The following is a 56,569-nucleotide window of genomic DNA, read 5'->3' as shown; positions in this document are numbered from 1 at the left end:
TTGGCGCACATGGCGTCAGCGACCCAGCCCTGGGGATCCCCGCCTACCTGTAAGACTTAAATACTCTGAATCCAACGTTCTATTGTCTGACTATGTGTGCGTGCGCACCACGCACACTTTTTACCCCGCTGCCAGTACTTGGCATCGGGGTTTTTTTTGATGGTTATGAGTGTGAAATATAGGCCAAGGCCCAACGACTGCAAGCAGACTTAACGGGAGTGGCGTGACCGAAGACTCAAGCCAATGTAATGCCTTCTACGTTGCCGCTTTCTTTTCAGTACCACCCTTTCATCATTGAGGGAAACCGGTTTCTGGGTACTGGCCAGCTCTACAACCGTGTGCAACACAGCACGGTCAGCAGTACGGGCTGGTATACAGATATCGGCCCCTGCATACAAGGCACGCTCACTGGATAAGGGGGACTCATCGGCCAGAAACAGAATGCCGACATTGTCCAACTGTCGCATCGCGGAAATAACGGCGTACACATCAAACGCACTCTCGCCCTCCCCGTCAATAATCAGAATGCGCAAGCGCTTTCCAAACATGGCAAGGTCTGTAGGACTGGTTGCTACCGTCGTACACACCCCGGAGCCGGCCAAATAATCATGCAGGGCCAGCATATCGCCCACACGCGATGATGCAGGCTGTGCAATCAGGAGAAAAACCACATCAAAATCATACATAGGGCGCGATACGCAGTCCTGTTATCACTGGCCACCCTTCATCAATTTAATAATGGCCTGTGTATGCTGGGCGTTCTGGGTTCCGATCAGCAAACGCCCGTCGGAAATCGTGTCACTGATACGAGCCACACTTACCAACTGCCCCTGCACACTTAACAGCAGATAGTGGCCGCGTGCCTGAGCCGTGACGCTGCGCAGTTTGTTGATGCCGTTCTGGTTCATCTCCAGTAGCAAAAACGTACCTTGATCCTGAGTCGTTACAGGCGTGACGCGATGCAAATCGGCTTGCGTCAAAACGGGCTGGGGCAGCGCATAAAGAGAGGCTCCCCCCACATCCACAGCCACCAAAGGCGCTTCCGCTTTCTCCTGCGCCAAATGCAGAGTAATGACTGTTGTCGCTTGATTGCGAGAGGCTGTTGCTGCCACCGCAGGGGCCTTGGCCGACGAGGCTGAACCTTGCATGACAGGCGGTGCCGGATCTACAGGTTCAGGAGCCTGGCGAGGCATCGTTTGCTGACAAGCAGCCAGGCCACCCGCCAGAACCAGTAGCGCTAATTTGTGCAGAATATTCATTATTTTCTCAATCACGGCACGCAGCCCGACAAGCCGGGTGCGTGCCTGGTTACCGCATGCAACTTAACGTTGGCCTTGAACCTCAATATCAACCCGACGATTCGGCGCCAGGCAAGCGATCAACTCAGTGCGATTGTGTTGATCACACTGCACAAGGGGACGATCCTGGCCAAAGCCTTGCGTCACAATCGCGGCGGCTGGTATACCCTGCGCCGACAAGGCCTGTCGTACCGTCTGGGCACGTTGCTGCGACAAACGCTGATTCGATGCCGCATTCCCGATCCGATCCGTATGGCCGGAAACCGTCACCCGTTCAATGTTGGACATTTGCTTGAGCTGGCCGGCAATATCGCCAATCGTGCTCATACCCGCGCTGGTCAAAGTCGCACTGCCAAAGGCAAAGGCCACATCCCCGGAGAGCGAAAAAGGCTGAATTGTCGCGGTCTTTGGAGTGGCATCCAGAACAGAAGCACACTCACTGGGCTTCCAGTAAAAGCTGCGGCCCAGCTTGTCCTGGTCAAACAGCACCTTGAACTGACACGTCTTGATGCCCTGTGCCGTGTTGAAGTGGAACAGGTAATCCCACTCCCGCACCTTGAAACCTTCGGCAAAGTGCGGGCGACCCAGCAAGTCATACAACTGATCGCGTGTCACGCCTTCCCGGACCTGACGCAGATTGTCGATATTCGGGTAAGAGCCCGTGTGAAAAGTCGCTTTGTCCACTTCAGGAAACACCGGGTTTTCTGTATGACCTTCCGAGTCCACCTGACTCAAGGTTCCGCATCCAGCAAGAACCAGACTGCCCAGCAAAGCAGCCCCAAACCAATTTTTCTTCATGATCTGAAATCCTTCAAAAGTGTGTGCTGTGCATCGGCGTCAATACGCCGATGCACCATAGAGTCAGGGCCGACTTACCATTGATAACCAATACCCACGGCACCACCATAATCACCGCGTGAGGTGGTGTTGCCCGAGAGCTTGTAGACCCATTTGCCGTTATCGGTAATTCCGGAGAAACCAATGGCCATACCGGACTCTCCACGCCAGGTACCACCAGCCATGGACATCATGTGTTTGCCCGGCAAGTAAGCCTGGGGCAGTGACGCTGTTGCCATGGCAGCCGCCACACCTGCACTCAAGCGGTTATCCAGACGATTGATATCGTGACGAATATTGTTGATCTGGCCTTGCAGATTGCCCGCAACCTGATTCAACTGGCTCACGTTCACCGCATCGGTGTCATTGACACCCGCCGCCACATTGGTAATGTGCTTGCCGGACATATTGATGCCGTTCTCATTGATGATCGGGCCACCGTTATTGATCTGAATTTCATCGGCCTGAACAGTCACCGCCGTAATGGAGTTGACCTTCAGATCCTGGGACACCGACACCTTGATATCAGCGCCAACGGTCTGGCCTGCATCATTGACCCGGTCCGTCTTGGAGATCACGATGTTGTCACCTTCAACAAAGCCCACCGTGTTGCCATTGTGGATAGGCGTGCCATCACCGGAGCCATTATTGCCACCGCCTGTGGAGCCGGAGCCATTGCCATTGGAACCACCGGTATTGCCGCCTTCCTTGCCATCCGTCGGTGCCTCAACATTCCAGTGCATGCTGTCCAAAACATCTTTCAAGGAGGAATGCTGGCCACCGTTGTAAGCAAACGAGCCGTTTCCATCCAGACCAATAAAGGACTCGATAGGCTGGAGCTGGCCGTAATTGACGGCATCCGTCGGATTGCGACCGGCGGCCACATTGGTGATGCGCATATCACCTGCATTGATGCCAGCCAGGGTGATGCTCGGGCCATCGTTGATGATCAAGCCGGTGTTACCCAGGTGTACGTCGTTTCCTACCGCAACCCCTGCGTTGTTAATGACGGTATCGCCGGTCTTCAGGCTGCCATCTGCACCCAGATCAATGTCCTTGTTCAGCTTGACTTCAAGCTGTCCGGAATCATCGGTGCCGGTCTGCTCGACCGTGACATTCTTGTCACCGACAAACGCAACCTGGCCGTTCGGGCCAATATTGGCGCTATTACCCTGCGCATCGGTCACATTCCAACCAGCGCTGGCAAGGTCATTGACTTGCTTGAGCTGGTCTTCAGTAGCCGCCTGACCGCTGGTGTAGTTGTCCGGATCCCAAGTCAGATTGGTCAGGCCACCAATTCGGCCAGTATCACCATTGATCGTGACCGGGTTTGCTCCGCCCACCACAACCTGCGTGCTGCCGATAGCCGTGCTGTTACCGGCCGCATCTGCTACCGTGATCGAACCTGCGCCTACGGTAGTCGTGTCACCGGCGGCATTGCTGACCGTGGTACCTGCCGCTGTCGTGGAGGTTTTGTTACCGGCCCCATCATCCACAGTCAGACCGTCGTTATTGACGACCGTATTTCCTGTCGTCAGGCTGCCATCCGCACCCAGATCAATGTCCTTGTTCAGGTTCAAGGCCAGGTCCGTGCCTTCACGCGAAATGTTGATGTTGCCGTCCGTATTGCTGAAGTCCACCGAAGCACCTGGCTTGACGTTCTCGGCAGCACCACCATTGGCACTGATGTTCCAGCCTGCGTTGGCAACGTCCGAGACCTCTTTCAACTGCGATACATTCACCGCATCGGTGTCATCCGTGCCAGCATCCATATTGGTGATCTTCTTGCCACCCATATTGATGCCGTCGCCGTTGATCACCGGACCACCATTGTTGATGGTGATGCTGTTCAAATCCGTCAGGTTCTGAGCCATGACCAAGTTCAGCTTGTTTCCATCGCTATCAACGCGCAGGTTCGCACCGGTAGAGGCTTCGCCCTCGGCCAGTTCGCCGGAGACGGTCAATGGCGTGTTATCACCCAGCGTCTTGGCAATAGTGCTACCGGTATTGCCTGCAAAGCTCAAGCCGTCATTCTGGGTAGCGACTTCACTGCCCTTGTAAATGACATCACCCGCGTTGTTAACGACAAAGTTGTCACCCAGACGGGTTTCACCCTGAACGGTCAGGTTATTGGTGGTGATGCTATCGCCATTGACGACCGTATCGCCCACAGTGACGCTATCACCGTTGATCACGGTATCGCCCACGGTAATGCTGTTGCCTACGGTCAGATCATCCGCCAGGTTGAAGGCCAGATCGGTGCCGGTACGCGTGACGGTGATGTTGCCATCGTCATTGCTGAAGTCCACCGAGCCGCCCGGCTTGACGTTCTCGCTAGCGGCACCATTGGCACTCACATGCCAGCCTTGAGCAGCATATTTGATCGCATCGTGCACCGTGTTTTCGCCGGTATCACCGATATTGCTCATGCTCAGGCTGCCGTCAGAAGCCAGCGCGGCATTGCCACCCAAGATGTTTTTCGTGGTGTTGGCCACATTGCCCAGCACCGCGTTCGTAGCATACAGTTGGCTGCCATTGATCGCATCTGTGCTGCCGGGGTTGATCCGACCAGCAGCCACATTTGTCAGTGTGCGCTTGTCCTGCTCCGTTCCCACACTGACGGTGCCAACAGGATTCGTACCGGCAAAATTGCCATAGCTCAATCCATTTAATGAAGCATTGCTTGTGCCAACTGCGCCTGCAGTCACCGCAGCATCCCCCAGTGCGACCGAACGTGCATTGCCTGCCTGTGCGCCCTGTCCAATAGCGACAGCACGGTCAGCCGTGCTGCGAGAGTCTGCGCCCAGCGCAATCGCCTGTCGTTCGATAGCCCAGGCATCACGGCCCTGCGCAATCGAATCTTCGCCAAAGGCATGAGCGCCCTTGCCCTGTGCCTGTGCATAATCAGCCGTTGCCTGTGCTTCCCGTCCGACCGCGATGCTGCTGTTGAACTCGGCTACAGAATCCGTACCCAGCGCAATGGAGTCGCGGTTCTTGTCCTGGTTTTCCACATCAGGATTAGCTTGGCCTGAGCGAGCGCGAGTTCCCATGGCAATACCGCGTGCCGCAAAGGTTTCGGCATCCGTACCGCTGGCTTGGGAATCACCGGCAGCCGCCCGTGACCGGGTGCCAAAGGCCATGGCGTCATTGGCTGTTGCCGTTGCATTGCTACCCTGGGCAATACCGCGAGCCGCATTCACCACCGAGCCTTTACCAATCACAATCCCTTCCACTGCCGTGGAGCTGGACTCTGTACCAATCACAATTGAGTTCTCGACCGAAGGACCATTGGCCTGACGATCTGTATAAGAATCCCGACCAATGACGATGGAGTTCTTGTCACGGCTAACGACGTGCGTTCCAATCGCCACACCGCCCTCATCTCGGGCCTCCGATTGTGAGTTACCAATGGTGGTGGAGTTCAACCCCAGTCCCTTGATGTTGTGCCCCAGCACAACAGCGGACACTCCCTCGGCTCCCGCCATGTGCCCGATTGCAACCGAGTCCCGCTCCTTGGTCGTGGCATCTGGGCCAATGGCAATCGAGTCAATCGCGGTGGCGGCCGCCCCGTTATTGTTCTTGTTGCCCTTATCCACACCACCGTCATTCACACTGAAATAACGTGTTTTACTGTCTTCAATCTGCTGCCCCCAGTCATCGCCAATTTTTTCAGCCAACTGGTCGTAATCCACGGGGCCACCCAAGGCAGCTTGATCCACAACCGCCTGCAACTGACGCACGTTCACCGCATCAGTATCATTGGCTCCGTCTTCCACATTGACAATACGACGCGTGAATGCATTTCCTGACTCACTGCTACCGACAGAAACCGCACTACCGGAGAATCCACGATTGGTAAATCGGCCTGTACCGGAAACATCACCTTGAACCGAGTGAGAGTTCAGGCCTAAAGCGACAAAACCACTGTCTGCATATGCATTTGGACCCATGGCTGTACCCGTGCCCAATGCCATTGACTGGCGACCTACGGCAACACCGGTATTGCCGGCGACCGCGTTATAGCCAATGGCAATGCCCTCTGTATCTGCACTGGCGTTGGCACCGATACCCACGGCACGATTTGACGTACGCCCCTGATTAGCATTGGTGCCCAGGCTAATGTTGTCATCGCCCGTCACACTGGAACCAGCCCCTTTCCCCATAGCGACGTTCTGATTGCCATCCACGCCATTGCCGGCATTGTCACCAATTGCCGCATTGAACTGGCCCTTGACGTTCTGACCGCTAGCCTGACCAATCGCAATATTGTGAGAGCGGTCTCCAGGCAGATGATTGCCCGTGGCCTTGCCGGCGTCACCACCGATGGAAATATTGTTTTCTGCATCGGCCTGAGCGCCCAGCCCCAAAGCGATACCGTTAACCCCACTGGCCTGTGCTTGCGTACCCAAAGCAAGCGCATTATGTCCACCTGCTGCTGCTTCACGACCCACCGCAACACTGGCCAGACCACTGCTCACACTGTCCTTGCCAATGGCTATGGCCGCCTCCGGTTTGGGCTGGCTGTCTGCACTGGCGACACGGGCACCATCACCCAGCGCAATGGCACTGTCGGCATCGGCCAACGCCCCCTGGCCTGCGGCCATACTGCGATCACCCTCAGCCTTGGATTCAGGGCCAATCGCAATCGACTCTTCGCCGTTTGCCTCGGAATCGGGTTGTTCTGAATTGGCGCGGAAATACTTCACGCCAGGATTGGTATCATCCACACCCAAGGCGGTCAGATGATTGTTGATCGTTACCAGTCCTGCTTCAGCCGTTCCAATGCGGCTGCCCTGATCAGCAATGGCCGTTTCATTGCCCGAGATTCGGGTGTCATGACTCGTAATAGCTGTTTCATTGTCCGTAATACGAGTCCCATGATCCGTAAGAGTGGACTCATTGCCAGCAACCCGAGCTTCCAGCCCATCAATCTTGCCAGTATTGGTCTGCACATCTGCAGCAGTGGCCGTTAACTGCGCCATGGTCACCACAGACTCACCACCTACCGTAATCTGATCAGCACTCAAGGCACCGGAGACCGTCAGGCTGCTCAACCCGACAATGCTGCCTCCCCCAGTAAACTGGATGGTGCCGCCTGGAGCGGTAAAGTTAATCAGGTTGCTCTGGCCGTCGCCAGGAATCTCGACAGCAGCCCAGGCATTGCTCACTGCCAAAGCGCCCACTGTCAAACAAGCCGCCCATCCCATACGAGCGGACAAAGCCGAACACTTTCCCCCTTTTACGCAAGAAGAGCTGCGCTTTCCTTTCGCTGTCTTGTTCTCTGAAACGGCAACAAATGTTCCAGTTTGCTCATTCCATATGGTTTTATAGACGTGATTCATCTCTGTTCCTGATCCTTTAAGGAATATCTGTTGAGTGCAAAGTTGGTGTGTGTGGGGTTGAAACTGTCTCGAACGGACAAAGGTTCCGCCCCCTCCCATGGGGGTTGAACGCAAGGAGATGTAATGAAGTAGCCCTGGACGGCATGCACACCGGCATCGACACTCAGCCGGAAATCCTGCTCCGTCTCAATGCCTTCTGCGATGACGTATTGGCTGATGCCACAAGAGGCCTGAACCCAGGAGTTCAGGGCGGCAATACCGTCCCTGTGCCGTGCTTGATGCACCAGGGTCTTATCAATCTTGATGACGTGAGGGCGGATCTGACGGGCCAGCTCCAAGGTGTTGAAACCAGCTCCGATATCATCAATGGCCACCTTGCAGCCCAGCCCGCGCAAGGTGCAAAGCAGCTTGGCGGCAGCCTCATGGTCAAAGACGCAGGCCGTCTCCGTGATTTCCAAAGTCAGGCGACTGGCTAACTGCGGAGCATTGCCCAACACAGCAATCAATAGTCGCCACCACGGCCCGAGCTGCAAGGACAAGGGAGAAATATTGCAGGCCAGGTGAATGTCCGGATAACGCTCCAGGAGCTGCACCACCGACCAAAGCACACTGGCATCAAGGCGTTCCGTAACATGCAAGCGCTCAATCGCCTGCACAACGGGTGCGCACGAGACTGACTGAAAGCCTGTGCCGGCATCGTCCCAGCGCAACAGCACTTCGTAGTACAGAACGTGATCGTGGTCCTGGACAAAGACAACGGGTTGAAAGGACAGGGCAATCTTGCCGTCTTGCATCTCTGCAAAGAAACGGGTTGCCAGCGCCATATCTTGTCGAGTCTGCTCGCAGTCCTGAGACTTGAGCTCGGAAAAGGCAATCGTGCTTGCCAGCGAACGCAGATGAGGGGGGTAAGCCGGCTGGTCAACGGATGCTTCCACCCAAGCCAGTACCACATTCACAAGGATGCGCTCAGTGCCACACCTGACTGGCTCATAGCACAGGGCAGCCTTGCATCGTTCGAGAAACAGATCCTTGTCAAACTGGGAGTGCAAACGGCAATCGCTCAAGCCGATCAGCACCGCACAGTCCAGTACCAGCATATCGCTACGCGCCACGCCACAAAGACGCAGACGCTTCTGAATGGCGGACAAAAGAGCTTGCCGAAACACCCCCCCACCGTACGCCTGCGCAAGAGACTGCACACTGCGCAGCCCTAACAACAGATAGCTGCCCGAAGGAGTCGCTTTCTGCAACCAGCAAGACAAAGACTCTACCGACTGGACGCCCATTACGCGCCCCGCATCGCCGGCCGACACTCTGGACGCTGAGCCTGAATCAGCGCTTTACTTTCAACCGGGCTACGGTCAAAAAGCCTCCTTTATGTCAACATCATTTCCATAACAAATAGACACGTTTGTACGTGGAAACTACGCTGAAAAGGATCATTTCGATGCGCTATTCGGTTGGGACTAAAAGGAGGCTTCTTGTCAAAATTACAGGCCTATTTACGCCTTTTCTTAACCATTGTTGACTCTTGCCTATGGCTAGCTGCAACGTTCTTCAGAAAGTGCATCGGCCAGACCTACTTCGTGTTGACACACATGTGCCAGCCGCTAACACTTAATCAGTATCTGCATCTGAAACACAGCGTTAATAAAAAATTACGTAATAGTTTTTATTGCAGTACGAGCGACCTCAATCGCCGTTTACGTGGCAGCAGGTTTGCATGCGGTTAGTAAAACTTGACATCGCGTGGCCAACATTCCACTAGACCATCCTTGGGTTTACTAAGATCGATTGCATTGAGATGTACTCGAGTGGGGGGGGAGGCTGCGCTTTGCGCTAGAAAGATGGGTACTATGAGTAAGAAATATGGATATGCACGCGTTTCAACACAGGATCAAAACCTGGACCTACAGATCGCGGCTTTAAAAAAAGTGAATTGTGATCATATCTATACGGATAGAGGAATATCCGGGGCTAAAGCCTCACGTCCAGGACTGAATCATCTGCAGCAAAAATTGAAATCGGGCGACACGCTGATTGTTTGGCGTCTAGATAGACTGGGTAGGTCATTGCGTTATTTAGTCGATACCATTGATCGCTTGGGCAAAGAGAATATCCATTTCATTTCCCTGACGGAAAATATAGACACCACAACGTCAGGCGGCAGATTGCTTTTTCATATGATGGCCGCCCTGGCCGAATTTGAACGATCTCTGATTAGCGAACGCACTCGCGCGGGAATGGCAGCGGCACGTGCCAATGGCAGACCACTAGGCAGACGCCCTGCCCTATCGCCTGCTCAACATCAAGAAGCCCTTATTGCGCTGACAAATCATGTTCCACTGAACATTGTGGCAAAGAAATATGACGTCCACCCCAGGACTATCCGCCGCATCAAAGCCATGTCCTCCTCATAGCTAAAACAACGCCGGAACAAAAGGGCCACTGTCATTGCCGGCAGCGGTCAATATGGTGGCAATGCTCTAAATAGAAAAAAAGCAGAAACACTGCCACCTTTTACTGCACCAGCTGATTCATCTCGATAATAGGCAGCATCACGGCCAGCACAATCAGCAAGACCAAGCCCCCCATCAGCAAAATCATCAAGGGTTCCAGCAAGGCGGTCATGGTCAGGGCCTTGCGCTCCAGTTCAGTCGACAAGGTCGTGGCCGCACGATCGAGCATAGGGGCCAGTTCGCCAGTTTTTTCACCGCTGGCAATCAGTTGTACCAATAATGGCGGGAACAAGGCACTGCGTTGCAAGGCAGTCGCCAAAGGCAGACCCTCGCGCACATGAATAGCGGCCTGATTCACCGCATCGCGCAAGGCCAGATTCGAGACCGTACGTCCTGCCGCTTCCAGAGCGGTCAGCAAAGCCACATTGCTACCAGCCAGAATCGCCAGCGTGGCGGCAAAACGAGCAGTATCCACACCCAGCAAATAGCCCCCCAGAACGGGCACGCTTAACAGCCGCCGATGAAAGGCCAGCTTCAAGGCCGGTTGTCGCAACAGGAAAGCGGCCAGCACAGCCAGCAGTAGTAACACCACAAACAGCACCACACCCCAGTCGCGTAACAGATCGCTGGCGCCGATCATCACGCGCGTGAGCATGGGCAATTGCTGTTTGGCTTGGGTAAATGCGCCCACCACCTGGGGGACGACATAGCTCAGCAAAAACACCACCATCGCCACAGAAATCAGGCTGACGATGGCGGGATAAATAAAGGCTGTCAGCACCTTGCCGCGCAAGGCTCCGCTATCTTCGATAAAGCTGGCCAGACGATCCAACACTTGTTCCAGTTCACCGGACTGCTCACCTGCCCGCACCAATGCTCGGTAAATTTCAGGAAAGTCACGAGGGTGATTGCCCAGGGCATCGCTCAGGCTTTGTCCTGCTCGGATATCAGCACGCAAGGCTGCCAGCAGTTGCACCAAAGGCCGACGCGTCGCCTGCTCAATCACCACTCCCAGGCTGGCCTCCAACGACAAGCCCGCCGCCACCAGACTGGCTAACTGACGAGTCAGCCAGGATAGCTCGGTGCGGCGCAAACCCGCACTGCGGGCACGAGCCACAGCACGACTGCGCCCCGCTTTCAGGGAAACGGTCAGCAGACCTCGGGACAGCAATTGCTGGCGCGCCAGACGCTCGCTCTCGGCCTCCAGCACCCCCCGTTCGCTGCGACCGGCCTGATCCACGGCCTCATAGTGATAGGTCCCCATACTGTCCTGCCCGCCTATAACTCGCGCGTGACGCGCAATACTTCTTCAGGCGTACTGACACCCTGCTCCACCCACCGCTGAGCATCTTCACGCAAGCTTCGCATGCCCGATTCACGCGCGGCCTGACGCAAGGCGGGTTCGGCTCCGGCGTCATTTAACAAGTGCTGGGCACGTTCATCGATGCGATACAGCTCATGAATCCCAGTACGCCCCTGATAGCCCGTATGGGCACACTGTTGGCAACCTTCAGGGCTAGCCCGGTATTGCCCCTGCTCGGCAGGTTGACGGCAATGTCGGCACAGTTTGCGTATCAATCGCTGGGCCAGCACACCCCGCAAGGTAGAGGCCAGCAAAAAAGGCTCCACCCCCATATCCACCAAGCGAGTGGCCGCAGACACCGCATCATTGGTGTGCAAGGTAGCCAGCACCAAGTGGCCAGTCAGGGAAGCCTGCACCGCAATCTGCGCGGTTTCCAGATCCCGGATTTCTCCGATCATGATGATGTCCGGGTCTTGTCGCAATATGGCGCGCAAGGCGCGCGCGAAACTCAATTCAATACGAGGGTTGACCTGCGTCTGGCCGACGCCAGGCAAGTCATACTCAATCGGATCTTCGACGGTCAGCACATTGCTGCGTGCCGTATCAATGCGCCCCAAAGCGGCATACAAAGTCGTGGTTTTACCGCTGCCGGTAGGCCCGGTGACCAGCACAATGCCGTGTGGTTGATGAATCAGCTCATCGAGCTGAGCCAAAATATCCGGGGCCATGCCCAGACGCTCTAGCTCCAGTTGCCCGGCTGACTTGTCCAGCAGGCGCATCACGGCGCGTTCGCCATGTCCGGTAGGCAGAATCGAGACACGCAGGTCCAGCGCCCTGCCTCCTACTTTCAAGGCAATACGGCCATCTTGTGGGAGCCGCTTTTCGGCAATATCCAGGCTGGCCATGATCTTGATACGGGACACCAAGGCTCCGTGCAAGGCCCGGCGCGGGCTGACGATATCTCGCAAACGGCCATCCACCCGATAGCGCACGACCGAGTGGGTTTCATACGGCTCCAGGTGAATATCACTGGCGCCATCGCGCACGGCCTGGGTAAACAAGGCATTGATCATGCGAATGACCGGCGCATCGTCCTGATTTTCCAGCAAATCGGTGACAGCGGGCAGTTCCTGCATCAGTCGATCCAGGTCCACCTCGTTGGCAGCGGCATCCACCACGCTGGCAGCATCGTCGCCCTGTGCATAACTGGCATCAATCAAGGTATCCAGTTCGGCATCTGGGATTTGCCGCTCGTCCAGCTCGGGATAGCGTCGCCGCAACTCCACCAAGGCCCAATCCGGTGTGCGCTCGCTAATCACCAGCGTGCCCACACCTTGCTGCTGCGTCAGCACCGCGCGGTGCTGACGTGCCCAGGAGTAAGGCAGGCGGGTCATAGCGTCTCTCGCAGGTCTACCGCAGCGGACGAACCGGCGGCCTGTGGCAAGACCATGTGTCCCGCATCAGGGTGAAACCAGGTGGAACGATCCGGCAGTCCAGTCTGCACGGCACGCATATAGTTGTAGCGGTCCAAAGACAGACTCTGGCTGTCCTGCGCGTTACGCACGATATGCGGACGCAAGAACACCATCAAATTGGTTTTTGTGCGCTTGCGTTTCTCGTACTTGAAAAGGCTGCCTACCAGCGGAATATCTCCCAGCAAAGGCACCGATTGTGTACCGTCCTCAATCGAGTCTTCCAGCAAGCCACCCAGCACAATGATCTGGCCATCATCCACCAGCACATTCGTGCTCAGCGCACGTTTGCGTGTGACGGGCGAGTTGGCCGATACCGACATGGCTGTATCGATACTGCTGACTTCCTGATAGAGCGCCATCTTGACGGTGCCCCCTTCCGAGATCTGCGGGCGCACTTTCAAGGTCAGCCCCACGTCTTCACGCTGAATCGTCTGGAACGGATTGCTGGCCCCGTCGCCCGTGGTGGTGTATTGGCCCGTCACAAAGGGAACAGTACGGCCCACCATGATGCTGGCTTCTTCATTGTCCAGCGTCATCAAGTTAGGAGTAGACAGAATATTGGTGCCCCCCTGGCGCTCCAGCGCTCGCGCCAGTACACCTAGATTGACAATCTGCTGACCCAGCACGTTCACCGTGCCTTTCACCACACCCAGGCTCAAACCAGCCGCCAAGGAATCAAGCGTCGTTGCCCCAGCCTTGGTGATACCGCTGCCGCCCAGATTGGCACCGCCCACAAAGCCCGAGCCGCCGTCCGAAATATTGCCGCCGCCCGTCATCCACTGAATGCCGAACTCGGCCGCATTTTCTGCATTCACCTCCACGATCAAACTTTCGACCAACACCTGAGCGCGACGTTGATCCAGTTGGTCGATCACTTCACGCAAGCTGCGGTAGACCGGATCGGGGGCCGAGATAATCAAGGTATTGGTAGACGGGTCGGCTTGAACAGTCGCCCCACCGGCGCTAAAGGCCACGGTGCCACTGGCATTATTAGCGGCACTCAAGCCCATCTCGCCTTGGGACTGACCTGCTGTTGCCGACGTTTCCATTGCCTTGGCCGCGCCCGTGGTGCTGGAGGCATTGCCAGCAGGAGCCAGACTATTGCTCTGTTGCTGTCCACCCGTTGCCGCACTACCTGAGCCGGATTGCCCGGTCAAAGCAGCCCGCAACACTTCAGCCAACTGTACGGCCTGGGCATTACGCAAATAGACCACATGCAAATTGCCCTTATTGCTTTCCGGGCTGTCGATACGGCGTATCAAATCCCGCGCCAAATCCAGCCGAGCCGGACTGCCTGCCCGCACCAACACGGAATTGCTGCGCGGATCGGCCACCACCGTGATGCGTTGCGCCACATCATTTCCCGGAGTATCCAGCATTTGGGATGCCAAGGCCGCCACATCCAGCGCCACCCCGTAATCAATCGGGATGATGTCCGTATTCAAACCGGCAGGGGTATCTATCCCGGCGATCACCTGGGCAATGCGATCCAGATTATCACCATAGTCAGTCACAACCAGGGTGTTATTGGAGGGGTAAGCATTGATAGGATTGTTGGGCGAAATCATGGGCCGCAACACGGGAACCAGGGCCGTGGCATTTTCATAACGCAAGGTGAACACACGGGTTTCCAGCTCGCCACTGCCGCTGGCCCCGGCACCTGCGGCACGCACGGCACCGCCCTGTTGACGCGCCTCGGTTTCGGGCACTACTCGGCTGACCTTGCCATTGCGCAATACAGCAAACCCTTGCATCCGCAAGGCTGACAGCAACATCTCGTAGGCAGTGCGGGCGTCGACCGGCACCTCGGACACCAAGGTCAGTTGCCCTTTTACACGCGGGTCCACAATAAAGTTCTGGCCGGTAAAGCGCGCCAAGGCGGCCACCACCCCGTCCAGCTCAGCATCTACAAAATTCAAGGTAATGTCGTTGCCTTGCGGAAACTCGGCCGGGTCGGGCAGGTCGATCGGAGCGGCCCGGCCCCCGACTCGCTGCGGAACCCGACGCGTCACGGCAGCAGAAGGCGTATTGTCATTGGTAAAGCGCGGATCAGCCTGGGTACTGCGTACAGGCGTCTTGCCTACCGAAGCAAAAAACGAAGAAGGATCCGGGCCGGGCTCAGGTTTCTGACCTGTGCTGGCACAGGCGCTTAATAGGACGGCGGCCCCCAGACTTAAAAAGAAGCGAGGGCGCAGCCCAGGAAGTCGTTTGGTCAAGGTACTCATAGTCAAAATATGGTTATTCCTGCTTGCTAGTCGTTGTGGCTATTCGCCATTGGGTCACACCCTGACGCTGAGGCCCCAAGGCCTCTAGTAACTCTTTGAATCGTTGATCGTCGGCCTGCTTGGCTTGGGCACGTCCTTCAAACAGCCCGCCTGCCGCCCCCCACTGACCCTGACCTGCCAAAGTCAGATCCCCCGCCAGGGTTCGCAGGCTTAGCTGCACACCCTGGCCCTTGCGGCTGACAGCCAATTGGTAATCACCCAGCTCGGCTTGGGCCGCCAAAGCCGAGCGCGCATTGCGCCAATCCAGCTCCAGCAAAGGTCCACTTTCAGCGGCCAGCGCCTGACTGGGCCAGCGCAACTGCAACTGCCCTTGCGGTTGTACGGTCTGCAACAAGGGATGCAAACGCCCTAAAAGCGCAGCGGGAACCGTTAGGTTTTGGCCAGAAATGCGCCAGCCTTGCAGGCTGGCTTGCAAGCGCACAGGCTGGTCCAGCCACGCATGGCTTACTTCCATTTGCGGCCAGGGCGTCAAACGCCAACGCCAACTGACAGGGCCGGGAACAGTGCGAGCCAACAAACCCGACCCCACCACCAGCAGACCTTGCCCGGAAGCCAGATTGCCGTGAGCCGTTTCCAGTCGTAGCGGCAATTGCTCCGGCTGCCAGATCAACATCATGCGGGCAGGCAAAAAGGGCACGGCGGCCAGCAGCAGACACACCGCCAACAAGGTCCAGGCCATGATTTTGGTCAGTTTCTTCATGCAGGCTCTCCTGCACCCAACACAATACGGCCATCCAACAAACCTGCACGTTCGCGGCTATCCACCACCGAGCGACTCAGGCTGACTTCTTGCACGGCAAAGCCCAGCACACGAGGGGCGTGCATCAACCAATCCATCAAGGCAGGAGCGGCCACGGCCTGGCAGACCAGAACACGCTGCTCGGCCAGCGACGCCTCTGTCTGACATTGGGTGCCCAAAGTCTGCAAGCTGCGCTGCAAGGCTTTGTCTTGTCCTTGCGCGTCAACCGGCGCGACCAGCTCTTTATCCAGGACCTGAATTTGCGACAACACAGTTTGCAGTTGCGCCATCTCATACTGCAGGCGCGGCAGCTCTTGTTTTGCCAAGGCCAGATCACGAACAGCGGGACGTAACAGCAACAACCACAGAAGCATCACAAGCAGCACAGCCCCCAATACCGACAAGGCCAACTGATCCCGACGGCTCAAGGCTCGCCAGTACTGTCGGGCAATGGCAAGCTTGTTATGGACAGTCAGCAGTACAGGCTGAAAGGCGGAAAATTTGCTCATTGCTGCCCCCCTTGCTGGCTGGACGCTTGCGCTGCTTTGTTCAAACCGATCTCCCACTGGCGGGCCGACTCGCCCTGTTTCCACTCCAGCTCCGATTCAGCAGGCAAAGGCGGTGCAGGCAAATCGCTGGCCAGTGTCAAAAGCAACTGTTGGTCCTTGAAATTCAATGCACGCACCTGTCCTTGCAAGGCAGGCCATTGCACAGCACTGGCCATCAACAACCGATCAAAAGGCGCCGAGGCCGGACTTTTATCGGCCAGCAAGCCGTCACGATGCTGTCTGGCCTGCGTCAAGGGCGCAACAATGACAGGCAAATGCGGCAAGGCTTGTCGAACAGCCTGCTCCATCTGGGTCTGTACCTGTTTCATCTGGGAGCGCAAGGACTGCGCCTGCTGCTGCAAGACCAAGGTCCAGCTCAATACGGCGGCCAGAGTCCACCACAGACTTTGGCGCAGCACGCTGTTCCCGCCGCCACTGGCGGCCATCTCCGGCATCAACAAGGAGCAAGCGGGTACTGTCAGCATTTGACCTTGGCCCTGCCTGTCTTGCTCATGCCCCTCGGACCAGGCATAGACTCCACTGAGAGGGACTCCGGCCTGGCGCGCTTGCTCTCCCAAGGCCAGCAAGGGCTGGCGCTCCGTCCAGACTAATTGACTCATACCGGCAGGCCCCGGTGCCGAGCAGGCCACCCACACCTGTTCAATAGGGCTCAAACACAAAGGCTCGACCGCACTGCAGGCCACGGCCTGCCGCCGCGACGCACTGACTGAAGGAATACGCGCCTCAGTCACCGTTGCCATCCCGGCCGGTAAAACCAGCTCCAACGATCGGGCCAGGGCTTTGAACTCCTGAATCGCTGCCCGGCCACGGCGCAATACCTTGGCACGCTTGTCGCGCAGCACAAAGTCCACCGGCTGATCCAGCCTAGGTGGGGAGTCCAAATAAATACGCAGCACTTTGCTCATCACTTCAACGAATCCAGACAATCCGGCTGCGGTCCGCAGCCCTGTTAATCAGGGCCTGGGTCGCTACCCGGCTATGGTCAAGTCGTAACTGACCACTTAATAAAAACCACTCACTGCGCACGGTCAGCGTTTGCCCCTCCAACGCCTCCTGACGTTGCAAGCGGGCTTGGACATCGGCCTGATCCCGGAACCACTGGCCCCGGTCGCGCTGCGCCAACAGGCCACGCCACTCAACCAGACTGACGGAAGGCTGCACCGCAGCCAGCACCTGGGCACTGGCAGTATTCACATTCAAGGATTTGGCTTGCGGCAGGTAGCTGAGATAAGGCTCCAGTTGCTTGGCCTGTTGCACCGCATTGGGGAAAAAGTCCTGCAAATGGGAGGGCCAGGGCGCTTGTCCAGCCTGAGCCCGTTGCAGCCGCTGGGCCAACTCCAAAGCCAACGAGGGTTCCTGCTGCACGCTGCCCAACAACTGTTCCAATGCCTGCACGTAGCGGGCCTGGATCCGGCCATCGCTCAGCAATAAAGCCAGATTGAATTTGCCCTGCTCGTCCTGGATATAGCCAGAGAAGTAAGCCGCACGGGTCTTGTCGGGAGTCTCTATCTTCAACTCACTCAGAGCCTGGGCCCACAAGCCGCCTTTATGCGTCACAGCCGAACGCTGCGAGTCCAAACGCAAGACCAGCACGGCCCAATCCAGCGCACCACGCAGCAGCCAGTTGGCCTGCATGTAGTCACGCTCGCTGGCCAGTTGCGTTGCCAGTGCACTTTGACGCTGCACAATGCCCATAGTGGCAATGGACACTGCCATCACGACCACCAGCGCATTGATCACCGCCATGCCTTGTTGGGATCTGCGCTTCATAGCAGCATCACCACTTTGCGGTATGGATGCTCCTGCCCTTCCAACTGCACCGTCAGCTCTATGCCAGTCGCCGCTGCTCCAGCCTGCTCGGGCCACGGCCAGCTTTGCCAGCCACGTGCCGGAATCCAGATACGCAAATTCCAGGCAGTGACCTGCTCCAGCACAGCTTGCAAAGGCCCCAGCTCGGGCAAGGGATACACCGTTCCTGCCTGGGCAATGGCCCGCTGCAACACACCCTGCTGCAAACGCCATTGAATCTGCTGGGTTCCCGCGCCAGCATCGCTACGACGTTCAATCATCAGGATGGCCGGGCCTTCACCCTGGGCTTGCCAGCGAATACTGGCGGGCAGTACTGCCATCGCCCCGGTCGGGTCCACGGGGCCTGGCACGGGGGGCAGATGCAGCTCCAGATCCCGTCCCATTTGAGCCAAGACATTGAACAAGGCCTGGGTCTGACGTGCCTGCTGACCAAGTTGCTCATCCGCATGCAAGACCGCATCCAGGCCTCGCCAGGACATCAGGCTGATCAAGGCCATGATGGTCAAGGCCACCAGCATTTCAACCAACGTAAAGCCTTCCTGGCCAGTATCTGTCATGGCAAGGACGCCAAGGTCGCGTGCAGCTCGGCCAGCACGGGGCCTTGGGGCAAGGCAGCCTGTACCGTTACCTGACGAAAGAAGCGATTGGCCGTGGCTTGCACGGTCTGCTTGCACTGCAAATTCAAGGAACCTTGGCGGCAAGGCACCACGGTTTCACCCGGATCGGGAAACAGGCGGCGCAGACGCATCTCGGCCACCACACCGTCAACGGCCAGCAGAGCCAGGCTGCGCTCATGCATGGCCTGGCTGCCAGAAGCACTCAGGCCCAGCGCACGCAATCCGGCGGTCAGGGCCACCGATACGATGGCCAGCGCAATCAACACCTCAATCAAACTCATGCCACGCTCTGTCATGACTGCACATCAAAACGGCCTGTCGGGTCGCTGCGAAGATGCAGTACCTCGTGGCCATCATCCAGCTCCAGCAGACGCGGCGCGGACAACCATTCATTCACAAAAACCCAGGGCCCGGCTGGCTCCAGGCGCACACGCACTGATTCCAGCGTCCAGGATCGCTGGGGAAACAATTGGGCAAAACGAGCCTGATCGCGCAGCCAGCCCACAGTGGGGCTGGAGCCATCGGTAGCGTCCGGAATCAGGCTGAAACGATAGCCCTGCTGATCCGCATTCCAGGCGACGCTGCGGCCACTTTCGCGCACATAGCTTTGCAACTGCGCCAGACGCAGGGCCAGTTGACGGGCTTCCCGCTGTATCCCCTGATCCCGGTCCAGTACCAGCACGCTTAAACCTGCGCTGCTGACAATACCCACGATCAACAAGACCACCAGGGTCTCGATCAAGGAAAAGCCCCGCTGTGCCACATCAGTCCCAATTGCCGATATCGGCATCACTACCCGCCCCGCCAGCCTGACCATCCGCCCCCAGCGAGAACACATCGATCTCGCCATGCACGCCGGGTTGCAGATACTGGTACGGATTGCCCCAAGGGTCGTTAGGCAGACGGTCCATATAAGGGCGCCAGTTGCGTGGCTCGGGAGGCTGAGCGGGGCGCTGGTGCAGCGCCGCCAAACCTTGAGCCGTACTGGGGTAACGGCCGTTATCCAGGCGATACAGCTTCAAGGCCTGTGTCAGCGCGGCAATATCCTGACGGGCCGCGACGGCACGTGCCTGATCGGGCCGGTCCATCAGGCTGGGGACAACCAAGGCCGCCATAATGCCCATGATGACCACCACCACCATGACCTCAATCAGAGAAAAACCTTGTTGAGCGCGGGACTGAACCGATCCGGCCAAACGACGCGCCGGACTGCGAGATAAAGTAGATCGAGACATGAAGGAAATAAGCCACCCAAAAAACCCAAGCTCTTGTCATACGGGCTTCATGCAGCACACGCACACTAAGAGCCCTTAAGACAGCCATACGGGCTGTCTGCCAATGCACTATTCGATGCAGTCTAAATGGGTATTATTTCCGCCATATTTCCGTCACATCTTTGGCTGCGTTTGTGTCAGGCCGGTATTGCTCTGGCCTTGATCAACCTGCTGATCCATCTATTCCTACCCTCGGAAGGAACGATTGCGCCTGTGCTGGAGCAGGACCACCGCGAACAGATCAGCACGCAACAAATTGCGCAGTGGTTTGGAGGCAGCACCGCCATGCCCGAGCTGCGTTTGCACGGCATGATTGTGAGTGGTCAGGGTGGGGCCGCCTTACTTAGCATTAATCAACAGGCGGTGCGCGCCTACCGCCCTGGTCAGGAGCTGGCACCAGGCGTGCTGCTGGATTCGCTGCAGCGCGAGCATATTGTGATTACGGTCGATGCCGTGCCCCAACAAATCGCCACCGAGCGTAAGGGCCCCGCCGTCATTGCCGGTATTCAGCAAGGGGCTCAGCCCTGAAGTGAAGAGTTAGCAGTATGATTTAAAGCTGTCTTTCTTCTTCCCCCTGGTGGGTATGTCTGCTTTATTTCGTCACTGGTTTGACAGCCTGCGCCCCAAGTCGCTGGCCATTGCACGCCCTGAAATGCTGCGTGCCACGCTAGGCGCCACGCTTAGCGTACTGATTGTTTCCTCTCTGAGCCTGTACCTGTCGGATTTTGCCCACACGCACCACTGGCTGGTAGCCTCCCTGGCGGCCAGTGCCTTGCTGATTTTTCTGGTGCCAACCAGCCCGTTGGCCCAGCCCTGGAATGTGTTGCTGGGCAATCTGGTCGGTGCTTTGACAGGGATTAGTTGCGCCATTTTGCTACCTCACCCAATTGCCGCCATTACCATGGCCGTGTGTGTGGCCATGCCCATCATGCTGGCGCTGCGCTGTGTGCACCCGCCTAGCGTGGCAATGGCGGTTTTCCCCGCCCTGAACGGGATTCACAATTACGACTTTGCGCTGTTTCCGGTCCTGTTTGACTCTTGCGTGCTGATTTGCCTGGGCATGCTGTACAACCGCCTGACCGGGGTTACCTATCCCCCCGTCCCTAAGCCCACCACTCGTGCGACAAGCACACTGTCACGCTTTACGGACCAGGATTACGATGCTGCACTAAGCCACTACAACCAGACGCTGAACATCAGCCAGGATGATCTGGAAAAGTTGGTCAGCTACGTTCACCAGTCGGCCTTCCGACGCAATCTGGGCACACGACGCTGCGCGACCTTGATGAATGATGCCCCCCTGTCCTGCCAGGTCAGCACGCCCTTGCAACAAGCCTGGGACATGATGCGCGAGCGCAAGATCAAGGCCCTGCCAGTGCTGGATCAAGACAAACATGTGATTGGTATTTTGGCCTTGTCGGACTTCTTGCAGCGCGCCGGACTGGATCAACCTGATAATCTGCGCCAGCGACTCAAGCGCTTTTTAAGCCCCCGCCAGCAATCGGCTCCCACGGTGGCCGAAGTCATGACCTCGCCTGCCGTCACCGCCAATGCAAACTGGTCTGTGGCCGAGCTGATTCCCTTGTTCAGCCAGGGCCGCCATCGTCACATGCCGGTGGTCAATGAACACAAAGAACTGGTGGGCATGATTACCCAGTCAGATCTGATGCTGGAGCTATTCAGAATCCTGCAGCCTCCGCGAGACCAGCCGGACTGACTATAAAGCTGAGCTCCAATAAAAAACCCCACTGTTTGCCATCGCCAAACAGTGGGGACAGATCTGCATCAGTACCTTGAGAACTGACACAACACCTTTTTAGTCAGCCTGCAAGACACCTCGGCGCAACTGGTCGCGCTCAATGGACTCGAACAAGGCCTTGAAGTTACCTTCACCAAAGCCATCATCGCCCTTGCGCTGAATGAACTCAAAGAACACAGGCCCCATCAGCGTTTCAGAGAAAATCTGCAGCAAGAGACGACGGTGACCACCCTCTGATGTGCCATCGAGCAAAATGCCACGGTTTTGCAGTTCTGCAGTGGGTTCTCCGTGCTCAGGCAAGCGACCTTCCAGCATTTCATAATAGGTTTGTGGCGGCGCCGTCATAAAACGCATGCCCATGGCCTTGAGCTTGTCCCAGGAGGCAATCAGATCATCGGTCAGGAACGCTACGTGCTGGATGCCTTCACCATTGAACTGCATCAGGAATTCTTCGATCTGGCCCGAACCCTTGGCGGACTCCTCATTGAGAGGAATACGGATTTTACCGTCGGGGGCCGTCATGGCCTTGGAGGTCAAGCCAGTGTATTCACCCTTGATGTCGAAGTAGCGAATCTCACGGAAGTTGAACAGGTGCTCATAAAACTGAGCCCAGTAGGCCATGCGGCCGCGGTACACGTTATGGGTCAGGTGATCGATCTCTTTCAGGCCCGCACCCACAGGGTGGCGGTCCACGCCTTCCAGGTAGACGAAGTCGATATCGTAAATAGAGTTACCTTCGCCAAAACGGTCGATCAGGTACAGAGGCGCGCCACCAATCCCTTTGATCGCAGGCAAGCGCAGCTCCATCGGCCCGGTAGGAATATCAACAGGCTGAGCGCCCAGTTCCAGTGCACGCTCATAGGCTTTTTGCGCATCACGCACCCGGAACGCCATGCCGCAGGCCGAAGGACCGTGCTCGGCAGCAAAGTAAGCAGCGTGGCTCTTGGGTTCTTCGTTCAGGATCAGGTTGATCTCGCCCTGACGGTACAAGGACACTTTCTTGGAACGGTGTACCGCCACTTTGGTGAAGCCCATCATCGCAAACACAGGTTCCATCACACCAGGCTGGGGAGCGGCAAATTCGATGAACTCAAAGCCCATCAGGCCCATTGGATTTTCAAACAAGTCAGTCATAGCAGACTCCAGTTGCAATCAGGTAATCAAATACGGCGCAAGAACGCCATGAAACGTTGACTCAAGCCTGGCTGGGCGGAGCGCAGGATATCCCGCGCACACTGCGTGCCAAATGATCACCAAACAACAATTGAAATCCCAGAAACCTCACAGGCTCTGCTCCAGTGGGCGGGAACCCGAAATGCGCTCCCATCGCCGACACTTATTATGCGGGGAGCAAGCCCCTTTTCGATATAGAGCATTACCCTAGAAGTCTAAACCACCTGCCTTAGCGCGCCAGCAGCACAGGGACAGATGACAGCAACATCGCTACCCCGGACAAAGTTAGTAGACTCAACACAATGGCGCGAAATGTGCTTTGACTGATCCCCACATACAGACGTGCGCCCGCCAATACGGGAATCAGCACCGCCAGCATGACCAACCCGATCGCGGGCAGCATGGACGAGACAATAGAACCGGAGGCGATATACGCCAGCAAGGTCACAGACAAGGTAGCCAGATTGAAGTTTTGAATAACGGCACGCTGCTTGTCTTTAGGCAGGCCCGTCATGGTGGTCCATAAAGTAGGAATCACCCCGGTCATCCCACCCAGACCGCCCATCACACCACCAATCAAACCCGCCAAAGCATTGGCCAAGCGACTGCACACCCGCACATGGCCCAGACGGCTAGACATCAGCATGACGGGGCACCAGATCACCATCAAGGTACCCAGAAACGCCTTGAACAGCGCTGCATCCAGAAAAGGCAGCAGATACGTTCCCAACGGCACGCCAAGCAGCCCACCGAATAAGAAAGGCAAGAGAATCTGCCAGTACGACGTGCGCCGCCGGGTAAAGGCGGCAATCATCTGCCCCGTCCAGGCACCACACACTGCCAGCACCGCCGCCAGTTGGGGCTCCAGAAACCAGGCCCAGCAGGACATGGCCACCATACCAAAGGCAAAACCTGACAGGCCCTGCACAAAACCGGCCACAATGGCGCCAAAGGCAACCGCCCAATAAACCGACTCCATATTCCCCTGCTGCTCCTGCATGTAGACAAGGTCACAGTATCCTTCTTGTGCGAAATGAGCGGGCAGAAAAAAGCCTCCAACTTGGAGGCTTCCCAAACTGTTACCGGCGTTGGCCAAAGTTGGCCAAATCATGCCTGGCTCAGATTGGTTCAGGCTGGGTCAGCAGCGCGCAGATCACGAGGTTGGATCAGCGATTCGGCACACAACACTTCATTGAGGGTCTCGGCATCCATCAGGCCACGCTTGAGAACCACATCACGAATATTAGTGCCTGTCTGGAAGGCTTCGGCGGCAACCGAGGTAGCGGCTTTGTAACCGATAAACGGGTTCAAGGCAGTCACCAGGGAAATAGAACGTTCGATATTGCTTTCCAGGCATTCACGGTTGGCAGTGATACCCACCACGCAGAACTGAGTCAACGTGTCGCAAGCATTGCTCAACAAACTCATGCTGCGCAGCAGGGAGTGAATAATCACAGGCTCAAACGCGTTCAGCTGCAATTGACCGGCTTCAGCAGCCATGGTCACGGTCAAGTCGGCACCAATCACTTCAAAGGCGACCTGGTTGACCACTTCAGGGATCACAGGGTTGACCTTACCGGGCATGATGGACGAACCCGCTTGCACGGCAGGCAGACAAATTTCACCCATACCAGCACGAGGACCGCTAGAGAGCAAACGCAAGTCGTTGGACAGCTTGGACAACTTAACGGCAGCCCGCTTCAACACGCCCGACAGATGCAAGAAACCACCGCAATCCTGAGTTGCTTCGATCAGGTCGGCAGACACTCGCAGCTGAACACCGGACAGATCGGACAAAGCCGCTACAGCCAGCTCGGCGTATTCAGGGTGTGCGGTAATACCAGTACCAATTGCCGTACCACCCAGATTCACATCACACATCAGTTTGCGCGATTCTTTCAGGCGCACGATGTCTTCGTTAATCATGGTGGCAAATGCGTTGAACTCCTGACCCAGGGTCATGGGCACAGCATCTTGCAACTGCGTGCGGCCAATCTTCATGTACGAGGAGAATTCCTCGGACTTTTTCAAAAAGGCATCACGCAAACGTTCCATGGCCGCAAACAGCGGATCCAGCGAACGGTAGGCCGCCAGGTGCAAAGCCGTTGGATAGACGTCGTTGGTGCTTTGGGCCATATTCACATCTTCATTGGGATGAAGATATTGGTACTCGCCACGCTTGTGCCCCATATGCTCCAAAGCCAGGTTACAAATAACCTCGTTGGCATTCATATTGGTCGAGGTACCTGCGCCGCCCTGAATCATGTCTACCACAAAATGCTCATGACACTTGCCTGTCTGTACGGCCTGGCATGCAGCCACAATGGCGTCATGCTTGTCCTGCTCCAACAAACCCAGTTTGAAATTGGCCTGAGCAGCAGCCTGCTTGACCAGTGCCAGAGCATTAATCAGTTCCGGGTAAGTTGAAATAGGCGTACCGGTAATGTGGAAATTCTCCTTGGCACGCAAGGTATGAACACCATAATAGACTTCATCGGGGACTTGGCGGTCTCCCAGCAAATCATGTTCGATACGGAACTGACTCATAATTCCTTCGTTTCCTTAATAACGATAGCAAGACATTTCTGATACGCCTCATACTCAATCCCGGAGTACAAACGGAACAAAGCCCTGCCATTTCTTGCGAACTGGGCAGGGGCTCGGGGACATGCTGGCAAATACCACTAATAAGCTTTGGATAATGCTTGTATCCAGTTGCGGAAAGCAAAGGCCCGTAAAAAACGGGCCTGTATTGCTATCCGCCAAGCGGGGTGAATGATCCAACCGCCTTTTTTGAAGGCATCGTCGAGCTTGGGAAGCGCTGTAAGCATTGTAAACGCCGAGCGCTCGCCTGCACGTCGTTTTGCGGTTTTTCTTGAGTTGCTGCGCCTGGTTTTTCTGCTTGGCGCTTGAGAACCGACTTAATTTGACGGTCTACCTCTGATATAGCTCACTCATCCTGCCCATAACAAAGATCTGGCGTTTTGAACACGAACGTTGCGTGCTTGCATCATTTTGATGCTGTTGCGCTATAAGACTCACAACACAAGATCAACAATCATCACCAAGATGCCGGTATTGAGAGTCCCAGAACCTTGTTATGTGAGAAAAAAAGAAGGCAAAAGAGTATACACAAACAGTGAGACCATTCAATAAACTCACTACTGACAATACTGAAAAAAACCAGCACTATTTTACTAAATGAAAATTCCTGATCAATAAAAGGTGTTTAAATCAATGAAAATGGAATTAAAAAATAAGATAAATTTCCACTTTAAAAGCAGCGGCTCAGTAATAAAAGAAAGCAAGCTCGGTTTTATTGGGCTTTGTGATTCTTTCTAAATAACTACTGCTCTTTGCCGCGCACTACTCAACGGCACAGCACTATGAAATTACTCGATCTGAAATATCAAACTATCCTGAGCGAATCCCAGCGCCAGGCTCACCCTAAAACCGAGGATATCGAACTGTGTTTACGCGTTCTATCGCTGGCGTCCAGTATTAATCGCGCCTCCAGCACCGTCTTGAACGAATTTGGCCTATCCGAAGGCCGTCTGGTTCTGCTTTTTTTGCTGAGCCGCCAACCTTCCGGCTTAAGTCCCGCCTTGCTGGCTGAACAAGCCGGTGTCACCCGCGCGACCATTACCGGCCTGCTAGACGGGCTGGAGCAGCAGCAATTGCTGGTGCGACAAAACAATGCCTCGGATCGCCGTGTACTCACTGTTAAACTGACCGAAGCTGGCAAAGAGTTAAGCGAGCACTTGCTGCCCTATTACATCGAGTGGCTCTCGGGTGTGTTTAGCCATGTGCCCCAAGACGTGCGTGAACGCTTGTCTAATTTGTTATCCCGGGCCATGCAAAGCGATAGCAAAGGGGAAATCAAAATTGAAAAACCTCTTTCGCACACCGTTCCCGGAACCATGCAGCGCAGTTATATGGTTTAAGGCGCAAGATCGTCTGCCCAAAGGTCAACCTTGTGGTCGACCCAACATGATCAAGGGTGGCACCGATACGGTTGCCACCCTTTGTTTTCGTCCCCGCAAGGCTGAGGTTTATGGATGCTGCTGTTATTGAAGCCATGAAAAAATGGCCCAATGTACCCGCTGTCAGCGGATATCTTTCTTTGGATCAGTCAGGCCATTGGCGTCATCATCCGGCTGGCGATGCCAACCAGCATCCCGAGCACGTGGGTGAACGCATTTCTCACCCAGGATTGCTGGCATTTTTCAATCGCAATTATCAGACGGATGAACAAGGCCGTTGGTTTATCCAAAATGGCCCCCAGCGTGTCTATGTTCGCCTGGACGCCGCTCCTCTCATTGTGTCCCTGGCCGAAGATCTGGCGCATTTGCAAGACCACACCGGACGCCTCGTAAAAGCCGTCCAGGCGTGGTTCGTCAGCGCTGAAGGTCGGCTGTATTTGCGTACCCCTACCGGCCCGGCCTTATTGGCCAGTCGCGATATTCCGGCGCTGCTGGAACAATTGCGAACAAAGCAACACGGCCTGGACAGCCTGGATCTGGAGCACCCTCATTACAGCGAGGGCTGGTCTTTACCCGCCTACCCCAGGCGCTGTTCCCTGACAGTCTGGTCATCCTGCGTGTCGCCCGCCGACGAATTGGCGTATATTGTTTTGCCTGAGCCCGATCCTATTTGAACCGCCATCACAGAATCTGCATGACCCAGCCACCCGCCTCTTTTTACTTCCCTGCTCCACGCACGCAAAACTTCTGCAGTCAATGCGGCAGCAAACTGACACGACTGGTGCCCCCGGACGATAACCGCATGCGTGATGTCTGCCAAAACTGCGGCGCGGTGCACTACCAGAATCCCCGTAATGTGGTCGGGATTGTGCCTGCCTGGAAAGACGATCAGATCTTGTTGTGCCGTCGTGCCATCGAACCACGCTACAACACCTGGACCTTGCCCGCCGGTTTTATGGAACTGGGTGAGACCCTGGGGCAAGGCGCCTTGCGTGAAATGGGTGAGGAAGCCGGTGCCCAAGTCGAACCCGGCCCGCTCTTTACCGTCATCAGCGTGCCCTACGCAGAACAAGTGCATATTTACTACTTGGCCAAAGTCACCAGCGACGTATTGGACCCCGGCCCGGAATCTCTGGAAGCTCGTTTCTTCCACCTGGACGACATTCCTTGGGACAATCTGGCGTTCCGCACGGTCAGCGCCACCTTGGAGCGCTACGTGGAGGATCACAAGGCTGGTCGCTTCCAGATTCACGAATTTGATATCGCCCCCCGCGACCACGACTGATCATGTCGCTTGTCTGGGTCACTCCCGATCAGGCCCTGCCCAGCCCTGAGCACGCCAGCCCGGAAGGGCTGGTGGCTGCCGGTCTGGATTTAAGTGTTCCACGTCTGCTAGAAGCCTACAGTCAGGGCATGTTTCCCTGGTACAGCCCTGGCGACCCGGTACTGTGGTGGTCGCCTGATCCGCGCATGGTGCTGGAAGTGGACAAATTCAAGATTTCCCGCTCCTTGGGCAAGAAGCTGCGCCAGATTGCACGCCAACAAGATCAGAACGAGGCCCGCCTTCGTGTCACCTGCGATCTGGCTTTCGAACAAGTCATCGGCCAATGCGCCGCGCAACGCAGCGCCACCGGTACCTGGATCAGCCCGGATATTCAGCAGGTCTATACCGACTTGCATCACAGCGGCTACGCCCACAGCATAGAAACCTGGGTGGATAACAAGCTGGTCGGTGGTTTGTATGGCGTGAATCTGGGCCGCTTCTTTTTTGGCGAATCCATGTTTGCCTTACAAACCGATGCCAGCAAAATAGCCCTGGCCCATCTGGTGGATTTTCTGAAATTTGCCGGGATACCGTATATAGACTGCCAGCAAGAGACATCGCATCTGGCCAGTCTGGGCGCCAGCCCCATTCCCCGAGCGGATTTCATGGGTGCCCTGGCCTGGGCCATGAACCAGCCCAGCCCGGTTTGGCCACACGGGGCTTTGCAACTAGGCCAGCCCCCAACTTGCTAGGCTGGCGCGAGCATCCCATAATGGCTCTATCACGCTTGGCAGAGTCGCATGAATTATCCCAAAGCACCCACCAGTCCCCAAACGCTGCAATTCTATTCCACGGCCAGCTACCGTTGCAGCTACCTGCCAGAACAACAGGCACGCTCTCTGGTTGCCGCTCCTGCGCACCTGATTAACGACGCGGTTTACTCCAAGCTAGTCCAACAAGGCTTCCGACGCAGCGGCACCTTTACCTATCGTCCCTATTGCGACCAATGCCGCGCTTGCCAGCCCTTGCGTTGCGACACTCTGCACTTTCAGCCTGACCGTGCCCAGCGCCGTGCCAAAAAACGTCATGGCCATCTGATCGTGCAAGATCTGCCCCTGCACTGGAACGCCGAGCACTACGAGCTGTATCGCCGCTACCAGGCCAGCCGCCATCCCGGTGCCGGCATGGACGAAGACGACCAGTCCCAGTACGCCCAGTTTCTGCTGGCCAGCCATGTCACCTCACGCCTGCTGGAGTTTCGCGAGCCCGACGGCACCTTGAAAATCGTGGCGGTCATTGATGTGCTGCAAGACGGGCTCTCCGCTGTCTATACCTTTTTTGACCCTGACGACACCGGCAGTCTGGGCACCTACGCCGTACTCTGGCAACTGGATTATTGCCGTCAACAATCCCTGCCCTGGCTCTATTTAGGCTATTGGATCGAAGAAAGCCGTAAAATGACCTACAAAACCCGCTTTCGCCCCTACCAGCTCCTGATAAAAGGTCGTTGGGAATGGCTGGCTTAACGTCCTCTTTTATCGATCCCCATGTCTGCCCTATTCAGCCTTTATCCCTTGGCTCGCCGGGTGCTGTTCAGTCTGGATGCTGAACACGCCCACGAACTGACTCTGAAATCCCTGCATTGCGCCCACCAAACCCCTATTTTGGGCAGCTTGCTCAAAAGCCTGCCCAGCAAGCCTCTGGAACTGATGGGCATGAAGCTACGCAATCCCGTAGGGCTGGCCGCTGGTCTGGATAAGAATGGCGCACATATCGATGCCTTGGGCGCACTGGGCTTTGGTTTTGTTGAAGTCGGCACCGTTACTCCGAAAGCACAGCCCGGCAATCCCAAACCTCGCCTGTTCCGTCTGCCTGAAGCCAATAGCCTGATCAACCGCTTTGGCTTTAACAACGACGGCCTGGACACCTTTATCGAGAATGTGCGTAAAAGCCAGTTTCGTTCACAAGGTGGCATTCTGGGTCTGAACATTGGCAAGAACGCGAGCACGCCTATTGAGCAGGCCGATCAGGACTATCTGACCTGCCTGCGTGCGGTCTACCCTCACGCCGATTACGTCACTGTGAATATCTCTTCGCCCAATACGCAAAACCTACGTGCACTGCAAGCTCAAGACGAGCTGGCCCGCCTACTGGGCTCCTTGCAGGCGCTGCGTACCGAATTGGCAGAAGAACACCAACGCTACGTGCCTATCGTAGTGAAAATCGCACCCGATCTGGATCAATCACAAATTGATGCCATCGCTGACACCGTTCCCTCGCAAGGACTGGACGGCATTATTGCCACCAACACCACCTTGTCACGTGAGGCCGTTCAAGGTTTACAGCATGGCCAAGAGCAAGGCGGTTTGTCCGGCCCACCGGTGCACGAGCTGTCCTTGAACGTCATTCGTCGTCTGCGCGAGCAATTGGGTCCGGACTTCCCGATTATTGGTGTGGGCGGTATTGAATCCGGCCGTCAGGCTCAGGAAAAAATCCAGGCAGGTGCCCAGGCGGTGCAGCTATATACCGGCTTGATTTACAAAGGCCCCGCACTGATTTCCGAGTGCATTCGCGCTCTGTAAAACGCCTATTGCCCGTTTGATGCGGGCAACCGTAGCCAGAAACAAATTGGCAACTTGCACTGCACGAAGCAAAAAAGCCAGCTCATCGAGCTGGCTTTTCCTTTAACACCTGATCAAATCAGGCAAGCAACGATTTACTTCTTGCTGGTAGCAGCAGTTGCAGCAGCGGCAGCCGCTTCAACCGTTTTGTTGCTGGCTTCAGTCACTTGAGCAGCCGCTTTCAAGCTGGCGTTGGTAGCAGCCTGGATGTTGCTTTCAGCAGCATCAGCAGCTTGGCGAGCCGCCTTAACAACGGTCTCAGCAGCATTGGAAGCTGTGGCGAAGGAGGACTTCAACAAAGCAACAGCGCTTTCGGTGCCGGTAGGGGCATTTTTGGCCAGTTGGTCGATCGCGTCAGCAGCGTGCTGTTGGCCTTGAGCCAGTTGAGCCTCAGCGATACGCGACAGGTTCAGTTGCAGGTCGGAGAAAATGTCGTACACGCTTTTGCCGTATTCCAGAGCCTGAGCAGCATTAGGCTTGGCCACGTTTTGCGACAGGGCCACAACGTCTTGCACGTCTTTGGCATTGATGACTTGCTGGGATTGGCCAGCCGCTTGTTCCAGCGAACTGCGCAGCAGATTCAGGTTCAGACCAACCAGCTTTTCAAAGCCTTGCAGCAATTGACCTTGGGCAGCGAACAGGTTGTTCAAAGTAGCTTGTTGGGATTCCAGTACGTTTTGTGGAATAGCACTCATGATGTTTTCCTTGGAGATACGTGGCCTGGGTCAAGCCAACGTGAAATTAATGTCAGTGTTACTAGACAAGGGTCTGTAGAAGGCCCAGCCCACTCGCAACTACGCAAGGCAAACCTTCTATGTTGCACCGCAACAATTCAACTTTAAGCGCTATCCAAACCAAAGTCAACGAAATTTGTTGCGCTGCAACAAAACCGTCATTTATTTGTCATAAATAACTTAAAAACAGCGATAAAACAAAGACCTAGCGCTGTTTGTCGTACCCCAGCGTTTCAGAGATCCTGGCGGCCGTGCTCAAGAGAACAGGAATCCAGTCGTCGTGCAAACGCTCAGCAGGCGCAGACAGAGACAAGCCCGCCAAAAGCTTGCCGGTATCATCGTACACACCCGCCGCAATACAGCGCACGCCCATTTCTAGCTCCTCGTTATCGCGGGCATAACCCAAGCGGCGAACTTGCGCCAACTCACGTTCCAGCAACTCCAATTGAGTGATGCTGTTGCGGGTCGCACCAGCCAGACCGGTCCGCATGACGTAAGCCCGAACCTGACGCGGCTCCCAGGAGGCCAAAAACAGCTTGCCGGTAGAGGTCAAATGCAAAGGCGCATGGCCACCAATGGCCCGCACCACCTGCATGCCGGAGCTCTCACTCCAGGAACGTTCTACATAGACAATTTCATCGCCCTGCTGCAGGGACAGATTGACCGTTTGTCCGGTGTACTTGTGCAACTCGCGCATGGGAGCTAAGGAAGCCGCACGGACATTGAGGCGGCCTTTCACCAAGGAGCCCAACTCCAGCAAACGCATGCCCAGGCGATACAAACCACTATCCACACGCTCAACGTACCGTCCCACCACCAGATCATTCAGGATGCGGTGAGTCGTAGACGTGTGCAGGCCAGTTGCCGCCGCCAGGTTCTTCAATGCCACTGGCTCGGATTGCTTGGCCAGTTCGTCCAATAGGATCATGGCGCGTTCCAGCACCTGGATCGACATCTGCCCACCATTGCTTGGCGATGCGTTAGAAGGCGTAAAGGAATTTGTTGTCATTATTAGGAGAATTATGATGCAACGCAACAAATTCCATAATATGAAATGGCCGCGCGCTTGGCAAGCGCTATTTTAGCGCAGGGCTCAAGCTTCCCCCCAAATCCAGCACCTGTTTGCGCAAATAGTCCAACGCTTCTGCTGCCGGTTCCGGGTCGCCTTTTACGCCCAGATCAATATGAGGCCGCCCATCTGTCCCCTCCACACTAGGCAAACTAAATGCTTTTACCCCAGGCCAAGTCAGCTCTACATGTTCCATCGCCGGTGTAATGCGTGACTCAGGCAAATTAAAGGCCAGGAAAGAATGCTCTACCCGATGAGCCTGATGATGCAATTGTCGATAGCGAGTATCCAGCGTCCACTCCATCATGGGCCAGGCCATCACGGGAAAGCCCGGCATAAAGGTATGGTTGTGAATGAAAAAACCGGGGATTTTGTTGTATGTATTGGGCACAATTTCTGCCCCCTCGGGGAACATGCCCATCTGCAAGCGCTGCTGGTTCTCGGGCAAGGACATATCAGCACTACCCACGCCATTACGTTCGTTTTCAGCGCAACGCTCGGTAATCAAGGCCGCTGCCTCGGGGTGCAGCGTCAGGTCTACACCCAAGGCTTTGGCCGTCGCCTGACGGGTTTGGTCATCCGGTGTCGCGCCAATGCCGCCACAGCAAAACACAATATCCGGTGTCGCAAAACTGCGCTCCAACGTAGCGGCAATCGTATCCAGATCATCAGGGATGATCTGCGCGCCTCCCAACTGCAACCCCCTGGCCCCCAGCAACTCAATCAATTTTAAAAAATGTTTATCGTAACGACGTCCCGACAGGATTTCGTCGCCAATGATAATCAAACGAATAATGGCTTGATCCTTAGTTGTCATGGTCTATGAGTGAAGTAGAAGCCGCAGCTGCCTCTTGCTGACGCAGGCGACGAAGGTTTTCCAAAGAGAAATGAGCAAATACCAGGGCCGAGAACACGGGCAAGACCAGCCAAGCGGGCGGAATCAGATTCAACAAGGCAAATACCAGGCCGATCAGCCAGTACTGACTATTCAGACGGGACCACAAATATTTACGCTCTGGCACATTGGCATGCTCTACCAAGGAGTCCACCCGTAACATGCGCGTCAGGGCAAAGACCCACCACAGCACGGGAAGAATCAGCGCAAAAGGAGGAAAAATCCATAAGGGCAAGGTGACTAGCCAGCCCACCAAAAACAAGGTGCCCACCCAAACAGCATTCCAGACACTATAAGCCGTCGCATTATGACCTTGCTTGATCACATCGGGATAGTCCTTCTGCTGCAAGTGCCCCAAAACCAAAGGCATGACCAGAACGGCTGCAATAATCAGGCCCAGCACCCCTGCCAGCGGCAATAAAATGCCCAAGGCCAGCAAGGGGGCCAAATACACTTTCAGCGAGAACAGGCCCAGGCCCACCAGCCATTGATCCACAGACTCAAAGGTATTCCAGCCGCCCAACACCTCCAGCAACCAGTTCTGCAGAGGCGTCCAAAGCAGCCAACTCAACAGAATCAGGCCCACAAACATGATCAGAAAAGGCATGACCAAAGCCACCAGCATGCGTGGCTGAAATTGCGACACCAATGAACGCTTGAAGGCGGTTGAAATACTGGCCCATCCACCAGCCGGGCCCGATCGAGATGGGGCAGATGAAAAAAGGGACATACAGCTCCTGCGAAGCAAAATCGATTACCCGAGTATCATAGACACAGTCGCTTCTTTTTGTCTGTATGAAATTATGGCCTTGTTCAACGCCCAACACGATCTGCCCGCTCTGGCTGCCCATTTGCAAGCTACGCCCAACGCTTTGCTGATTGCCTGTTTCTGTGCCCAATGGTGCAAAACCTGTCAGCAATATCAGCCCGCTTTTGAGGCTTTAGCCACACAATTTCCCCAAGCCTGCCTGATCTGGATTGATATTGAAGAGCAGCCCGAACTGCTGGGCGAGGAAGATATCGAAGACTTCCCCACCTTGCTGATCCAAAACGAAAATGGGACCGTTTTTTACGGTCCCATGCTGCCTCATATCGAACATCTGACGCGTCTGGTGCACAGCATCTCAGAACGCAGCCCGGTGCTTAATACCGGGCCTGGAGATTTGCGCGCCTTAGTAGCGGCCGCCGCCTAAAAGGACACCCACCGAACGCTTGCGCGTTGTGTTGGAAGAAGACGTTACCGCTGGCTTAGGCGCCGCAGCGGTCGATGGCTCGTAAGGCTTTAAGAAAAAATCATCCACCGGTGGCGTGTTTGACTGATACGAACGACGCTCATGGCGCTTGGGGCCGGAACGGGGCGACGAAGCCGTTGACGGCAGATCCAGCTTCAGACGTGGCACAACGGTGCCAATCAATTTTTCAATGTCCTGCAACAGATGCTCTTCATCGGGGGCCATCAAGGCAATCGCCTCCCCCGAGGCACCAGCACGCCCGGTACGACCAATACGATGGACGTAGTCCTCGGCGTTATACGGCAGGTCCACATTGATCACACAAGGCATCCCGGCCACATCCAGACCACGAGCGGCCACGTCGGTTGCCACCAATACATCCACGGTGCCGCTCTTGAAGGCATCCAGCACCTTCATGCGTTCGAGCTGGCTTTTGTTGCCATGAATGGATTCCGCCTTGATGCCTTCACGTTCCAGATAGCGTGCCAGTTGACCAGCACCAATCTTGGTATTGGAAAAAACGATGGTTTGCGTCAACTTCTTGGTCTTGATCAGATGCGCCACGGCACGACGCTTCTCGTCTGCTGACATGGGGTATACCACCTGGGTCACATTCGAGGCGGTCGCGTTGCGGGCGGCCACTTCAATCTCGACCGGATCATTCAGGAAGTTACGGGCCAGCTTACGAATTTCCTTGCTGAACGTCGCCGAGAACAACAAGCCCTGACGGCTTTTCGGCAGCATGGAAACAATACGGTCCAGATCGGGCAAAAAGCCCATGTCCAGCATGCGGTCTGCTTCGTCCAGCACCAGCATGCTGACCTGGCTTAAATTGATGGTGCGCTGATCAATATGATCGAGCAGACGGCCCGGGGTCGCGATGACAATCTCCACGCCGCGTCGCAGGGCTTCTTTTTGTGGTCCGATATCCACGCCACCAAATACCACCGTCGAGCGCAGCGGGACCGATTTGCTATAGAGCGCAATGCTCTCAGCCACCTGGTCGGCCAACTCGCGTGTTGGCGTCAGCACTAACGCCCGCACCGGGTGACGAGCGGGAGAAGCGCTGGTCGTGGCGTGTGCCATCAGACGATTCAGGATAGGCAAAGAAAAGGCTGCCGTCTTACCTGTACCAGTCTGGGCTGCCCCCATGACATCACGGCCAGCCAGCACCACGGGAATGGCCTCGGCCTGAATAGGCGTAGGCTTGGAATATCCCGCCTCGGTGACGGCATTTAATATTCCAGGGTGCAGACCGAAATCAGCAAACGTAAGGTCATTGGGAGTCGAAGGAGTTTTATCTGTCATGTACGCAAAAAGTCGGCTTGCCATCAGTGGCAAGCATTTGTAACAATCCTATTTTAACTGATGCCTGCCAGCATCAACAGCGGCCACAGGCATTAAGTACTCGCGTCAGGATTTCAGGGCATCACGGCACGTATCAGCCAGAACGACACCATCCCGGCCACGATTACCCATACAGCGTTACGGGTACGAATAAACACCAGCACAGCCACTAGGCTGGCCAAGGCTTTAATATCCAGTCGAGGGGTGTCGCCGTAAGCCCAAGGCAAAAGTTCCGGGATAATGATTGCTGCCAGAGCAGCCACCGGAGCAAAGCGCAAGGCGCGCCGCATACGTTCGGTCAGGGGCAGCAAATCACCAAACATGAAATAGCCTGAACGGGTGAGCAAGCTGCACAACACCAACAGGGCAATTGCACCCAAAACGTACCAATCATACTGCCAATCGCTCATCACCGTGCATCCCTATGCCGTTGCAGTTGTTCTGCCGCCACGCCAGCCAACACTCCGCCAAGCACGGCTGCCACCAGCCCCAAACGCAGGGGAAGCGCCTGTCCAACCCACGCAATCACACTGGCCGTAATCAGACAGGCCCACATCGCACGGTTGTTGACCAGAGGAATCAACAGTGCCAGCAAAGCCAGAATGGCCGCAAACTCCAGCGACCAGGAAGGCGGTACATACGCACTGAGCACAATGCCCGACAAGGAAGCAATCTGCCAGCTCAGCCAACCGGGCAGGATGATACCCAGGTAATACCAAAGATGCTCGCGCGAGCCGCGCTCTTTGGAGTCACCATACTTGGACATAAACAGAACAAACACCATGTCACTGGTGATGTAACCCAGGCCCAGACGCTTTTTCCAACTCAAATGGCGGAAAAAAGGCTGCAAGGCCGCTCCAAAAATAATGAAACGGATATTGACGATAAAACCGGCGGTGAAAATCAGCCACAAGGGGGCGTGAGATTCGATCAGCGGCAAGGCTGTCAGTTGGGCCGATCCTGCATACACAAACAAGGTCATCAAGGTGGCTTCCAAGCCACTCAGACCAGACTTGACCATCGCCACACCCGTCACAAAACCCCAGACCACAGTGGCTATCAAAGCGGGAATAAAGTCGATAAAACCGGCGCGCATATGCACACGGTCCTGTGCGCTAGGCAACAAGGCCGATAATCTTGTGAAGGCTGACACGCCGTCTCCTGAGATGTGCTGCCCGCAAGCGGTAATCTGTGGAGGCAGCTTTACTTGTGATTTTTCTTATTCTAGAAGCAAAAGACGGCCCCGAACATCTTGCTCTATTAATATGGTCAAGAAAAAACAGGCCGGGTCTTGCTACAATCGCTAGTCTACGCACGTAACGCTCAGCATCGCCGTTACGTGTACGGTATTGTTACCCTCTCATTGTTATCAGGAACCTTATGAGCGCCGCTATCGAACCTAAAAAAGCAGATCACGAACTGATCATGGTCGGAGCCGACGATCTGCCCGTACACTGCCCTCGTCCTGGCAGCACGCTATGGAATATGCACCCTCGCGTATTCATCGATATCAGCAAAACTGGCGAAGCCGCTTGTCCTTACTGTGGTGCCCGCTACCGCCTGAAAGAAGGCGAGAAGGTTCACGGTCATTAATTTTTGAAGCTGGCTTCGTTGGATCCCACTGCTCCCCCCTCTGGCAATGCGATAGCGCCGGGCCCTGTGCCCGGAGCAGACGCGCACCCTTGGCGTCATGCCGAAGTGACTGCTCGTCTGGATTCCAGCGCCTGCCCTCTGCCCGCCTGGCTGCCTGGCGGACACCTTCAAACGATTCACGGGGCATTTTTTGCCCGCCATCACCATATTGCCTTTGTCCGCCAAAGACTTGATACGCCCGATGGCGATTTTCTGGATCTGGACTGGACCGGGCCGGGCCTGTTTGCAGACAAGCTGGCCAACGGCGCCACCGCCCAGCCCGACGCCCATCTATCCCGTACCGCTGCCCGCCGCTGGATGCAGCCCCAGGATTGGGACAGCCTGCCCAGCACCACTGACACCCATGCTCTGATCCTGTTTCACGGCCTGGAAGGCAGCAGCCGCAGCCATTACATCCAGGCCATTGCGCAGTACTTTCGCGCACGCGGCTGGATTGTAGTTGTCGCCCATTTCCGGGGTTGCTCAGGCTTTCCAAATCGTATGGCACGCGCCTATTACTCGGGCGACTCGGAAGAAATCAGCTTTATCTTAAATACCGTTCGTGGCCATCTGCCCAATGTGCGCTGGCATGCGGCCGGCACCTCGCTGGGCGGCAATGCCGTGCTCAAGTACTTGGGTGAAGCGGGTGATGAGGTCTCCTGGCTGCAGGCATGTGCCTCCATTTCGGTGCCACTGGATCTGGTCGCTTGTGGCCGCTACCTGTCCGAATCCCGAATGGGTCGCTGGTTCTACTCGCCCTACTTTTTGAAAAGTATGCGCCGCAAGTTGCAGGACAAAGCTCATCGCTTTCCAGGAATGGTCGATACTGCCCGCCTAAACCAGGCCCGCACCATACGCGACTTCGACGATATTTACACTGCGCCCATGCACGGTTTCAGCCATGCGCTGGACTACTGGACGCGCGCGTCCAGCAAACCTTTGCTACGCAATATCAAAATCCCCACGTTGGTTTTGAATGCCCGCAACGATCCTTTCGTGCCGCACACCAGTTTGCCAACCATTCAGGACTGCTCGGATTCTATTTTGCTGCACCAGCCAGCCGAGGGTGGGCACGTCGGGTTCATTACAGGTAGTATTCCCGGCAATATGGGGTGGTTACCCGCAAGACTGGCCCGCTTTTTTGAAACCAATAGCTAAAACGGCTTAAAGCGGGCCTGCGGGCTCATCAGGAGCGGAAACGCTCCAGCAAGACACGCTCACTTTCAACACGCTCGCGCAATTGGCGAATCTGCGTATCCAGCTCAGATTGCTGATAGAAATCCTGGGTCAAATTGCGGGCCTGCTGTAGTTGCTCCACCGCGGTAGGCAATGCCCCGACCAATTCATAATATTGAGCCATGGCACGACGAGCCTTAACCCCATCGCCCAAACGGTCATAGGTTTTGGCCAGCAACTGATGCAATTGCGGTTCATCAGGCCATTGTTTGATGCGATCCGTCAAGAAAGCCTGCGCCTGATCATTTTGTCCCAATTGCTGCAAGACCTGCACATAAGCCAAAGCCACCCCTTGGCTCTTGGGCCACCGCTGCCAGGCTTGTTTAGCTAAATTCAGAGCCCCTTGCACATCACGATCGGCAATCGCAATGCGGATCCCCAAGGTATCCAGTTCAGGAGCCTGGAACTGGCCCTGCCCCCGAGCTTCGGTCAAATGCACACGAGCCTGCTCATAATCCTGACGGCCTTGCGCAATATAAGCCAGACCGTACTGCGCCGCAGAGCGCTCCAGATCACTTTGTGACTGGTTCGTGCTTTGCAGCGCCTGCTCCAGAACGCGCAAGGACTGCCCGCCCCCGGCCTGCATCACCATCAACTTCGCACGGATATACCAAAACGAAGGAGTGTCCTGATAACTGCTGGCCGGCAAACCGCGCACCCGGTTACTGATGTCCGATTCACGCTGCTGAGACATGGGGTGAGTGCTGGCGTACTCATTGGCTGTCGCGCGTTCATTCAGGCGCGAAGCCGCCGCCAGACGCTGAAACATCTGCACCATGCCTTGAGGCTCGTAACCGGCCTTGAGCAGCATCTCGAAACCAACCCGGTCAGCCTCTTGCTCAGCCTGCCGTGAAAATCCCAACTGACGATCCACGGCTGCCGCTTGTCCGAAGGCAGCCGCCCCCATCGCCAGATCACCGCTGCCCGCCAAGGCACCCAGCAAGGCACCGGCCAGAGCGGCGATGAGCAAGTGGTTGCTTTGCGCACTTTGCGTAATACCGCGAGCCACGTGACGTTGCGCCACGTGGGCAATTTCGTGAGCCAGCACCGAGGCCAGCTCGGACTCAGACTGTGAAGCCGTAAAGAGACCGCTATGAATACCAATATAGCCACCGGGCAAGGCGAAGGCATTGATACTGCTATCGCGCAGGACAAACACCGTCACAGGCTGCGCCATGGCCGGGCCATACTGAGCCAGCCTGCGGCCCATATCCGTCAGATACTGATTGATATCCGGGTCCGACACATATTCGGGCGAGCGCCTGCCCTGCTCCATAATGGCATTGCCCAAAGTCCGCTCCAAAGCCGGAGACAGCTCGGCACCCGAAGCGGCTCCCATTGAAGGAATGCCCACAGGCTGCGCCTGTGCAGGTATCACTGAACTGAACGTCAGCGACAGTGCCAGACATAGAGAAAGTGCGGAACGGGCGGGTTTAAACTGCATGGATACTCCCGACAAAATCAATTGGCCCTGACCATCATAGCGTTTGTCTGCCTGCGAGATTCTGGCAAACGGTGACGCGCTGACAGGCGCATCAAGGTGCCCAAGGCATACAAAAGGCCAAACACTTCTACCAGACCGGCCAACACCCACATGATCAGGCCTCCCATGACCTGATCATCCAGTGCATCCATGCCCGCAATGGCACGACCACATAAATCAAAAATTGGATAGAGATCGTATTCGGTAAAGGTGATGATGGCACCCACAATCATTTGCGGCACCATCGTAATAACCGGCGAAAGTATACGCCCACCCACCGACAGCCGGGCCGGTGGCGAAGGCCGGCGATCCAGGATCAGGTTCCAATACATGATCCCGCTGATCACCACAGACCAGTTCATCAAACGGTACAAACGCCAGTCCAGCATGGAATAGAACTGCACCGTAGGCAGCATCCAGATCAGGACCAGGAAAACAAACAGGAAAGCGACCAGTATCGGGTTGGTCAGGACAGCCTGGACACGCCGGCCACTGGGTCGACGCAACCAGTGCGCCAGAGCCCGTCGCCAGCTTGAAGGCAAGCCAGCGCGCAAGGTTTGACCAGGATAGGCACCCATCAGAAACAAGGGCCCCAGATGATGCAAGATCAGATGCTGGGCCCGATGAATGAAGAACATGCGCTCGGCGTAATAGTCCAGGCGCGTGTGCAAAGAAAGGTAGAGGAGAATCAGGCCAATCCAGAAAAAGGACTGGCGCAAAAGATTGGGGCGGTGTACTTGCCGCCCCCGGACGTACAAAGTGATGACCAGCAAGAAGGTCAAAAGCAGAACAGGAGAAAACTCCCAAGGTGTCAGCCAGTCGAGCAAGGACATAGCAGCGCCATCCGCAAATCCAGTTGCGGTTTAGTTTATAGCAATACGCTCCCGGCCTGCCCACTTCACATTCAACACACCGGGATAATCCCGAATCAACCGGGCACGCTGCATCAGCTCTGCTCGCAGTTCAGGCGGGCAGGTCAAGGTCACGCACGCGGTATCGTGCGTATCGGAATGGTCCACCTGCACATTGGCCACGCGGATACCCGCCGTGTTCAGGTCCGAGTAAATACGACGCCGGATCTGGGCCAGATCGCCACGAGGGCAGACAACCGTCAAACGGGAGACGGACAAAGGGGCACGGGCACGCAGGGCAGAGGCCTGGATGCCGGCACGGCGCAAAAAGAGATCAAAAATACGCATACATTCCCCCTATTGCACATTAACGTTGCAACACATCAGGATTCAGAAAGCGCAAGGCTTTCAGAGAATGAAATGGCGGGGAAGTTAAGGCAGCAAGAACAACTGCCTGAGATACCACGCCCTGAAATTTCCAGGACGCGGCAAGCTGTGAAGGAATCAGCGGGCCTGAACGCGCCTGGACATAGATAGGTCGAACATAGATCGACTAGCACTGTCGCCGGGGTCGGGATTCACCACACAGCTCCTATAAAACTAAAGAACCCGTAGTGTAACGTGCGCAGCCCCCTTCCACAAGGCAGCCCCCTAGAAAAACCTTTACTTTACAAGGCACTTGATGTGTTTAATACACAGACAAATCCAGCCAGCCCATATAGCGATAAAAGGCCATGATGATGTGCACCAGCCAGAACAGGCTGATATTGGCAAAGGCAACTGCAGCCACCACCGCCGTCAGGACACTGGGCCAGCCATGCTGGTTATGTTGATCGCTTTGCCGGTTGTAGAGCGCGTCAAATTTTTCGGGGCTACGCAGAGCCAGAATGACGGCCTCGATAATCCCGGCACTGACTGGCAAGATCAACAAATTGGGAAATAGCGAATCCAGCCCCTGCTCAAACACCAGCGTTCCCAGAACGGCCAAACTGGTAAACGCCAACGGGACATACCAAAAACGCCGGCCCAAATAACGGTGCTGTGCGCCCACCACGCCTAATAAAAGAGACAGCCACGCGGCGGTGACTTTATGGCGAAAAGGTTTGGTCTGTACAAATGACAAAGTCTGCTGAGACATGCAAGGCATCCAATCCGGGCTTGTGCTGCCAGCCATTGAGCACAGCTGTCAATTGCTTAACGCCAATTTGACAGCCACCTTCCCGTACAATACCTGAATTACTTCCTTGCCGTCATGAGGTCCCCCATGAATGCCACCGACTACGACATCGCCATTTGTGGCGCCGGTCCCGTAGGCGCATCTTTGGCGCTAATGCTGGCTGCCCAGCACCCAAGCCCGTCACGCATCGCCGTCCTGGGGAAAAACTTCAATCTGGCCAGCACCGAACATGCTCAAGGCGATCCGCGCACCCTGGCCCTGAATCACGGCAGCCGTCGCTTGATTCTGAATCAGCTCAAAGCCTGGCCCGAGCGCGCCGCCCTGATGCGCACCGTGCATGTATCCCAAAAGGGGCGTCTGGGCCGTTGCCTGATTCAGGCCGATGAACTGGGCGTCCCCGATCTGGGCGCGGTGGTGCACTACGATGATTTGCTCTGGGCCTTGCATGCCCGGTTGCGCGACAGCGGCGTCACCCTGCTGCCTGCCCAGCAAGCCCGTACCCATTCCGCCCCCAAACAAATTCTGGTCGACCACGATGCCGGTCAGGCCACGGCCTTGATTGCCGTGCAGTGTGACGGCGTCCGTCCCAGCGGCGTACGACGCGATTACGGCCAACACGCCCTGTTGACGACAGTACGCGCCAGCCAGCCTCAAACCGGCTGGGCATACGAGCGCTTTACCGAACATGGCCCCTTTGCAGCCCTGCCCCACCCTGACGCTCCGGACCTATACGCGATCGTCTGGTGCAATAGCCCGGAGCGCAGCCAATCCTTGGCCGAACTGCCTGTCGACGCGTTTCAGACCGCCATGCTGCAGGCCTTTGGGGAGCGCCTGGGGCATCTGGAGCTGGTCTCCAAGCGCCACATCTTTCCGCTCGCCTTCCATGCTGGCCCCAGCCGCTTGTCCGAGCGCCTGCTGGCTGTAGGCAATGCCGCCCAGACCTTGCACCCGGTTGCCGGTCAGGGTCTGAACCTGGGCCTGCGCGATGTCGCACAATTGTCACAGTGTCTGGCCGCCTGGCAAGCCGATTGCAGCCAGAACCCCGATCCCTTTTTGGCACGCTATGCCCGTCTGCGTCGTCCGGATCGCTGGTTAACTGCTGCCATCACCGACACTTTGCCACGTCTGTTTGCCACCAAAAACCCCTTGATCCAGCACGCTTGTGGTCTAGGACTGTTGGCGATGGACACCCTGCCTTTCGCTCGTCAGCCCTTTGCCCGACAACTGCTGCAAGGGATGCGCGCCTAGGCCCACCAGCAACAGGGGCTCTAATACGGGGCCTGTCCTTTTCTTCTTGTAAGTCCTTGCCCACGAAGCCGTGTCGCAGGGTTAAAATCTTCCCCATGCGTATCGGCCCCTGGACCCTTCCCAACCCTATTTTCATTGCCCCCATGGCGGGAGTCACAGACAGACCTTATCGTCGTCTGTGCAAGACACTGGGCGCCGGTTATGCCGTCTCGGAAATGGCCGCCAGCAACAAGCGCTTGTGGGATAGCGTGAAAACAGCACGACGACTCAATCACGAAGGAGAGGCTGACCCGATCGCTGTACAGATTGCCGGCTCCGACCCTGAAATGATGGCCGAAGCCGCCGTATTCAACATCAGCAAAGGCGCTCGTATCATTGATATCAATATGGGATGCCCGGCCAAAAAAGTCTGTAACGTCGCCTCGGGTTCAGCCCTGTTACGTGACGAGCCACGCATCATTGAAATCCTTGAACACGTTGTCAAGGCATGTACTCCCTACCAGGTTCCGGTTACACTCAAGACCCGCACTGGCTGGGATGCGCAATCGCGCAATGCTGTTCGTATTGCCCGCTTGGCCGAAGATATCGGCATTGCCGCGTTGACCCTGCATGGCCGCACACGCTGCGACTTCTACCAGGGCCACGCCGAATACGACACCATACGCGAAGTCAAGAACAGCCTCTCTATTCCGGTCATCGCCAATGGGGATATCGATAGTCCCGAAAAGGCAAAATTCGTACTAGAGTACACCGGAGCGGATGCCGTCATGATTGGTCGAGCCGCGCAAGGGCGGCCCTGGATTTTCAGGGAAATCCTGCATTACCTCGAACATGGCGAACATCGTGCAGCCCCCACCTTTGGCGAGCTGCGCGATTGCATGATCGAACACCTGCAAGACCACTACGTTTTCTACGGGCAGCACACTGGAGTACGTACTGCCCGCAAGCATATAGGCTGGTATCTGTCGGATATGCCGGACTCCCGACACTGGCTGGATCAGATTAATCGTATCGAAAACTGTGCAGATCAATTAGAAGCCATTACTCACTGGTTTCAAGAATGCGACCTGGACCAGCCCTACCTGCAATAAAAGACAGCTGTGTGGCTCTTTTGTATTTAAGTACTTCGTATACCTTCAGAAAAAAATGTCAACGACCAACCCACTAGAACAGTCCGTACGTGAACGCCTCGAACGCTACTTCGCCGATCTGGGCGAATCCGAGCCACGCGATCTGTTGTCGATGGTCATCTCCTGCGTGGAACGGCCTGTCCTGCAAGTTGCCCTGGAGAAATCCGCGGGCAACCAATCCAAGGCCGCAGAAATGCTGGGTATCACGCGCAGTACCTTGCGCAAGAAACTCAGCGCCCACAATCTGCAACCCTGATTCCTAACTCTCACGTCTCACCTTCCATGAAAATCCAGACAGCTCTTCTCTCTGTCTCCGACAAAACCGGTATTGTCGAATTTGCCCAAGCACTCGCCCAGCGCGGAGTGCGGCTTCTCTCCACTGGCGGCACGGCCAAGCTGCTGGCCCAGGCCGGCCTGAGCGTTACCGAAGTGGCCCAGCACACCGGTTCGCCAGAAATTCTGGATGGCCGTGTCAAAACACTGCATCCCAAAATTCACGGTGGCCTGCTGGCCCGTCGCGACAGCGCCGAACACCTGAAGACATTGGAAGAGCACGGCATTGACCGTATCGATCTACTGGTCGTCAACCTCTACCCATTCCGTGAAACCATTGCCAAGCCGGGTTGCACCTTTGCCGATGCGGTAGAGAACATTGATATTGGCGGCCCCGCCATGTTGCGCGCTGCTGCCAAAAACCACGGTACGCCTGAAGGCGGCGCCTGTGTCGTCATTGACCCTGTCGATTACGAACGCGTACTGGCTGATATGGACGGCCCTGCTGGTCACCCTTCTTACGGCCTGCGTCTGGAACTGGCTGCCAAGGTTTACGCCCATACCGCCGCTTACGACGGTGCCATTGCCGCTTACCTGAGCAGCCTGGCTCAAGCCGAGCCTGCCCAGGACAGCGCCCCCGAAGTGAACACCTGGCCCAATGTGCTGACTATTCAGCTCAAACAGGAACAGACGCTGCGCTACGGCGAGAACCCGCACCAAAGCGCTGCTTTCTACACAGACGGCACCATTGGTGAAGGTCTGCTGGGTCGCTACAAGCAATTGCAGGGCAAGGAACTGTCCTACAACAATATTGCTGACGCCGATGCTGCTTGGGAATGTGTACGCAGCTTTGATGCGGGCGCCTGCGTCATCGTCAAGCACGCTAACCCGTGTGGTGTAGCCTTGGGCGAAACCGCCGAAGAATCCTACCGCAAAGCCTTCCAAACAGACCCAACCTCGGCCTTTGGCGGCATTATTGCCTTTAACCGCGAGGTGGACGAAGCGGCGGCCCAAGCGATCAGCAGCCAGTTTGTGGAAGTCCTACTGGCACCTTCCTACACTCAAGGTGCACTGGACGTGTTTGCCGCAAAAAAGAACGTGCGCGTACTGAGCATTCAGCCCGGTCAGGCTCACAACGCTTTTGACGTCAAACGTGTGGGTGGCGGCTGGTTGGTGCAAACGCCCGATACGTTCCGCGACAACACCGAAGGCTTCAAGGTCGTGACGCAAGTCCAGCCTACCGCCCAGCAAATGCAAGACATGCTGTTTGCCTGGAACGTGGCCAAGTACGTGAAATCCAACGCTATTGTGTTCTGCGGCCAAGGCATGACGCTAGGCGTAGGCGCAGGCCAGATGAGCCGTGTGGACTCTGCCCGCATCGCCTCCATCAAGGCTGAAAACGCGGGCTTGACCCTGCAGGGTTCGGCTGTCGCGTCCGACGCGTTCTTCCCCTTCCGCGATGGTCTGGATGTGGTTGCCGAAGCTGGCGCCACCTGCGTGATTCAGCCCGGCGGCAGCGTGCGTGACGACGAAGTCATTGCCGCCGCGAACGAGCGTGGTATTGCCATGGTCTTGACCGGCACACGCCACTTCCGTCACTAATATGCGAATCCTGGGCATAGACCCTGGCTTGCGTCGCACTGGTTTCGGAGTGATCGACGCCCAGGGGCCCAGCTTGCGCTATGTGGCCAGCGGGACCATCGTGGTCCCGCCCGATCTGCCTCTGGCAGAGCGGCTCAAGCTGATTTTGACTCACATCACGGAAGTGATTGAGCAAAGCAAGCCCGATACCTCTGCCATTGAAAAAGTCTTTGTAAACAGCAACCCTGCCTCTACCCTTTTGCTGGGGCAAGCACGGGGCGCCGCCTTGTGTGCGCTGGCGGTAGGTGGGCTGGATGTCCATGAATACACGGCTTTGCAGATCAAGAAAACCGTCACCGGCAGCGGCCACGCTGCCAAAGAACAAATCCAACTGATGGTCCAACGGCTCTTGCAGTTGAACGGCCTGCCTGCGCCGGACTCGGCCGATGCCCTGGCCTGCGCCATCAGCCATGCCCATCACAGCAGTGTGGTGGGTGGTCTGCAAAAAAGCGGAGCTCTCACAAGCGGGCCGCGCCGTCGCATTCGCGCTGGCCGGATCTTGGGTTAACTATCCAGAAGGAACATCATGATAGGTCGCATCCGGGGTACCTTGATCGAAAAACAACCGCCTACCATCTGCGTGGATGTAGGGGGGGTCGGTTATGAAATCGATGTACCCATGAGTACGCTCTACCAAATGCCGGAGCTGGGGGCGCAGGTCAATCTGTTCACCCATCTGGCCATTCGTGAAGATGCTCACGTGCTGTTTGGCTTTTCCAGCCTGAACGAGCGCAGCACCTTCAAGGCACTGATCAAAGTCACCGGTATTGGTGCCCGCACAGCCCTATCTTTGCTTTCAGGCATGAATGCTGAAGAACTGGCCGATGCTATTACCCGCCAGGAGACTTCCCGTCTGGTGAAGATTCCAGGCATAGGCAAGAAAACAGCCGAGCGTCTTTTGCTGGAACTGCGTGGCAAGCTGGGTGCAGACCTGGGTGGCGGTGGCGCCGTCAGCGCCGTTCCCAATAGCCGTGATGATGTGCTGCACGCCTTGGAGGCATTGGGCTACTCCAACAAGGAAGCCAGTATTGCTGTCAAAGCACTACCTGATGATATTGATGTGTCGGAAGGGATCAAGCAGGCCTTGAAGTCGCTGTCACGCGCGTGACAAAAAACTGCCATGAATAAGAAACCGGGCCGTTCATCTGAACGGCCCGGTTTTTAATATCTATCCATGTGGCAGCGTATCCGCCGTGACTCTTATTGATGCGATGATGTACTGGCTAATTGCCCTATTGGCTTACTGCGGTTTGCTCGTTTGCTCGTTTGCTCGTTTGCTCGTTTGCTCGTTTGCTCGTTTGCTCGTTTGCTCGTTTGCAACTCCAGTTTGATCCGCTTTCTGAACCATCGGCAAGATAAATGCTTACGTATGCAAATCACTGACCTCATCAAGCCAGCAGCCGACCCAAGGCGGAGACATCCACATTACCACCACTGATCAGCACACCAACCTTACGGCCTTGCAAATCCCCCTGACGCATTGCCGCTGCGGCACCCAGACACCCTGTAGGCTCCACCACCATCTTCATGCGCTCCGCAAAGAAACGCATGGCCTGAACCAGCTCGGTATCCGGCACCGTCAAAATATCCGTCACCATGCTGCGAATCAGCTCGAACGTCATGGGGGCCAGCGCTTGGGTCAGCGCCCCATCAGCAATCGATGCAGGCGGTGCAATCTTGACGATCGCCCCACTACGCAAAGACTGCTGCGCATCATCGCCCGCCTGCGGCTCTACCCCAAAAACTTCACAAGCCGGTGCCATGGCCTTGGCGGCCAGCAAGCAGCCCGACAGCAAGCCGCCTCCACCTAAGGGAACATAAAATTGCTGCAAATCGGGCACTTCCTGAAACAGCTCCAAAGCCGCCGTGCCCTGCCCAGAAATCACATCAGGATGCGCAAAAGGCGGGATCAAAGTCAGTCCCTCGCGCTCCACCAAGTCCTGGGCAATCTGGGCACGGTCTTGGGTCAGGCGATCGTACTCAATCACTTTGGCCCCGTAACCGCGCGTCGCAGCAAGCTTAAGAGCCGGCGCATCCGAATTCATGATGATGGTGGCCGGTATACCCAAGAGCTTGGCTGATAAGGCCACAGCCTGAGCATGATTACCCGAAGAAAATGCCACGACACCGGCTTTTTTCTGTTCATCCGTCAAACGCGCCAGTGCATTGAAACCACCTCGGAACTTGAAAGCACCAATACGCTGAAAGTTCTCGCATTTGAAGTAGACTTCGCCATTCAGGCGCTCGTTCAATGTAGTGGAAGTCAGGACCGGGGTGCGGTGTGCCACGGGCGCCAAGCGTTCTGCGGCAGCCACAACATCAGCAAAATCAGGTAATTCCAGGGACATGGCTAAAATCTCGTTTGAAAATTCCAACCCACATTATGCGGGATGCCAAGCGAAGCAGCCTAGACCCGTCGGCACAAAACGATCCTCCCTGTAGCAGAGCGACGATTTGCATAAGCACTCTGTGCACGCTGCCACGAGCCTCAGTACTCAGGCGGCTAGCGCTTGGTGTACCATACTGTATATTCAATCAGCGTAGTCATCATGGCCATACACTCCGATTCGCTCTCCAGCCTGCCTTCTGAACAGCGCATCATTACGCCCAAACCCTTGTCGCCCAACGAAGAGTCCATCGAGCGCGCCTTACGGCCCAAGATGCTGGAGGACTATGTCGGGCAAGCTCGTGCGCGTGAACAGCTAGAAATTTTCATCGCTGCTGCTCGACAACGTCAGGAGGCCTTGGACCACGTTTTGCTGTTTGGCCCGCCCGGTCTGGGTAAAACCACTCTGGCTCACATCATTGCCCATGAAATGGGCGTGAATCTACGTCAAACCTCCGGCCCCGTGCTGGAGCGCCCCGGTGATCTGGCTGCTCTGCTGACGAATCTGGAACCCAACGACGTCCTGTTTATTGACGAAATCCACCGTCTCTCCCCCGTTGTCGAAGAAATTCTGTACCCGGCCCTGGAAGACTTCCAGATTGATATTTTGATTGGTGAAGGCCCGGCCGCCCGCAGCGTCAAATTGGATTTGCAGCCCTTTACCCTGGTCGGCGCGACAACCCGAGCAGGCATGCTGACCAACCCCTTGCGCGACCGTTTTGGCATTGTGTCCCGCCTGGAGTTCTATGACGTCAAAGACTTAACGCACATTGTGGCACGTAGTGCCGGCCTGCTTAATGTCAGCACAACAGACGAGGGCACCTACGAAATTGCCCGCCGCTCACGTGGCACACCGCGTATTGCCAACCGGCTTTTGCGCCGGGTGCGCGACTACGCCGAAGTCAAAACCGGCGGCATCATCCATACCGACTGCGCACAAGCCGCCCTGTCCATGCTGGAAGTGGACCCGCAGGGCCTGGATTTAATGGATAGAAAACTGCTGGAAGCCATCATCCATAAATTTGACGGTGGCCCGGTTGGGGTAGACAGCTTGGCCGCTGCCATTGGTGAAGAGCGCGACACTATTGAAGATGTCATCGAACCCTATCTGATCCAGCACGGCTTTTTGCAACGCACCCCCAGAGGCCGCATTGCCACCCTGAACACCTGGCGTCACTTGGGGCTAACGCCACCACGTAACACTCAGGGTCAGGAATTGTTCGACGCCGAATAAGTGTTTAGCCCCGGCGGGACCAGGGGCGAAACACCAATAGCAAGGTAATCGCAATCGATACGGCGGCGGCCAACAGCAAGGCCGGCAGCCAGTGCATATACGTGAAGACCAAGGCCAGCGTAGTGCAAAACCCTGCCAGACTCCCCGTCCCCCACAAAGCCGAACGCAAGGTCGCTACCAAGCTAGCAGCACCCAGGGTTTGGTGAATGGTCACAGCCACCACGGTATAGCCAATGGGGAAAGCCATAATCAGTCCCGACAAGCTCGGCCCTAACAAAGAACTGCTGGTGGTCACGATAGCGACCAGAAGTCCTGCCAAGGCTCCTCTGAATATCAGCAAGCCCCAGCCCGCCTTCGCTTTGCTGGTCCCTTTCATGCCGGCCAAACGGCGCGACGCGCGCAAGCTGAACGCAGTGACGGCAATAAACAAGGCTAGCCCCAGCACAGGCTGCACGGGCATGAAGGACAAAAGCAAGGCAGCCACTGCCCAAGCTGCGACCGCACACAGCAAGGTGCGCCAAGGCGACAAGTTGGGAGCGCAAAGAATGATGAGCAGCAAAAACAGTTGCGTCGCACTCAGCGAATACACGGCATAGGTTGCCGCCTGCTGCACATAATCGGCGGGAAACTGTTGGGACAAAAAATAAAAGCCGGGGCCCAGCACCATGGGCAAGCCCGCCAAGGCACCACCGATCAAGGGGCCAAATGCGCCCACAGACCACGAAACCAAGATCACGACCAAAGCGGTCGCGGCCATGCGTGCGGCCAAGGCAGACCACGCCACATCAAGAAAAACAGTTTCCACGGACGTATTTCGCAGTGAGATCAGATATTAAGAGCCGCCCGGCTAAGCGTCATTAAAGACGCAGGAACCGAGCCGCCTCTTTTTTCCCTAGCTCACCACACTCCAGTCCAGAGCCTGACCGGCAGCGAGAGGAATCAATGGCTCACCGGCCATCTCTACAGACTCGGGAATCGTGAATTGACGGCGTTGCAGCGTCATTGTTCCTTCATTGACGGGCAAGCCGTAAAAAGCGGGGCCATTCAAGCTGGCAAAGGCCTCTAGGCGATCCAAACGACCGGCCTTGTCAAAAGCCGACGCGTACAGCTCCATAGCATGCAGCGCGGTGTAACAACCCGCACAGCCACAGCTTTGTTCTTTGCGGCTACGCGAGTGGGGTGCGCTGTCTGTACCCAGGAAAAAACGGTTACTGTCACTGGTTGCGGCGTCTACCAGAGCCTGGCGATGCTTCTCGCGCTTTAAGACTGGCAAACAGTACCAGTGTGGCTGCAAGCCCCCCTGGAACAGGGCATTACGGTTATAGAGCAGGTGATGGGCGGTAATGGTCGCAGCAACCGGGCCCTCGGCCTGGCTGACGTAAGCAGCACCCTCTGCCGTGGTCAAGTGTTCAAACACCACTTTCAGCTCGGGGAAAGCCTTGCGCATGGGAATCATCACACGCTCAATGAATACGGCTTCGCGATCAAACAAGTCGATGCTGGGGTCCGTAACCTCGCCGTGCATTAGCAAAGGCATGCCCGATTCCTGCATCTGCGCCAGCACCCGGGAACAGTTCTTTAGCAAATCCGTCACACCGGCGTCAGAGTTGGTGGTGGCTCCGGCAGGATAGAGCTTGACGCCATGCACAACCCCACTTTCCTTGGCGCGAACGATTTCCTCAGGCTGAGTATTGTCCGTCAGGTACAAAGTCATCAAAGGCTCAAACTTACCGACGTACTCGGTTTTGGCCAATGCGCTCAGAATGCGCTCGCGGTAAGCCAGAGCCTGTGCGGTTGCCGTAACGGGCGGGGTCAGATTGGGCATGACGATAGCCCGATCAAATTGTGCCGCAGTATGGCCCAAGACCGACTCCAACACAGCACCGTCGCGCAGGTGCAAATGCCAATCATCAGGACGACGAATGACCAAGGTATCCACAGTAGGGCTCATATCTTTACTCAATATCAAACAAAGGCTCCGTGCTTTGAACCGTCAATAAAGCAACAGGTGCCACAATTGCCTGTCAGCAGGCCGAATCCATCATTATGCTACAGCTGCCTGCGCTGCGCATGTCGGCACAGAAGTCCCGAGCCCAAATCAATACTGCGTTGCAGCAGCCTGTAAACACTGGAAAATCTGCTTACAGACCAGCAAAGCTCCTACTCACAAAGGGCTTGGACGTATAAGGAGTATCACGGTATGCTGACAGACAAGTCGTGCCCTAGCGCATAACCCGCCCCTTCAACTCGTTTCTCAGGAGTTCCGTTCATGGCCAGCACTGAAAAAAAACCTGCTACCCGCAAACCCAATGCAGCCTTCATGAAACCACTCACTCCTAGCCCAACACTGGCTGCGGTGATTGGCTCTGGCGCGCTACCGCGCACTGAAGTTACGAAGAAAATCTGGGAATACATCAAGAAACACGATCTTCAGGATCCCAAGAACCGTCGCAACATCAATGCTGACGCCAAACTACGCCCCTTGTTCGGCAAGGATCAGGTCTCCATGTTTGAACTGACCAAACTGGTCAGCGCTCACCTGAAATAAGCGCGGGGTGCTCAGGCACCTTTGGCAGTATCGGGCCGCGTCGCTGAGCTTTCAGCTGCGGCCCTTTTTCATGTGTCATCATCAAGCCTTCGCATCTTCATATCGATGTCAATCTCTACTACTCCCGATCAAACCCCACGTGTCCTATGCTGGCTGCGCCGCGATCTTCGCCTGCACGACCACGCGGCCTTGCACCACGCCCTGAAAAGCGGTTTGCCTGTGGCCTGTGTATTTATCTTTGACAGCACAATCCTGGACTCCTTGCCTGCCGACGATGTACGGCTGGCTTTTATACATGACAGTCTGCTGCAGGTGCAGGAACAACTGCGCCAATATGGCAGTGAACTGATCACGGCTCACGGTGACCCAGTACAGAAAATTCCCGAGTTGGCAAACCGCCTGAATGCGAAGGCGGTCTATGCCAATGAAGACTACGAACCTGCGGCCATGGCACGAGATCAGACTGTCAGTCATACCCTGTCTGGCCAAGGCATGGAACTAAAGCTATTCAAGGACCAGGTCATCTTTGCGCGGGATGAAATCCTGACACAGCAAAAACAACCGTATACGGTTTTTACACCTTACAAGCGGAACTGGCTGGCGCGTATTCAATCGGAGGATGCACAAGCCTATGACTGCTCGCAAGGAGAATGGGCCGCCCTGCCAGAGCAAGCCCTACCTGACTTGGAAGAATTAGGCTTTCAGGAAAAATCTCGCGCGAAACTGCTCAGTCCCGCCGGTTGGCAAGGCGCCCAGACATTGCTGGAACAATTTGAGCCCAGAATCCATGCCTATCATGAACGCCGGGACTTTCCAGCCAAACGAGGCGTGTCCTATTTAGCCCCCCATCTGCGCTTTGGAACACTATCCATACGCCAAGCCGTATCTCTGGCTTGGCCCAGCGACTCCGATGGCGCGGCCACCTGGCTGAGCGAACTGATCTGGCGAGAGTTCTACCAGCAGTTCCTATGGCATCACCCAGAAACGGCGACAGAGAGCTTCAAGCCGGCCTACAAGGACCTGCCTTTCCCTAATCGCGAAGACTGGTTTCAGGCCTGGAAAGACGGCCAGACCGGCTATCCAATTGTTGATGCCGCCATGCGTCAATTGAACCAGTCAGGCTATATGCACAACCGGCTGCGCATGATAAGTGCGTCCTTTCTGGTAAAAGACTTGCTGATAGACTGGCGATGGGGGGAGCAATATTTTGCCCAGAAGCTGCTTGATTACGATATGGCTTCTAACGTGGGGGGCTGGCAATGGGCCGCTTCCACCGGATGCGATGCGCAGCCTTACTTTCGCATCTTCAACCCCATAACCCAATCGCGTAAATTTGATCCAGACGGACAGTTCATACGTCGATATGTGCCCGAACTGGCGTCGCTGGACAAACAAGCTATTCACGCGCCTTGGCAGGCCAAGCAGCTCCCTATCGAATTCAGGTCAGGGAAAGACTACCCGGCCCCCATCGTAGACCATGACACACAACGGCATCTTGCTTTGGCCTTATTCAAGCAAGCAGGAGAGCAAGAACAAGCGGATTGAAATACCTTAAGGATAGTTATGTCAGATAGCTTCAAGCGACCTTCTCCGATCAGTACTTCCGTATTACTACAAAACCTGCAAGCCGCTCATCCCCAAGCACAAGTGGCCGTTCTGGACTTCAGCGCAGACCATGCCGAAATCAGCTTGGCGCATCAAGGCGCCCCTGTACATACGGAGCACTTCCCGGAACTTAGCGCAGTCCAGCTGTTGGCCAATTGTTTTTCGGACTCAAGCTCACGCCAGGCGCAGTTGGAGCATGCCATTGAAGTCGTCGAAGACGCCATCATGCCGGCCAGTCTGGATCTACGCCAGTTCACGGTATTTGCCACGGCTGAATATGCAGAAGAACTACATGCTTGGCTCCATACAGCTCAAGGCAATGAACAGCACATCATCAATCGGGACATGATCGACGATCTGTTCACCCTTTATGCCGCCGCCAGCCAAGGGGCCGTCAGTCTGAAAATGATCAACGCTAGCTCTTTGGAAAATATCCATCAGCTAGTCAACAATCAAAACCTGGGTATATACCTGCTACTGCTGCGTGAATGCATGCACCATATGCATATCGAGCAGGTTCACTTGCTGGCGCCCTGAGGCTTGCCCTTTGGGGTTTTTATAGGTGAAGAGAAACCCAGCCATGCAGGAAAACACCCAACATAAAACCAGGCATCCTTCAGTACAAGCATTCAAGCAGCAAGCATCCTGGCTTGCAGTGGCCTAAGCTCCTGAAACCAGGGCAAAACGTCTTGTATTTTTTTTGCCCCCCTGACATAGGGCGCAGAGAAGAGAAGCTGCCAACCGTCACGATGAGGCTGAGTCAACACGCATAAGCAAAGAGCCCCGCAAGCAAAGGGCCCAAGACTAATCGTACCCAGAATGGAGCAAAACGAGATCACATAAAAAAAGGTGCTCATCAGAGCACCTTTTAAAATACTTCTTTCTGGTCTGGCCCAGAACTCTTCTGATACTGGATCGGCCTAGTAATCGTGGCCCAGCGCCTGACCACCAGCCAAAGCCAACCAGCCTTTGATCAAGCGATGAACGATCCAAACCAAGGCCACCAGCGCGGTTACCCAACCAATGAAGATGGTCGTTAGCAAAGCGCTCAGCACCACCCACAACAGACCCCACCAGAAAGTCTTGATAACCCAGTCCAGGTGACTGGCATAAATGGTGCCCGACGCATCACCGCGTTTGACGTAGGCCAGGATCACGGCTGCCACAGCCGCGGCACCGAAGATACCTGCACTGATCATAGCCAAAGAAAACAAGCCATAGCAGATGTGCGTGATCTTGCGCAGCGACAAGCCTGGTTCAAGCTCGGGGCTAATGGGCTGATTCATTCGGTTCTCCTGAAACAAGCATTAACAATAACGATACCGAACCATTTTACCCATACTTTGGGCATTAACCGTATGACAGTGGCAGAGCTACCACCATATGAATAGAAGAAGTAGCGGCCTGAAGATAAATCCTATATCCCGAGGAAGTACACACCCCACATACTCAATAGACACGGTAGGCAGCAGCCGAATAGAAAGAAGGGGAATCGGTAACCGAAACGGGCTGATGGTGATGCAGGTGTGCAGAGCTATCAACAACAAACACCCCACGCAGCCAGAGTCAGGCAAGCACCATGACGATGGAAGCGACGGTGGGTAAGCGAACAGAGGAAGGAAGGTAGGTTAAGAAGCGCCCGGAATGAGTTTTTACGGGTGGGATGGAGGGGTGTTGTAGAAGAAGAATGGGGAAGATCCAGCGTCCCCCCAGCCGATAGGCCATCAGCTCGATCAAACCAAAGGCTTTCTTGGCTCACTGGATGCCAATCCACGTAACTACCCGAGGCAAGCCGAGAAGAAGGGGCGGACAACAGCCGTACAGAAGAAGGAAGGAAGGTGAGGCTGAAGGCTCCGACCTGTATTAGCCAGCACCGGATGCTACGCGGCGGAGCTACCCGAGGGGCAAGCCGAAGCAGACGCTAGTAAGCCGTACAGAACAAGGCAGACAAGGTGCCCAGAACGGGCCAGGAGGAAGGAAGGGACGTCCGAACGAGATGATCGCAGGGATCCGGTCCTTATGCCACCAGAACACAGCTGGG

Annotated in this window: 57 protein-coding genes and 1 pseudogene (1 of these 58 cut by a window edge); 23 read left to right on the top strand and 35 right to left on the bottom strand. The window is 56.0% G+C overall.

The features are described 5' to 3' along the window. Positions 1–53 carry the final stretch of a phosphocholine-specific phospholipase C gene (locus LNA76_RS00285; RefSeq protein WP_230017583.1) on the top strand. It extends 2,122 nt beyond the left edge of the window, so 53 of the gene's 2,175 nt are visible here — the last part of the coding sequence; the start codon falls outside the window, past its left edge; its stop codon occupies positions 51–53. A gap of 156 nt (positions 54–209) precedes the next feature. On the opposite strand, the gene LNA76_RS00280 is transcribed toward LNA76_RS00285, so the two are convergent. From LNA76_RS00280 to LNA76_RS00260, 6 genes and pseudogenes are all read right to left on the bottom strand, one after another. After that, positions 210–686, bottom strand: coding sequence for a hypothetical protein (locus LNA76_RS00280; RefSeq protein ID WP_094197491.1), 477 nt, complete (start codon positions 684–686; stop codon positions 210–212). A gap of 24 nt (positions 687–710) precedes the next feature. Beyond that, positions 711–1,259, bottom strand: coding sequence for a hypothetical protein (locus LNA76_RS00275; protein WP_230017582.1), 549 nt, complete (start codon positions 1,257–1,259; stop codon positions 711–713). Positions 1,260–1,322: 63 nt separating this feature from the next. Continuing rightward, positions 1,323–2,096 (bottom strand): OmpA family protein, encoded by a 774-nt coding sequence (locus LNA76_RS00270; RefSeq protein WP_230017580.1) that lies wholly within the window; start codon positions 2,094–2,096, stop codon positions 1,323–1,325. 74 nt (positions 2,097–2,170) lie between these two features. Further along, positions 2,171–7,354 (bottom strand): YadA-like family protein, encoded by a 5,184-nt coding sequence (locus LNA76_RS00265; RefSeq protein ID WP_230017579.1) that lies wholly within the window; start codon positions 7,352–7,354, stop codon positions 2,171–2,173. Between the two features lie 39 nt (positions 7,355–7,393). Further along, a pseudogene (locus LNA76_RS18020) lies at positions 7,394–7,477 on the bottom strand (ESPR domain-containing protein); the annotation flags it as partial. Then, the gene (locus LNA76_RS00260; protein WP_230017578.1) at positions 7,474–8,763 is read right to left on the bottom strand and encodes an EAL domain-containing protein; all 1,290 of its coding nucleotides are present in this window, start codon (positions 8,761–8,763) and stop codon (positions 7,474–7,476) included. The gene LNA76_RS00260 and the pseudogene LNA76_RS18020, both read right to left, overlap by 4 nt. 570 nt (positions 8,764–9,333) lie before the next feature. Between LNA76_RS00260 and LNA76_RS00255 the strand changes: the two genes are divergently transcribed. Then, positions 9,334–9,897, top strand: a complete 564-nt coding sequence (locus LNA76_RS00255; protein ID WP_094198414.1) for a recombinase family protein — start codon at positions 9,334–9,336, stop codon at positions 9,895–9,897. 100 nt (positions 9,898–9,997) lie between these two features. On the opposite strand, the gene gspF is transcribed toward LNA76_RS00255, so the two are convergent. Genes gspF through gspG form a run of 11 tightly spaced genes read right to left on the bottom strand, consistent with a single transcriptional unit; the run spans position 9,998 to position 19,968 of the window. Further along, positions 9,998–11,200: a type II secretion system inner membrane protein GspF gene (gene gspF / locus LNA76_RS00250; protein WP_230017577.1), complete on the bottom strand. Its 1,203-nt coding sequence runs from the start codon at positions 11,198–11,200 to the stop codon at positions 9,998–10,000. 14 nt (positions 11,201–11,214) lie between these two features. Continuing rightward, positions 11,215–12,633: a type II secretion system ATPase GspE gene (gspE, locus tag LNA76_RS00245; protein WP_094197497.1), complete on the bottom strand. Its 1,419-nt coding sequence runs from the start codon at positions 12,631–12,633 to the stop codon at positions 11,215–11,217. Next, on the bottom strand, positions 12,630–14,939 hold the full coding sequence (gspD, locus tag LNA76_RS00240) for a type II secretion system secretin GspD (protein WP_094197498.1): 2,310 nt from the start codon (positions 14,937–14,939) through the stop codon (positions 12,630–12,632). The genes gspE and gspD overlap by 4 nt, the downstream gene beginning before the upstream one ends. 13 nt (positions 14,940–14,952) lie before the next feature. Then, a complete protein-coding gene (gene gspN / locus LNA76_RS00235) occupies positions 14,953–15,699 on the bottom strand; it encodes a type II secretion system protein N (protein WP_108727858.1) in 747 nt (248 codons plus the stop codon). Beyond that, on the bottom strand, positions 15,696–16,247 hold the full coding sequence (gene gspM / locus LNA76_RS00230; protein WP_230017576.1) for a type II secretion system protein GspM: 552 nt from the start codon (positions 16,245–16,247) through the stop codon (positions 15,696–15,698). Before gspM ends, gspN begins: the two co-directional genes overlap by 4 nt. Continuing rightward, positions 16,244–17,212, bottom strand: a complete 969-nt coding sequence (locus LNA76_RS00225; RefSeq protein ID WP_230017574.1) for a GspL/Epsl periplasmic domain-containing protein — start codon at positions 17,210–17,212, stop codon at positions 16,244–16,246. Before LNA76_RS00225 ends, gspM begins: the two co-directional genes overlap by 4 nt. A gap of 4 nt (positions 17,213–17,216) precedes the next feature. After that, positions 17,217–18,077: a type II secretion system minor pseudopilin GspK gene (gene gspK / locus LNA76_RS00220; protein WP_094197502.1), complete on the bottom strand. Its 861-nt coding sequence runs from the start codon at positions 18,075–18,077 to the stop codon at positions 17,217–17,219. Next, positions 18,074–18,673, bottom strand: a complete 600-nt coding sequence (locus LNA76_RS00215) for a PulJ/GspJ family protein (RefSeq protein ID WP_094197503.1) — start codon at positions 18,671–18,673, stop codon at positions 18,074–18,076. Before LNA76_RS00215 ends, gspK begins: the two co-directional genes overlap by 4 nt. After that, the gene (gene gspI, locus LNA76_RS00210; protein WP_094197504.1) at positions 18,670–19,029 is read right to left on the bottom strand and encodes a type II secretion system minor pseudopilin GspI; all 360 of its coding nucleotides are present in this window, start codon (positions 19,027–19,029) and stop codon (positions 18,670–18,672) included. Before gspI ends, LNA76_RS00215 begins: the two co-directional genes overlap by 4 nt. Then, entirely contained in the window at positions 19,026–19,523 is a 498-nt protein-coding gene (locus LNA76_RS00205) for a type II secretion system protein (RefSeq protein ID WP_230017572.1), read from the bottom strand. The genes gspI and LNA76_RS00205 overlap by 4 nt, the downstream gene beginning before the upstream one ends. Beyond that, positions 19,498–19,968: a type II secretion system major pseudopilin GspG gene (gene gspG / locus LNA76_RS00200; RefSeq protein ID WP_094198415.1), complete on the bottom strand. Its 471-nt coding sequence runs from the start codon at positions 19,966–19,968 to the stop codon at positions 19,498–19,500. Before gspG ends, LNA76_RS00205 begins: the two co-directional genes overlap by 26 nt. Before the next feature lie 126 nt (positions 19,969–20,094). Between gspG and LNA76_RS00195 the strand changes: the two genes are divergently transcribed. After that, a complete protein-coding gene (locus LNA76_RS00195) occupies positions 20,095–20,535 on the top strand; it encodes a hypothetical protein (RefSeq protein ID WP_108727864.1) in 441 nt (146 codons plus the stop codon). A gap of 55 nt (positions 20,536–20,590) precedes the next feature. Next, the gene (locus LNA76_RS00190) at positions 20,591–21,724 is read left to right on the top strand and encodes an HPP family protein (RefSeq protein WP_108727865.1); all 1,134 of its coding nucleotides are present in this window, start codon (positions 20,591–20,593) and stop codon (positions 21,722–21,724) included. Positions 21,725–21,823: 99 nt separating this feature from the next. Here the strand turns inward: LNA76_RS00190 and hppD are convergent, their stop codons facing one another. The 3 genes from hppD to LNA76_RS00175 all read right to left on the bottom strand — a co-directional run bounded on the left by hppD (position 21,824) and on the right by LNA76_RS00175 (position 25,486). Further along, entirely contained in the window at positions 21,824–22,900 is a 1,077-nt protein-coding gene (hppD, locus tag LNA76_RS00185; protein ID WP_094197508.1) for a 4-hydroxyphenylpyruvate dioxygenase, read from the bottom strand. Positions 22,901–23,168: 268 nt separating this feature from the next. Then, entirely contained in the window at positions 23,169–23,918 is a 750-nt protein-coding gene (locus LNA76_RS00180; RefSeq protein WP_094198416.1) for a sulfite exporter TauE/SafE family protein, read from the bottom strand. 149 nt (positions 23,919–24,067) lie between these two features. Next, a complete protein-coding gene (locus tag LNA76_RS00175; RefSeq protein WP_094197509.1) occupies positions 24,068–25,486 on the bottom strand; it encodes an aspartate ammonia-lyase in 1,419 nt (472 codons plus the stop codon). A gap of 839 nt (positions 25,487–26,325) precedes the next feature. Between LNA76_RS00175 and LNA76_RS00170 the strand changes: the two genes are divergently transcribed. From LNA76_RS00170 to LNA76_RS00145, 6 genes are all read left to right on the top strand, one after another. Beyond that, the gene (locus LNA76_RS00170) at positions 26,326–26,883 is read left to right on the top strand and encodes a MarR family winged helix-turn-helix transcriptional regulator (protein WP_094197510.1); all 558 of its coding nucleotides are present in this window, start codon (positions 26,326–26,328) and stop codon (positions 26,881–26,883) included. 110 nt (positions 26,884–26,993) lie between these two features. Beyond that, a complete protein-coding gene (locus LNA76_RS00165; RefSeq protein WP_108727866.1) occupies positions 26,994–27,596 on the top strand; it encodes a DUF2946 family protein in 603 nt (200 codons plus the stop codon). Positions 27,597–27,616: 20 nt separating this feature from the next. Next, a complete protein-coding gene (locus LNA76_RS00160) occupies positions 27,617–28,207 on the top strand; it encodes an NUDIX hydrolase (RefSeq protein ID WP_094197512.1) in 591 nt (196 codons plus the stop codon). 2 nt (positions 28,208–28,209) lie between these two features. Beyond that, on the top strand, positions 28,210–28,938 hold the full coding sequence (aat, locus tag LNA76_RS00155; protein ID WP_230017571.1) for a leucyl/phenylalanyl-tRNA--protein transferase: 729 nt from the start codon (positions 28,210–28,212) through the stop codon (positions 28,936–28,938). Positions 28,939–28,986: 48 nt separating this feature from the next. Beyond that, entirely contained in the window at positions 28,987–29,712 is a 726-nt protein-coding gene (locus LNA76_RS00150; RefSeq protein WP_094197514.1) for an arginyltransferase, read from the top strand. 21 nt (positions 29,713–29,733) lie between these two features. Next, entirely contained in the window at positions 29,734–30,768 is a 1,035-nt protein-coding gene (locus LNA76_RS00145; RefSeq protein WP_230017570.1) for a quinone-dependent dihydroorotate dehydrogenase, read from the top strand. 134 nt (positions 30,769–30,902) lie between these two features. On the opposite strand, the gene phaP is transcribed toward LNA76_RS00145, so the two are convergent. The 4 genes from phaP to LNA76_RS00125 form a co-directional block, all read right to left on the bottom strand. Continuing rightward, positions 30,903–31,502, bottom strand: coding sequence for a TIGR01841 family phasin (gene phaP, locus LNA76_RS00140; protein WP_094197516.1), 600 nt, complete (start codon positions 31,500–31,502; stop codon positions 30,903–30,905). A gap of 244 nt (positions 31,503–31,746) precedes the next feature. Then, a complete protein-coding gene (locus tag LNA76_RS00135; protein ID WP_162496905.1) occupies positions 31,747–32,496 on the bottom strand; it encodes an IclR family transcriptional regulator in 750 nt (249 codons plus the stop codon). A gap of 121 nt (positions 32,497–32,617) precedes the next feature. Then, positions 32,618–33,427: a competence/damage-inducible protein A gene (locus tag LNA76_RS00130; protein ID WP_108727868.1), complete on the bottom strand. Its 810-nt coding sequence runs from the start codon at positions 33,425–33,427 to the stop codon at positions 32,618–32,620. Continuing rightward, positions 33,417–34,235, bottom strand: coding sequence for an EI24 domain-containing protein (locus tag LNA76_RS00125; RefSeq protein ID WP_108727869.1), 819 nt, complete (start codon positions 34,233–34,235; stop codon positions 33,417–33,419). The genes LNA76_RS00130 and LNA76_RS00125 overlap by 11 nt, the downstream gene beginning before the upstream one ends. Before the next feature lie 73 nt (positions 34,236–34,308). Between LNA76_RS00125 and LNA76_RS00120 the strand changes: the two genes are divergently transcribed. Continuing rightward, a complete protein-coding gene (locus LNA76_RS00120) occupies positions 34,309–34,698 on the top strand; it encodes a thioredoxin family protein (protein ID WP_108727870.1) in 390 nt (129 codons plus the stop codon). Here LNA76_RS00120 and LNA76_RS00115 read toward each other — a convergent pair. From LNA76_RS00115 to LNA76_RS00105, 3 genes are all read right to left on the bottom strand, one after another. Continuing rightward, positions 34,678–36,045 (bottom strand): DEAD/DEAH box helicase, encoded by a 1,368-nt coding sequence (locus tag LNA76_RS00115; protein ID WP_094197521.1) that lies wholly within the window; start codon positions 36,043–36,045, stop codon positions 34,678–34,680. The two genes, LNA76_RS00120 and LNA76_RS00115, sit on opposite strands and share 21 nt — an antisense overlap. Before the next feature lie 113 nt (positions 36,046–36,158). Continuing rightward, positions 36,159–36,494, bottom strand: a complete 336-nt coding sequence (locus tag LNA76_RS00110) for an AzlD domain-containing protein (protein WP_094197522.1) — start codon at positions 36,492–36,494, stop codon at positions 36,159–36,161. Beyond that, positions 36,494–37,180, bottom strand: coding sequence for an AzlC family ABC transporter permease (locus LNA76_RS00105; RefSeq protein WP_094198417.1), 687 nt, complete (start codon positions 37,178–37,180; stop codon positions 36,494–36,496). Before LNA76_RS00105 ends, LNA76_RS00110 begins: the two co-directional genes overlap by 1 nt. 284 nt (positions 37,181–37,464) lie before the next feature. Here LNA76_RS00105 and LNA76_RS00100 point away from each other — a divergent pair, with 284 nt between their 5' ends. Together LNA76_RS00100 and LNA76_RS00095 are read left to right on the top strand one after the other, a co-directional pair. After that, the gene (locus tag LNA76_RS00100; protein ID WP_094197523.1) at positions 37,465–37,677 is read left to right on the top strand and encodes a zinc-finger domain-containing protein; all 213 of its coding nucleotides are present in this window, start codon (positions 37,465–37,467) and stop codon (positions 37,675–37,677) included. A 66-nt stretch (positions 37,678–37,743) separates the two neighbouring features. Beyond that, a complete protein-coding gene (locus LNA76_RS00095) occupies positions 37,744–38,874 on the top strand; it encodes a YheT family hydrolase (protein WP_094198418.1) in 1,131 nt (376 codons plus the stop codon). Between the two features lie 28 nt (positions 38,875–38,902). Here LNA76_RS00095 and LNA76_RS00090 read toward each other — a convergent pair whose 3' ends face one another. The 4 genes from LNA76_RS00090 to LNA76_RS00075 form a co-directional block, all read right to left on the bottom strand. Continuing rightward, positions 38,903–40,396, bottom strand: a complete 1,494-nt coding sequence (locus LNA76_RS00090; RefSeq protein ID WP_230017568.1) for a M48 family metalloprotease — start codon at positions 40,394–40,396, stop codon at positions 38,903–38,905. Positions 40,397–40,413: 17 nt separating this feature from the next. After that, positions 40,414–41,268 carry a cytochrome c oxidase assembly protein gene (locus tag LNA76_RS00085; RefSeq protein ID WP_094197525.1) on the bottom strand — a complete coding sequence of 285 codons (855 nt, stop codon included), beginning with the start codon at positions 41,266–41,268 and terminating at the stop codon, positions 40,414–40,416. 30 nt (positions 41,269–41,298) lie between these two features. Continuing rightward, complete coding sequence (locus LNA76_RS00080) at positions 41,299–41,634, bottom strand: hypothetical protein (RefSeq protein WP_003803097.1); 336 nt, start codon at positions 41,632–41,634, stop codon at positions 41,299–41,301. A gap of 340 nt (positions 41,635–41,974) precedes the next feature. Then, positions 41,975–42,424 carry a hypothetical protein gene (locus tag LNA76_RS00075; protein WP_230017567.1) on the bottom strand — a complete coding sequence of 150 codons (450 nt, stop codon included), beginning with the start codon at positions 42,422–42,424 and terminating at the stop codon, positions 41,975–41,977. Between the two features lie 126 nt (positions 42,425–42,550). Between LNA76_RS00075 and LNA76_RS00070 the strand changes: the two genes are divergently transcribed. The 6 genes from LNA76_RS00070 (at position 42,551) to ruvA (ending at position 47,863) form a co-directional block, all read left to right on the top strand. Beyond that, positions 42,551–43,711 carry an FAD-dependent monooxygenase gene (locus tag LNA76_RS00070; RefSeq protein ID WP_094197527.1) on the top strand — a complete coding sequence of 387 codons (1,161 nt, stop codon included), beginning with the start codon at positions 42,551–42,553 and terminating at the stop codon, positions 43,709–43,711. Positions 43,712–43,806: 95 nt separating this feature from the next. Continuing rightward, complete coding sequence (gene dusB / locus LNA76_RS00065; RefSeq protein WP_094197528.1) at positions 43,807–44,802, top strand: tRNA dihydrouridine synthase DusB; 996 nt, start codon at positions 43,807–43,809, stop codon at positions 44,800–44,802. Between the two features lie 55 nt (positions 44,803–44,857). Beyond that, entirely contained in the window at positions 44,858–45,097 is a 240-nt protein-coding gene (locus LNA76_RS00060; protein WP_003803089.1) for a helix-turn-helix domain-containing protein, read from the top strand. Positions 45,098–45,123: 26 nt separating this feature from the next. Next, the gene (gene purH / locus LNA76_RS00055; protein ID WP_230017566.1) at positions 45,124–46,716 is read left to right on the top strand and encodes a bifunctional phosphoribosylaminoimidazolecarboxamide formyltransferase/IMP cyclohydrolase; all 1,593 of its coding nucleotides are present in this window, start codon (positions 45,124–45,126) and stop codon (positions 46,714–46,716) included. A 1-nt stretch (position 46,717) separates the two neighbouring features. Then, a complete protein-coding gene (gene ruvC, locus LNA76_RS00050) occupies positions 46,718–47,263 on the top strand; it encodes a crossover junction endodeoxyribonuclease RuvC (protein WP_094197530.1) in 546 nt (181 codons plus the stop codon). An 18-nt stretch (positions 47,264–47,281) separates the two neighbouring features. Beyond that, positions 47,282–47,863, top strand: coding sequence for a Holliday junction branch migration protein RuvA (gene ruvA / locus LNA76_RS00045; protein WP_121739460.1), 582 nt, complete (start codon positions 47,282–47,284; stop codon positions 47,861–47,863). Positions 47,864–48,143: 280 nt separating this feature from the next. On the opposite strand, the gene LNA76_RS00040 is transcribed toward ruvA, so the two are convergent. Continuing rightward, a complete protein-coding gene (locus LNA76_RS00040; protein ID WP_094197532.1) occupies positions 48,144–49,103 on the bottom strand; it encodes a threo-3-hydroxy-L-aspartate ammonia-lyase in 960 nt (319 codons plus the stop codon). Positions 49,104–49,304: 201 nt separating this feature from the next. On the opposite strand from LNA76_RS00040, the gene ruvB reads away from it, so the two are divergent. Beyond that, the gene (ruvB, locus tag LNA76_RS00035) at positions 49,305–50,375 is read left to right on the top strand and encodes a Holliday junction branch migration DNA helicase RuvB (RefSeq protein WP_230017565.1); all 1,071 of its coding nucleotides are present in this window, start codon (positions 49,305–49,307) and stop codon (positions 50,373–50,375) included. A gap of 4 nt (positions 50,376–50,379) precedes the next feature. On the opposite strand, the gene LNA76_RS00030 is transcribed toward ruvB, so the two are convergent. Further along, complete coding sequence (locus tag LNA76_RS00030; RefSeq protein ID WP_230017564.1) at positions 50,380–51,180, bottom strand: hypothetical protein; 801 nt, start codon at positions 51,178–51,180, stop codon at positions 50,380–50,382. Between the two features lie 87 nt (positions 51,181–51,267). Then, entirely contained in the window at positions 51,268–52,326 is a 1,059-nt protein-coding gene (gene pyrC, locus LNA76_RS00025) for a dihydroorotase (RefSeq protein WP_121739462.1), read from the bottom strand. A gap of 318 nt (positions 52,327–52,644) precedes the next feature. Here pyrC and LNA76_RS00020 point away from each other — a divergent pair, with 318 nt between their 5' ends. The 3 genes from LNA76_RS00020 to LNA76_RS00010 all read left to right on the top strand — a co-directional run bounded on the left by LNA76_RS00020 (position 52,645) and on the right by LNA76_RS00010 (position 55,065). Then, positions 52,645–52,923: an SWIB/MDM2 domain-containing protein gene (locus tag LNA76_RS00020; protein ID WP_009459783.1), complete on the top strand. Its 279-nt coding sequence runs from the start codon at positions 52,645–52,647 to the stop codon at positions 52,921–52,923. Between the two features lie 105 nt (positions 52,924–53,028). After that, positions 53,029–54,468 carry a cryptochrome/photolyase family protein gene (locus LNA76_RS00015; RefSeq protein ID WP_230017563.1) on the top strand — a complete coding sequence of 480 codons (1,440 nt, stop codon included), beginning with the start codon at positions 53,029–53,031 and terminating at the stop codon, positions 54,466–54,468. Positions 54,469–54,486: 18 nt separating this feature from the next. Beyond that, positions 54,487–55,065: a hypothetical protein gene (locus LNA76_RS00010; protein WP_094197536.1), complete on the top strand. Its 579-nt coding sequence runs from the start codon at positions 54,487–54,489 to the stop codon at positions 55,063–55,065. Between the two features lie 383 nt (positions 55,066–55,448). Here LNA76_RS00010 and LNA76_RS00005 read toward each other — a convergent pair whose 3' ends face one another. Continuing rightward, positions 55,449–55,814 (bottom strand): DUF4870 family protein, encoded by a 366-nt coding sequence (locus tag LNA76_RS00005; protein ID WP_094197537.1) that lies wholly within the window; start codon positions 55,812–55,814, stop codon positions 55,449–55,451. Positions 55,815–56,569 lie beyond the last annotated feature (755 nt).

The organism is Alcaligenes sp. MMA (genome assembly GCF_020907215.1).
Taxonomy (GTDB): domain Bacteria; phylum Pseudomonadota; class Gammaproteobacteria; order Burkholderiales; family Burkholderiaceae_B; genus Alcaligenes; species Alcaligenes aquatilis.
Note: the sequence above shows the minus strand (reverse complement) of the source record. Positions and strands in the feature narration are given on the sequence as shown.

Excerpts from the sequence above, each read along its gene's own strand:
- LNA76_RS00280 (WP_094197491.1), bottom strand. The coding sequence starts at position 686 with ATGTATGATTTTGATGTGGTTTTTCTCCTGATTGCACAGCCTGCATCA.
- LNA76_RS00275 (WP_230017582.1), bottom strand. The coding sequence starts at position 1,259 with ATGAATATTCTGCACAAATTAGCGCTACTGGTTCTGGCGGGTGGCCTG.
- LNA76_RS00270 (WP_230017580.1), bottom strand. The coding sequence starts at position 2,096 with ATGAAGAAAAATTGGTTTGGGGCTGCTTTGCTGGGCAGTCTGGTTCTT.
- LNA76_RS00260 (WP_230017578.1), bottom strand. The coding sequence starts at position 8,763 with ATGGGCGTCCAGTCGGTAGAGTCTTTGTCTTGCTGGTTGCAGAAAGCG.
- LNA76_RS00255 (WP_094198414.1), top strand. The coding sequence starts at position 9,334 with ATGAGTAAGAAATATGGATATGCACGCGTTTCAACACAGGATCAAAAC.
- gspF (WP_230017577.1), bottom strand. The coding sequence starts at position 11,200 with ATGGGGACCTATCACTATGAGGCCGTGGATCAGGCCGGTCGCAGCGAA.
- gspE (WP_094197497.1), bottom strand. The coding sequence starts at position 12,633 with ATGACCCGCCTGCCTTACTCCTGGGCACGTCAGCACCGCGCGGTGCTG.
- gspD (WP_094197498.1), bottom strand. The coding sequence starts at position 14,939 with ATGAGTACCTTGACCAAACGACTTCCTGGGCTGCGCCCTCGCTTCTTT.
- gspN (WP_108727858.1), bottom strand. The coding sequence starts at position 15,699 with ATGAAGAAACTGACCAAAATCATGGCCTGGACCTTGTTGGCGGTGTGT.
- gspM (WP_230017576.1), bottom strand. The coding sequence starts at position 16,247 with ATGAGCAAATTTTCCGCCTTTCAGCCTGTACTGCTGACTGTCCATAAC.
- LNA76_RS00225 (WP_230017574.1), bottom strand. The coding sequence starts at position 17,212 with ATGAGCAAAGTGCTGCGTATTTATTTGGACTCCCCACCTAGGCTGGAT.
- gspK (WP_094197502.1), bottom strand. The coding sequence starts at position 18,077 with ATGAAGCGCAGATCCCAACAAGGCATGGCGGTGATCAATGCGCTGGTG.
- LNA76_RS00215 (WP_094197503.1), bottom strand. The coding sequence starts at position 18,673 with ATGACAGATACTGGCCAGGAAGGCTTTACGTTGGTTGAAATGCTGGTG.
- gspI (WP_094197504.1), bottom strand. The coding sequence starts at position 19,029 with ATGACAGAGCGTGGCATGAGTTTGATTGAGGTGTTGATTGCGCTGGCC.
- LNA76_RS00205 (WP_230017572.1), bottom strand. The coding sequence starts at position 19,523 with ATGCCGATATCGGCAATTGGGACTGATGTGGCACAGCGGGGCTTTTCC.
- gspG (WP_094198415.1), bottom strand. The coding sequence starts at position 19,968 with ATGTCTCGATCTACTTTATCTCGCAGTCCGGCGCGTCGTTTGGCCGGA.
- LNA76_RS00195 (WP_108727864.1), top strand. The coding sequence starts at position 20,095 with ATGGGTATTATTTCCGCCATATTTCCGTCACATCTTTGGCTGCGTTTG.
- LNA76_RS00190 (WP_108727865.1), top strand. The coding sequence starts at position 20,591 with ATGTCTGCTTTATTTCGTCACTGGTTTGACAGCCTGCGCCCCAAGTCG.
- hppD (WP_094197508.1), bottom strand. The coding sequence starts at position 22,900 with ATGACTGACTTGTTTGAAAATCCAATGGGCCTGATGGGCTTTGAGTTC.
- LNA76_RS00180 (WP_094198416.1), bottom strand. The coding sequence starts at position 23,918 with ATGGAGTCGGTTTATTGGGCGGTTGCCTTTGGCGCCATTGTGGCCGGT.
- LNA76_RS00175 (WP_094197509.1), bottom strand. The coding sequence starts at position 25,486 with ATGAGTCAGTTCCGTATCGAACATGATTTGCTGGGAGACCGCCAAGTC.
- LNA76_RS00170 (WP_094197510.1), top strand. The coding sequence starts at position 26,326 with ATGAAATTACTCGATCTGAAATATCAAACTATCCTGAGCGAATCCCAG.
- LNA76_RS00165 (WP_108727866.1), top strand. The coding sequence starts at position 26,994 with ATGGATGCTGCTGTTATTGAAGCCATGAAAAAATGGCCCAATGTACCC.
- LNA76_RS00160 (WP_094197512.1), top strand. The coding sequence starts at position 27,617 with ATGACCCAGCCACCCGCCTCTTTTTACTTCCCTGCTCCACGCACGCAA.
- aat (WP_230017571.1), top strand. The coding sequence starts at position 28,210 with ATGTCGCTTGTCTGGGTCACTCCCGATCAGGCCCTGCCCAGCCCTGAG.
- LNA76_RS00150 (WP_094197514.1), top strand. The coding sequence starts at position 28,987 with ATGAATTATCCCAAAGCACCCACCAGTCCCCAAACGCTGCAATTCTAT.
- LNA76_RS00145 (WP_230017570.1), top strand. The coding sequence starts at position 29,734 with ATGTCTGCCCTATTCAGCCTTTATCCCTTGGCTCGCCGGGTGCTGTTC.
- phaP (WP_094197516.1), bottom strand. The coding sequence starts at position 31,502 with ATGAGTGCTATTCCACAAAACGTACTGGAATCCCAACAAGCTACTTTG.
- LNA76_RS00135 (WP_162496905.1), bottom strand. The coding sequence starts at position 32,496 with ATGTCGATCCAGGTGCTGGAACGCGCCATGATCCTATTGGACGAACTG.
- LNA76_RS00130 (WP_108727868.1), bottom strand. The coding sequence starts at position 33,427 with ATGACAACTAAGGATCAAGCCATTATTCGTTTGATTATCATTGGCGAC.
- LNA76_RS00125 (WP_108727869.1), bottom strand. The coding sequence starts at position 34,235 with ATGTCCCTTTTTTCATCTGCCCCATCTCGATCGGGCCCGGCTGGTGGA.
- LNA76_RS00120 (WP_108727870.1), top strand. The coding sequence starts at position 34,309 with ATGGCCTTGTTCAACGCCCAACACGATCTGCCCGCTCTGGCTGCCCAT.
- LNA76_RS00115 (WP_094197521.1), bottom strand. The coding sequence starts at position 36,045 with ATGACAGATAAAACTCCTTCGACTCCCAATGACCTTACGTTTGCTGAT.
- LNA76_RS00110 (WP_094197522.1), bottom strand. The coding sequence starts at position 36,494 with ATGAGCGATTGGCAGTATGATTGGTACGTTTTGGGTGCAATTGCCCTG.
- LNA76_RS00105 (WP_094198417.1), bottom strand. The coding sequence starts at position 37,180 with ATGCGCGCCGGTTTTATCGACTTTATTCCCGCTTTGATAGCCACTGTG.
- LNA76_RS00100 (WP_094197523.1), top strand. The coding sequence starts at position 37,465 with ATGAGCGCCGCTATCGAACCTAAAAAAGCAGATCACGAACTGATCATG.
- LNA76_RS00090 (WP_230017568.1), bottom strand. The coding sequence starts at position 40,396 with ATGCAGTTTAAACCCGCCCGTTCCGCACTTTCTCTATGTCTGGCACTG.
- LNA76_RS00085 (WP_094197525.1), bottom strand. The coding sequence starts at position 41,268 with ATGTCCTTGCTCGACTGGCTGACACCTTGGGAGTTTTCTCCTGTTCTG.
- LNA76_RS00080 (WP_003803097.1), bottom strand. The coding sequence starts at position 41,634 with ATGCGTATTTTTGATCTCTTTTTGCGCCGTGCCGGCATCCAGGCCTCT.
- LNA76_RS00075 (WP_230017567.1), bottom strand. The coding sequence starts at position 42,424 with ATGTCTCAGCAGACTTTGTCATTTGTACAGACCAAACCTTTTCGCCAT.
- LNA76_RS00070 (WP_094197527.1), top strand. The coding sequence starts at position 42,551 with ATGAATGCCACCGACTACGACATCGCCATTTGTGGCGCCGGTCCCGTA.
- dusB (WP_094197528.1), top strand. The coding sequence starts at position 43,807 with ATGCGTATCGGCCCCTGGACCCTTCCCAACCCTATTTTCATTGCCCCC.
- LNA76_RS00060 (WP_003803089.1), top strand. The coding sequence starts at position 44,858 with ATGTCAACGACCAACCCACTAGAACAGTCCGTACGTGAACGCCTCGAA.
- purH (WP_230017566.1), top strand. The coding sequence starts at position 45,124 with ATGAAAATCCAGACAGCTCTTCTCTCTGTCTCCGACAAAACCGGTATT.
- ruvC (WP_094197530.1), top strand. The coding sequence starts at position 46,718 with ATGCGAATCCTGGGCATAGACCCTGGCTTGCGTCGCACTGGTTTCGGA.
- ruvA (WP_121739460.1), top strand. The coding sequence starts at position 47,282 with ATGATAGGTCGCATCCGGGGTACCTTGATCGAAAAACAACCGCCTACC.
- LNA76_RS00040 (WP_094197532.1), bottom strand. The coding sequence starts at position 49,103 with ATGTCCCTGGAATTACCTGATTTTGCTGATGTTGTGGCTGCCGCAGAA.
- ruvB (WP_230017565.1), top strand. The coding sequence starts at position 49,305 with ATGGCCATACACTCCGATTCGCTCTCCAGCCTGCCTTCTGAACAGCGC.
- pyrC (WP_121739462.1), bottom strand. The coding sequence starts at position 52,326 with ATGAGCCCTACTGTGGATACCTTGGTCATTCGTCGTCCTGATGATTGG.
- LNA76_RS00020 (WP_009459783.1), top strand. The coding sequence starts at position 52,645 with ATGGCCAGCACTGAAAAAAAACCTGCTACCCGCAAACCCAATGCAGCC.
- LNA76_RS00015 (WP_230017563.1), top strand. The coding sequence starts at position 53,029 with ATGTCAATCTCTACTACTCCCGATCAAACCCCACGTGTCCTATGCTGG.
- LNA76_RS00010 (WP_094197536.1), top strand. The coding sequence starts at position 54,487 with ATGTCAGATAGCTTCAAGCGACCTTCTCCGATCAGTACTTCCGTATTA.
- LNA76_RS00005 (WP_094197537.1), bottom strand. The coding sequence starts at position 55,814 with ATGAATCAGCCCATTAGCCCCGAGCTTGAACCAGGCTTGTCGCTGCGC.